The sequence below is a fragment of the Photorhabdus thracensis genome, assembly GCF_001010285.1.
GTDB lineage: Bacteria > Pseudomonadota > Gammaproteobacteria > Enterobacterales > Enterobacteriaceae > Photorhabdus > Photorhabdus temperata.
Genome location: NZ_CP011104.1, coordinates 2,591,583 through 2,649,253 on the forward strand (window position 1 = coordinate 2,591,583; position 57,671 = coordinate 2,649,253).

Genomic DNA, 57,671 nt, shown 5'->3' on the forward strand with positions numbered 1-57,671 from the left:
GTCTACTTTATCCATCCCGGTGGCAAACCAACTGATGCTCAGTGACGGTGCGGCCTGTTCCGGTGCGGTGCCGTGAGAAAACGTCGTGATATCTGTTTGTCTGACACAACCAAACCCTCTGAACTCCCGCTCTTTACCATCCCAGACGCCGTGGCTGTAGCTGACTTCACTGGTGAGTCGGTTACCGCTGATTTCATCCTGAATTTCGGTATGCCATAGCAGATGCATTGGAAATGGTAGGTAACAAGCCGGTGATTTGCCCGCTTTCGTGAGCTGTAACTTCTCATCCAGCCAGAATTGGGCAGAACTGCGGTAATGCAGGGTATGATGTGCGCCCCGGTTATTGTTCATCACATTTAACAACCAGGGTTTGGTCAGTGACAGGTCACAACGCCAGTGATGCGGTGCCATATGAGGCACGGTCAAAATCAGGCTGGCTACTCCCAGCCCTTGAATATCAGCAACCTGCAGCTGACAGGTGTTATCGAACTGTACCCCTTCAGGCAAAGCTAATGTTAGTGGGGCATCAAACTGATTACCGCTTTGGTTGAGATAAAGCAGCAGGGAATGGGATTGAGCATAGATAAGGTCGGTGGTGCCGGAGCCATCAATATCGGCCAGAAACAACTGTTCAGGATTAAAGCTGCTTTCGGGCTGGCTGAATCCTGGCAGGGTCAGTGGCTGGCCGAAACGGCCATGTCCCAGATTGGGCCAGCAGGTGACGCTGTTAGCACGGATTTCCACCAGATGTTGCTGGCCGGAACCGAGCATGTCACTAAAGGCTACCAGTTTACGGGCGTCGGTTCCGGTAACCGGCAGGGTGATACCTGCGGATTGGGGGACATCCTGACCTTTGCGCCAGCCATCCCGTTGGTTTGCATACAGACGTACACTTTTCGGCCCGATTAACACCAAATCGGATAAGCCTGCCCCGACAAGGTCGGCGAACTGGGCGCTTGGATGGAAATATTCCACCGGCAAGGCATTGATTGGCGTAAAGTGTGTCCATTTACCGTCGGGTTGCTGGCTGTGGTATCCCCGGACACCGGAAGCGGTGACCACCCAATCCAGTTGGCCATCCCCGTTGATGTCTATCAATGAGGCATTCTCCTGCAAATTGGGCAGGGTGGGCAACGGTGCTATTTTGCTGTAGGCCACGGCATTGCTGTCTTTGCCTTCTTGACGTTGCGGGGCTTTATACCACCAGGCGCCACGTTCCTGATATAACATGCCCGGCAACCCTTCTCCCCGCAGGTCAACCAGTTGATAATGTTGCTGGGGATTAAAGTTATCCAACGCATCGAACCGCTGCCATGCAGGGATTTTTTCATGGTCGAATCGTTGCCAGGCTAACTCCAGAGGGGGCAGGGTGATAGGGCTGCCGTCGGGTTCGTGACTTAATTGACGGGCGGCAGTCAATATGGTGATGCCGGCATTTTTGTCATAGTCCAGTATCAGGCGCCCGACCAATTCCGGTGTGTTATTGGCGCCAACGTCTCCGGCCAGCAACGCGGTGCGGTGAAACATCAGCACTTGCTGACACAGGCGGCGGGTACGCACTTCAAAACCGTATTCATAACGGGAGAAAGTGTCCGGGCGTACAGACCATTGTGCTGTACCCGTATCCCATGTTGGTACGGTATACAGTGAGGTATCTCGTTCACCGTGGTCAAAGACCAGATGAAATAACCACTCTTCTGGGGCTGGTGGTGTGTTATCCAATATAAACAGGTTGGTTTGCGGTTTGATATTCCCGTAATTTACCTGCACCAGATAGTGTTGTGCCGTGGTATTCGGGTGACGTGTTTTTTCGTTATTGTCGCAATTAGCTTCATCTTCGGCCCGGTACTGGTAGCTGACATGCTCACCGGTCGGCGTCACTGTTTCTTCCAATAACCACTGGGCGATTTGCTGGTCATTTTGCGGATTAGCCAGGCAAGCCTGTGCTGTTTTTCCCAGAATGTGTAATTGTCCATCCGGCGACGATATCAGCCAGAATGCGCGTCCTTCCTGACCAGAGGCCGGTTGCCAGTATTCGATTTTACTAAAATCCTGTATCTGACGGGGCTGATAGCGGGTCACGGTATAGGAAACCGGCAGGGTAATGCCTTGCAGCGCCTTAACGTCCTGTCGAATATCGGGTTGTCCCTGATCATTCAGGGCGATGTTCATCACCTCGCCGCCTGGGGATAAAAATGTGTCGTTATTATCGTACTGTGGAATGCCGTGTTGAGTACGTCGGCTAATGGTCGTAACGCTGCATTGCCAGCCGATACCGAAAGGCCCGTTACCTGCACTGCTGCTATACGTCAGCGATAACCCAGGAGCAGTACCCCGTCCGGCAGAGAGAGGTAACGGCAGGGAGAGCGTTGCCATTCCATCAGGACCGGCGGCGTTAAGTGCTTCTCCCATACCACTGATAGCGCCGCCGCCTTTGGGGAGTGACAGCGTTGTAACCGATACTTCTGATGAATCCTGCATAAAATACTCCTTATGACAGGCCTCTTACAGGGACCTGTGATAGAACAAAGAAAAGAAATTTACGCGTCTCTAATGATGTAACTCAGATGCACAATGATGTCACTCAAGTTGGCAACTAGATCATGTTGCGCTCCTTCCTTACCGGCATGGAAATATTAAGCGCCAGCGTGCCGGTTGTCGTTGAAGTCGGTAACAAACCGGCCATTGTCATTCATACCGTGTGACAATTCATAAATATTCCTTTTTGTTTTTACTTATTTATTGCTAATTCATTTAATGTGGTACATGGATGAGTAAACTGATCAGCAAGAGAAAACTTATCCAGTATGCTTATGGCAAAAGGCGTTATAAAAATTGATTTATGATAATGGACTAATCCATGATTTATCTTAGGTATTAGACTTGATTCACTGTTTGGTAAGTGTTTCTAATTGATATAGGGATGACTTTATAGTGTGGGAGCTTATTATGTTAAGCTCATTTTTTATTAATCCAGGAATAAAAAATTCATTCAATGATGGCAGTGGAGGAACCACGTAACGGTTTGAGGCTGAAAATAATCAGGCTTGCATTTATCGGGGCGTTTTTGATCTTCTGTCAGCCAATTTATTGATAATTTTTAAACAATTCGTGAATGAATACCCTCTCTGTCTATTTGCTGGCTAAAACGTACAAAAGCCGGTTTTATTCGCTTTTGCCAGCTTCATTTGAGTTATAACGATGCTTGTTGTTACCGCATCTTGCGCCACAATGGCATGATATTGGTTAATACATCAGGGGGAGGGCAAGGATCATTCACCTTTGTCATTTTCCACAAACCGGTATGGCTTTTACGGGCAGCATTATTGGACATAAATACTTGATATAACGAACCTGTGTCTCCGGCATGATTATGGGTATCAAGAAAACCTTTGTTTCCCCATCGATTATAGAGAGAGAGGTTATCGCCTTCTCTGATGTTTCCATTTGGCAGCGTAGTTTCACAATAAATAACCCATTCCAAGGTTGCTCTTTTACGGATATCTGAGGTGTAGACTTGGTGTACCTCCGTTGATTGCTCATATTGATCCACCACATTATAGTACCGTAAGTAACCGCCATCACAGTAATACAGGTTGTGAAGTAAGATAATATCATTATTCATTATCTCACTACCGGCAGGTTTTTCTGTTGCTGACTCAATTCTCCATGCTCCACCATAAATAGCTAAAGATGCATCTACTGTTACAACGGCATATTTGGTACCGGGTTTATTACCGTTGCCAAATACACTGAGATATCCACCGCTCCAGTTCTTATAGCTGTTTAATATTGTCACGGTATCTCCATATTTAAGTACATTCTCCATCGTTTCCTCGGCAAGTATGTTATTTTTTTCTGAAAAATTGATACCCCCCTGAAATTATTTTCCATTGGATAATGCTATTTCTTGCGTATATTCCTGGTGTCATTTCAGGATTTGGTTATCGTAACAAGCGGGTTATCTCACCTTTGCTGTGATCCCTTGTGGGCCTGAAATAGGGTCGAATTCCTGCATCACTGAATATTCATAGCAATGGGAGATAGAGAAAGAAAAGATAAAAAAGTTAATTTTTATCAAATAAGGGGCTATTTGGTGGGTTGCAGGTTATTTTCCGGTTATTACGTTACCTAAAAGTTGAAATATTATTTTTTCTGTTTATCACAGTGCACTATAGCCGTAAAGGAAGTCTCTTTTTGCTGATATATCTATCGTGGAGCACAACAAAAAGCGACATAATGCCGCTTCAATTGATGGATAAATTTCATCTCTACTGGCATTGCTGGATTTGCCAGGACGATATATTTTTATTTTTGGTGATTCACGCCTGCGGCCAGATCAACACCACTACGCTGTCGTTATATTTATTAGCGGTACCATTTTCAGCACCGATAATGGTTGTTCCTGGTTTTGCGTCAAGGGGATTATTGGCATAACGCAACTTGCATGGTTTGCCATCTCCTGCAATTTCGATGCAGACTTTGCCTGTGCCTGACGAGTAAGTCTTAAAGCCCAATACGCTATTTACGCCTTTACCGGTTAATGTATCTGCCAACTGGCCGTCAATATACACTTTTATCGTTTGCTGATGGATATCGGTATTAACGTAAGCAGACAGGCCAAACTTTATATTGTGAGGTAACTGGATGCAGTGTTTACCGGTGTTGTTGGTGCCGCATATTCCGCCACAGTTTCCACTGCTGTTACTGCCTAATAGATCGGTATCAACCGATACCGCAGCTTGAATTTTGTTGAAAGTCACTCCGAGCCAATAAGTTTGAATGGCGGTAGGTCCACCATCAATAGCATTCGATTGCGTGTTATATCGGATGTAAGAATTACCTTTGAAAAGATAAATTATAGAGCCGGCAATATTCTTCCATAAAATAACCGCATCCAGATTTTCACTGAATTCTGAGTATTTCCCTGTTGTTCCCCATCGATCTGAGATGGTTTTCTTATTGGTTGTATGTGAACTCACTGTATAATCGATGCAATCTTTGCCTTTAAAAAAACAAACGGTATTTGTTGACAATTCTGTGGCAGCATCTATGCCATTTTCAAATCCAGTGCCTTTCAATCCAGGCCATCCATCCACAATGGGTTTTGGTCCATCGATTATCTGCGCTTTTGCAATGTCGAATTTAAGATATTGCGATCCTTTGAAGAAATATAATGAGCCATTTAAGTTAATCACATCGTCAATATCTTTTTGGAACTCGATGGGCAGGTTGGGCCAGTCATTACTGATAGGCTGAGGAGTATCTCCTTTGTTTATTTGAGGATCATCATAATATTTAATGTTTTCTGTATTAAGAAAGAAGTAGGTATTGGTATTCATTAGTGTGTATCCTTAATAATAGTTGAGTTAAACATTATTTTGGTGATTTGTTAACTTTTCTGCTTTCAGATATAACAGTGATACATTTTTGTCTTATGATAATGGCCAATTCAACACTACCACATTATCGTCATAATTGTTATTGGTTCCATTGCTGGCACCGATAATGGTGTTTCCCGGTTTTTCGTCGAGTGGGTTATAGGCATAACGGAGTTTGCATGGTTTGCCATCTCGATGCAGATTTTTCCTGTACCGGATGTTCCGCTACAGCTTCACCTTTGGAAACCTATCGGAAGATTAGCCTAATCGTTATTTATAGGTCGGGGATAGTCAGTGTCTGCCTCATATGACTTTTCATTATGTTTAATATTTTCTGCATTAGGGAAAAGGTAACACAATAGATCAACAAAAAAGCGGCATAATACCGCTTTAATTTATTGATGACTTTTATCGTTGCCAATAATGACATTAATTAAAAAATCTTTAATTCACAACAACGGCCAGTTCAATACCACTATACTGTCATTATAGTTATTTTTGTTGTCATTTTCGGCGCCGATGATAACGGATCCAGGCTTTCCATCAAGGGTATTATCGAAATAACGGAGTTTGCATGGTTTGCTATCCCCGACAATTTCGATACAGACTTTACCTGTACCTGATGTATAGGTTTTAACGCCAATGACATTATCTGTTCCTCTTCCGGTCAATGTATCTATCAGAAGGTTGTCAATATACACTTTTATAGTTTGCTGATGAGTGCTTGTATTGGCATAGGCTGTCAGGCCAAATCTGATGCTGTGAGGTAATTCAAAACAGTGTTTACCTGTGTCATTGGTACCACATACTCCACAATTTCCACTATTATTGTCCCGCTTGCTGCCTAACAAATCTGCGTCAACTGATACTGCGGCTTGGATTTTGTTGAAGGTTACTCCAGGCCAACCAGATTGGATGGGTGTAGGTCCAATATCAATGGCACCTTTTTTCGTATTATATCGGATGTAATTATTGTTTTTGAAAAAATAAATAATAAAGCCGGCAATATTTCTCCATAAAATAATGGAATCCAGATTATTACTGTATCCTGCATATTTTCCAGTTGTTTTCCATCCGGCTGATATAGTATTTATATTAATCGTGTGTGAACTGATGGTATATCTGAGATAATGGCTTCCTTTAAAAAAATAAACAATATCTTGTTTTGTATCCACCCATTCTGTGGCTGCATCTATCCCATTTTCAAACTCGGTTCCTTTTAATCCAGGCCATCCGTCTACAATGGGTTTTGGTCCTTCACTCACCTGAGCTTTCGCTATATCGAATTTAAGATATCGTGAACCTTTAAAAAAATACAAATAACCGTTTAAATTAATTACATCGTCAATATGCCTTTGAAACTCGTCAGGAAGGTTGGGCCAATCTTTACTGATAGGCTGTGGAGTGGTTCCTTTGTTTATTTGTGGATCATCATAATATTTAATATTTTCTGCGTTGAGAAAGAGGTAGGTATTTGTATTCATATATTATATGTCCTTTGAGATAATTAGATTTTAAAGTATTATTCAAATCTGCTGTTTTTTATTTCACCATGTTTGTTATATATCTGGTGTTACAGGATGATTTGCGTTTCTGATATTAATTCTATTGATGGGCTATAGGCAACATTATATATTGGTAAGTTATTGATTGATTTGGTTTGGTTGGTTTTTTGCGAAAACATAAATATATTCTAAGTGACGTGGTTTATATTTATTGAATAAGTCTTGAAATACTATTCTATATTTTTATTGGCGTTTCATTAGGTGTTTTTTATTTTTGAGATGATGTTGATATACATATTAATGATGTTCGCGATACAACAAAAAAGCGGCATAATACCGCTTTAATTTATTGATAGAATTTATCGTTGCCAATAATAACATTAATTAAAAAATCTTTAATTCACAACAACGGCCAGTGTAATATCACTATGCTATCATTGTAGTTATTATTAGTACTATTTTCAGCACCAATAATGACTGCTCCTGGTTTTCCTTCAAGTGTGTTATAGGAATAACGGAGTTTGCATGGTTTGCCATTTCCTTCAATTTCAATACAGATTTTGCCTGTACCTGATGTATAGGATTTGGTGGTCGTTTCTTTGCCGGTTAATGTATCTATCAGAAGGCCATCAATATACACTTTTACAGTTTGCTGATAAGTGCTCGTATTATCGTAAGCTGTCAAGCCAAACCGGATACTCTGAGGTAACTGGAAGCAGTATTTACCGGTGTCATTGGTACCGCATTCTCCGCCACAATTGGAGGGTTTGTTAGGAGCACAAGGATCATTAACCTTTTCCATTTTCCACAGGCCTGTGTAGGGCAAACGTGGCGTCGATCCGGAAGTAAACACCTGATATTTCGAATTCGCGAAAGTGGCATGGTTACATGTATTAAGAAAACCTTTTTTATCATATCGATTAAAAAGAGCGAAAATACCTTCTTCTGTAATTCTTCCATCTTGAGAAACGTTTTGCTGATTAATCAACCATAACATTGTTGTTTTGGCGTGGAGATTAATATCTGATGTATTAACTTTATAAATTTCTGTCGGTGCTTCACTACCTGCTTCGCTATAGCATGTTAAGTAGCCACCGTCACATTGATAAAGGTTGTGAGGTAAGATAGTGTCATTGTTTATTATCTCACTGCCGATCGGTTTTCCTGTGCCTGACTCTATTCGCCATATTCCTCCTCCTAGATTAGAATAAGAGGGAGTTACTGTGACCACGTTATGCTTGGCGCCGGGTCGAGTATCATTATGATATACACTGAGATATCCCCCATCCCAGTTTTGATAGTTATTCAATATTTTTACTGTATCGCCATATCTAATTACATTATCCATTGTTTCTCCTGGAGTTTTGTTATTTTTTTAACCGTTGATATGTTTTTATAGAGGCCTGACCTTTAAGTCTCTTCAGGCATTAGGTATCAGTGCAGGCAGCATGTCCCATTTTTGGTGGTCCTCGCAAGAAATGACAATAGCGATTAATGCCCGCCGATTGAGTATCAACATTTATGACGGGCAGAGAAAGGCAGAGCATTTGTCACTTGTGTCTAACAATGAGCCGACCGTTAAAATTGTCGTTGCTTGATTATTCTGTTTTGTAATCTTCTGCTTCATTACAGAAGCTTGTCACGTTAAGGGCTCACTGTGATGATGCGCTTTTTTTTTAATCTGTGCGTGAGGTAAATTGCTCATTATATAGATGAAATTTACGTCAACTGGAATTGGAATTTATAATGTCAAAGTTAATTGAAGGTAATCAGATAGTTATTATTGCGATGGTCGTTGCATTAGTTCAGTTTATTAATGCGCTGGAGTACATGATGGTGACTCCGCTTTTTGTGTATATGTGCGATGATTTTCACATGCCTGTGACTATGGCGGGAGTGATTGCTGGTACTTATGTTCTTGCCTCAGTCTTTTCTGGTCTGGCATCCTTTTTCTTTCTCGATCGCTTTAATAAAAGAAAGGTTCTCATTGTAAACACCTTACTTCTCGGTTTGATTACTTTCCTGACAATTTTTTCCACCGAGCCATACCAACTTATTCTGCTGCGTATGATTGCCGGTCTGTTTGGTGGCGTTACATTGGGGGTTGGGATTGGGATCCTACTGAATAATTCCCCGGAAAATATGCGGGGAAGGGTACTGGGGATTGCGTTTTCGTCTTTTTCATTCGTAAGCATTTTAGGTATGCCGCTGTGTTTATATCTGGCGACGAGTTTTACTTGGAAAATTCCTTTTTTATTGATCGTTATTTTATGCATCGTCAGTTTGCCTCTGATCCTTTGCTTTATTCCAGGAACAGAGAAGGTAAAAAATAGCCAGAATAAAATTGTGCTGACCAAAAAAATAGCATTGGCCGGGTTAGCAAGCGGTGTCAGTAACTTTAGTCCCTTCATGCTGATTCCGATACTTGTTCCGCTATTAACCGATGTGTTTTATGTTCCGGAAGATAGGGTTTCACTGGTATTTTTTATTGGTGGCCTGGCTTCTTGGTTGGGGACTTATTTAACTGGAAAGCTTTGTGATAAATATCCTCCGCAGAAAATTACCATTGCGGCGGCGGCTTTATTTATTGTTAATATTCTTCTGGGATTAATGGGGAAAATGAATGGATATGTATTCTTTGCCCTTTTTATGTTTGCGACTTATGTGCAGGTTATGGCGGCCAACGTACTGGCTTCTTATGCTTCGACGCCTGAGAATCGTGCGGGTTTTGGTGCCCTTCAAATGGCTTTATCCAATCTGGGTGCCGGTGTCGTGTTTTTCTTCTCTTCCATTTTTTTAAGTGGTAAAGCGATTACGGTTGAAAGCGTACAGCCTATTTTCATATTGTCTATGGTTAGCGCTCTAATATTACCGATATATGTAAGAAAATTAGCTCAAGTGTTGAAAAGAGATGCTAAGAGTTTAATGAATAATTCTTACAGTAACAGTTAAAGGAAAACAACGATAGATATGTGATCTAGCCTTAATGGTAAAATAGCAGTTTTGAGCTATATTTAAGTTTAAGGCTAATCATTGATATAAGATCATTGGCGTGATTAATAAAAATGGAATGTTGTTGAAAGTATAATGTCACTGGAGGGAATTATTATTATAGAATAATTTTGGCCAATGCTGGGTGAGAGTGTGCGAAAGGATAAAGTTATTAGAAATCCTATCATGATTATTATTGAACTTATTAATTAACATAGGTGAATAAAATGGAAGAGAAATTAATTGACACTAAGAATAAACCAGCTGTTAATATTATCGCGGGAGTGACAAATATTAAATCCATTTATAATAAAACGCCTTGCATATTTGTAATTGAGCATGGATATATTGCTAGAAAGAATTTTACTGTGGATAAGATGTCTGAGTGGCACGGTGATTTATGGGCTCCCTGGATAGGTGATAAGTATGAACCCAATAAGGCAATTCATATCTATATTGGAAGAGAATGTAAATCTGAAATTGATATTTGGATATTTCAGGATTATTGGAATCCACCGAATGAAAATGCTGTTAAGTATTCTCTAAATAGAGCATTCAATTATGATGATGCATTAGAGATCCCTGGCAATAATAGGGGTGGAGGCAATAAGATACTGACTTTAGAACTTAATGATAATAATATTGACCTGAGAATGATATAGCATTGCATTATAAGATATTAAATATATCGGATAAAGTGTTGTATCCATATACATTCATTGGAACGGAAATATCTCTCCGCGTAGAAATTATTTCACTGTCTTAAATAACCTATTTTTTTCCAGGATTAAACGTAGAGCGATTGGATAGAACAAACCTGCGATATATCGCTGGTTTGTTCTATCGTAAAGGAGGAGGGTGCAACGCGGTCGATCGTTACCAATACAACCATTGTGGGGCGTGCTGCCAACCGCAGGGTTGAAACCAGTCTGGTACCGAGCGCAGTCGCCTGCCAGCGATTGCAAAAGGTTCCAGGTTCTTCATCAACATCGCCGGTGCAGGCGACATTACACAATCAAAACAGGAGTAAATTTATGGCGATCCCCGCTTATTTGTGGTTGAAGGATGACGGCGGTACAGACATTAAAGGCTCTGTGGATGTTCAGAACCGTGAAGGCAGCATCGAAATCGTCGCGCTGGAACATGCTCTGCATATCCCGACTGATAACAATACTGGCGAACTGACCGGTACCCGCGTGCACTCCCTGCTAGTGTTCACTAAAGAAGCTAATTCTTCAAGCCCTTATTTGTATAAAATTGTCACTTTTGATCGAATTTTGAACCGTTTCGACATCAAATAGCACAAAACGGATGATGCTGAAAATCATGGATTAGTCATACCGGGCTTGGTTATAGTGCTTATTATCTTAACCTTTGGTTTTTCCGGAGTAAAAATGAAATTACCTCTTATTTTGTCTGTTTTGTTGATTTTTGGCGGATGTAATATCTCCGTTTGTGCAGAGGAATACTTAAATGCAGGATTTAAGCGGTTTGCCGTTCTTGATCCAGTGAACCATCATCCGATGGAGGTTAGTTACTTTTATCCCAGTTCAACACAAGGAAAAGGAATAAGCTCTGTTGGACCTGTCGATATTTTAGCAATTAGCTCGGCTAAAATTATGTCAGGCCGATACCCTCTTGTTGTTATTTCCCATGGTAATTTAGGAAGTTTGTGGGGACATCATGATCTTGCCAGTTATCTCGCTAAAAGAGGCTACATTGTTGTGACTCTTACACACCCGGGAGATAATTATAAAGATGCATCCGGCATTGGGGCCACCAGTACCATTTATGGTCGTCCTCTACAAGTCTCTGCGGCCATCACAGCCGCTTTAACAGAGCCGTTCTTAGCACCCTATATAAACAGTAACCAAATTGGTTTTATTGGATTCTCGGCAGGTGGGGGAACGGGGCTGTTTCTTGCAGGCGCACGAGCGGACTTTCAACGCCTTGAGGAATATTGCTCGTCTAGATTGGAGGACGATGTTTGCGAAAGTGAAGGAAAGATCAGAAATGATCGTCCTGATATTTTGCCTCAGTCTGATCCCCGAATCAGTGCATTTGTTTTGATGGCACCATTAAGTGTCTTTTTTTCGACTGAATCAGTAAAAAATATCCATGTTCCAATTTTTCTTTATGCTGGAGAGAAAGATCATCAGCTTGATAATGAATATAATTCAATCGCGCTTACCCGCGATCTGCCATTATCACCTGAATTTAGAATGATTCTTGGGGCAGGTCATTTTGTCTTTCTTGCGCCATGTTCTATTAATCGGACCAAAAGTGCGCCAAAATTGTGCCAGGATCCACCAGGTATTGATCGGCACGCTATTCACCAAATAATTAATGCTGATATTGCTAAATTTTTAGATGTACAGTTAAAGGGGCTGTAGTGTTCATCTCTTATTGTGAATAATTTTCTTATATTAAATTTGATATGGTTTTGCTTATTCAGCTTTGGTACTGATTAAGGTGGATATTATGGAAAATGAAGGCGTGGTTATTGCTTCTATAAACCGAATAATAGAAATTTCATAGATTAAGAAACTGAGTATTTGCTATCAAAATAAAAGCTGAAATATTTTGATGGGGGATCTTGTCAGGTTAATGACTTTCATAAAAATCCCGCTGAAAAAACAGTGGGGTTTTCTATGCCTGCTGACTTGTAACAAATGTTGACTAAATATAGCCTTTTGACTATATTTTATGTAGTCAGAAGGCTATATCTTTACAGAGGCACTATGCGTACATATACACCATCATATAAACCGGTAAGCGATCAACTTTGGCGCATTGTTGGTTTTAATGCGAGCAGTGGGCCGAATCTTGTCGCTCAACTCAGAAAAGGGTTGCCAACGTCTGTTATTGATGAAATTCATGTATGGTCTGGTTTTAAGAAATCTGACATCCTCAAGATGGCGGGAATTAGTACCAGAAATGTGTCTCGCCGAAAATCTGGGCCACAGACACTATCCCCAGATCAAAGCGAACGCATTGCACGCTTGGTTCGTGTGACTGATGCCGCAGTTGCCTTGTTTGAGGGTGATAAAGATAAAGCAGTTAATTGGATGAGTAAGCCTGTCCGAGGTCTCGGCGGTGAAACACCAGAAAGTATAATTGATTCTGAAAGCGGTGCATTGGAAGTGTTGGATCTTATTGGCCGACTGGAGCATGGCGTTTTCTCATGATTGCGTATCGGATTATTAAGAAGAAATATAAGGCTTCAGCTTGGACAGGCTACGGGGCTCAGATGCACGGAGGCCGTTGGAATCCAAAGGGATGCCCTATGTTATATCTTGCTACATCTATTTCTCTCGCCATGTTGGAAACGCTTGTACATTTTGAAAATGGTGCTTTACTCGAAGAGTACCTTCTCCTAAGCATTGAGATTGATGATGAAGAAATAATCATCTTGGATAGGGAATATTTGCCATCAAATTGGAACGAGAGAGTTATACCTGATGATACTCGGGCGTTGGGGAATAATTGGCTGAATTCCTGTGATTCTATAGGTCTTATTGTGCCTTCTGTTGTCGTTCCGCAAGAGAATAACCTACTTGTTAATCCGCAGCATCCTGGTTTTCGACCTTTCTTAAATAGTGTGATTATCACTGACCATTTATTTGATCCTCGATTAGATAACATGTCTAAGTAGCTCCTCCCCTATATTTTCTTATTTTTTATAACCAATATTGCTATGCCGGATATTGGTTTGTATCGCCTGTTTTTTAGATTAAATGGTTATATTTCTATACATATAAGTATTAATCAATAGTGAAGCATAACTATAACAGGCTATTTGGTTAAAAAAATATGATGGGTTTATATAATTACATGATGGAATATGATGATATTATAAGTTGTTGTAAATATAACGTTAATATATTATTGATATGAATCAGAAATTGTGAATGTTTTTTGTTAATGCTGACAGAAGTTGTCACTGAATTGTGAATAATACTTATGAAGGGTAACCGTAGTTTTTTGTAAATAAAAATAATATAAATAACGATAGGAATAATTTAGATGAAATATGCCTTTATTACCGGTGCAACAGGAGATATTGGTTTCGCAATTACAGAAAAACTATCTGAGGATGGTTTTGAGCCAATATTATTATCACGCACTCCTGAGCGTCTCGATAATGCAATTAGTAAGCTACGTAATAAATATGGTAATCAATTTGCAAAAAAAATAGTTTGTGATGTTTCTGATCATGAAGATGTCAGCAAAGCTTTTGATCAACTTGATCTTGAAAATAATAAGTTATCCGTACTGGTGAATTGTGCAGGTATTTCCGGTGGTGGAATTACTGCTGACATAAGTCCTCAAACTTGGCAAAATATAATAAACGTTAATTTAAATGGCACTTACTTTGTCATACATGAAGTTCTGACAAGAAAACTAATTCTATCTGGTGGAAGAATTATCAATATTGCGTCAACCGGAGGCAAGCAAGGTGTTATTTATGGCACGCCATATTCCGCCTCTAAACATGGTGTTGTCGGTCTCACCAAATCCTTGGGGCTTGAATTAGCGCGTAATGGTTCAGGCGTCACCGTGAATGCAGTTTGCCCTGGGTTTGTTGAAAGTGACATGGCCGTGCGTGTCAGAGAACATTACGCTAAGATTTGGGGTACTGATAAAGAAGAAACGAAAAGAAGAGTAGAAGAACGTGTTCCTATCGGAAGATATGTTGAACCTAATGAAGTGGCTGAAATGGTTTCTTATCTCGCATCTCCGCTCGCTGGGGCTGTAACCGCTCAGGCGCTTAATGTGTGTGGTGGATTAGGTAATTACTGATCATGGGAAATATTTCTTTATCATCTGATTTTTTTGATCTTTGGATTATAAAAATCGATGATATTGATTTAGTGTCTATTGAACAGTTAGTTTATGGTTCTGATATTACTCGCCATAATCAGATCTGTTTAGCGGATAGAAGAAAAAAGTTTATATTTAGAAGGGTTGCATTGCGTTATGTTTTAAATCAATATCTATCGGATTATGAAATAATAACGAATGATAACGGAAAGCCTTATATATCTACGGGGAAAGACTTCAAATACTATTTTTCACTGAGTGCCTCAGGCAATTATTGTGCCATTGGCCTTAGTTCAAGAGAGATGGGTGTTGATATTGAAGTCACTCCTTCTAAGATAAAAATCTTAGAAATTATTGAGTATTTTATTAAGGATGAAAAACTGGAGTATATGAAAGGTATCCTGTTAAAACAACCATTAGGTGTCAGCTCGGGATTTAAGAATTATTATTGTTTAATATCATTATATTATTGGGTTAGACTTGAGGCATATATTAAATTATTTGCTTCGACTTTGCATGAAGAGTTATTGGTTAATAACGCTGCTTCTGTGAAAAATATGAAAGATTTGGAGGAAAGTACATTGCTAATTCATAATCAGGAATTTGTTTGTGCTTTGTCTCAAAAGAAGATAATTTCCACTCCGAATATTAAGAGAAGAAACTACTCCGAAATTATAAGGAACAAAGATGAATAATATTATTGATTTAAGTGTTCCTATAGATAGTGATTTTTGGGAGCCTGAAAAAGTCACGAGGGAAATAGTCGATCATAAAGAAGGTGCCAATAAATTAGGTGAGAGTTATTTGTATTTCCATACCAGTTCATGGTGGAAAAGAGTCTTTATAAAACTCTTCAAACGCAAAAAGTGGATAATTGATCATAATGATTTCCCTGATGGTATGGGATTATCACTGATGCATTATCGACTGACAACTCATACCGGAACGCATATTGATGCACCTTATCACTATGGGTGGCATAAAGGGCAAGAGCAGCCGGCAACAATTACCGATATTCCTTTGGATTGGTTTTATAGTCATGGTGTATTACTTGATTTTAGCCAAAATGATCAATTAATTGATAAACAGGCGGTAGAAAACAAGTTAAAGGAAATCAATTATAAAATAAAAGCAAATGATATTGTTCTTATAAGTACTGGTGCTGATAAATTAGTAGGCTCAAAATCCTATTTTACTCACTATAGAGCGATTGAAAGCAGCGCTGTTCAATGGTTAGTAGAGCAAGGTGTAAAGATTATTGGAACAGACGCCTTCAGTTTTGATCGGCCGTTTATAGAGATGATTAACGATTATAAAAAGACAGGGAACAAAGCTTACTTATGGCCTTCTCATTTTATCGGACGGGATCGTCCTTATTTGCAAATAGAACGACTTTGTAATTTAAACAGTATTCCTAAACCTTATGGATTTAAGGTGTGTTGTTTTCCAATAAAATTAGAGAAAGCGGATGCTTCATGGAGTCGGGTTGTTGCAATATTTGATAAGGATATATAACTGACTGCATTGTGAATATAAAAGAAGTTTCAATGGTTAATGTTATATAAGGCAGAGAGAGATAGATTATCTTTGCTGTGTTTTATTATGAGCAGTTATATCAGCTCTATTGTAATAAATTTGTCATCTCCTTTCTGGATGATTTTTAAGAGTAAATTGAGCGATTAAGAAAAAGGCTGAATTATTATCTATAAAGATCGAATGGAGTTAACTTAATTTGGTTTAATCTGGAATATTCATGTCATTCCTGCATGTTTGGCACATGATAAGTCAGTGAGAGACGCAAATTGATATTTAAAGGGAGTTATGGTTGGGCTTGGTGCTCATTCTCAAGAGTTTTGGTTAGGAGATAAAGATCAAATATATATATGACAAATATTAATTTAAAAATAATTAAAGTAGTTTGAGATAACTACTTTCAGATAGGGATTTTCTTAAATGAAAATGGGTAAATTTTATGTGAATAAAACTTACCTGACAATAAATCTGTATTCTATTTCTATCGAGATAACTATTGTGATAATAAATAACAGAAATGAATCTCAAACACAGAAAGTGGTGGTGACAGGGTTAGGTGTTATTTCACCAACAGGTATTGGCATTAATGAATTTTGGGACAATATTCATAATGGGAAATCAGGGGTCAGTGAATATAAATGGGGAAGAAAAAAATTCGGATTCAAAAGCGGAGCTATAGGAAAAGTTGGCGATATTGATATCAATAACAAAGAATATGTTTTGCAAAATGAGCATAAATATCTGCGGTTTGCTTTGGATGCCTCCGAGATGGCAATGCAAGATGCAAATTTAACGCCTTCAGAAATTGACGGTAAACGCTTTGGTGTTGCAATTGCAACAGCTATTGCCGATGCTGCTGGAATGGAAGAGTGTTTGCTCAGAATTACCCATGGAGGTAAAGAAGAGATCAGCCCTGATTTAATTCAACCAGAGGATTACGATAGCTTTGATTTCAGTTCTGCGGCAACCTCTGTAGCGAAAAAGTATGGTGCGTCCATGTCGGTGAGTAATATATCAACGGGATGTGCGGCAGGACTTGATGCTTTAGGTATTGCTCTTGAACATATTCGTTATGGAAGAGCCGATGTCATGCTGGCTGGCGCAAGTGAAGCTCCGCTTTGTCCGCTGTCTATTGGCTCTTTTGAGGCTTTAGGGGCGTTGTCATCAAGAGAGCTGGAAAATCAGCAATCGGCAACCTGTCCTTTTTCTCTTGAACGTGATGGATTTGTTATTGCTGAAGGATGTGGAATATTAGTTTTAGAGTCTTATGAACATGCGAAGAAGCGTGGAGCACATATCTATGCTGAATTAGTAGGGTATGCATCAGTCAATAATGCTTATCATATGACGGATTTGCCCGCTGATGGATTGGCAATGGCACGATGCATTGATATGGCATTGAAAGATGCCAAGGTTGCCCCATCAGCTGTAAATTATATTAGTGCGCATGGAAGTTCTACGGCTCAAAATGATATTAATGAATCAAATGCAATTAAATTTATTTTGGGGGAAAAAGCATTTGATATTCCAATTAACTCATTAAAGTCAATGACAGGCCATGCTTTAGCTGCCGCTAATGCGATAGAATCTGTTGCATTATGCCTGGAAATAGAAAGGCAATATATTCACCCAACAATTAATTATCAAACCCCGGATCCTGATTGCGATTTAGATTATATTCCTAATCAAGGTTGCGTATATCCCATTGACACCGCGTTAAAATTGTCCAGTGGTTTTTCCGGTATTCACAGTGTTATTGTTATGAGGGCAGTTAACAATGCGTAGAAGAGTTGTTGTTACCGGTGTTGGCGCAATACATCCTGATGGCAAGGATGTGACATCCATCAAGTCAAATTTGATTCAGAAGCTCTTGGGCCAAAACTCGATAAATAATATGACCTCAAGCCCTGTAATAAGGACATTGAGTGATCCCGATGAAAAAAAATATATCAATAATCGCTTAAAGCGTAAAATTGATGACTTTTCTATTTATGGTATCGTCGCTGTTGAGATGGCATTAAAAGAGAGTAAATTAGATTTAGACAAGATTGATCCTAATCGCGTTGGGATATATGTTGGAAATTGCTTTGGTGGATGGAAACATATTGAAGACGAAGTGAAAGCGCTCCATATTGAAGGAATACAGGGAATGGGTCCTTATGTTGCTACGGCATGGTTCCCTGCTGCACTTCAGGGGCAGTTATCACTTCTTTATGGTTTTAGTGCACAATCTAAAACATTTTCTACATCGGATGTGGCAGGGATACAAGCAATAGGTTATGCGGCTGACGCTATTTCTAATGGTGTAGCGGAAGTTATGTTATGTGGTGCGTCAGAACATCTTTCGAGCCCATTAGTTAAAAATTTACTGGAGCAGAGATCAGCACAGAGAAATTCTGAAATATTTGGTGAAAAATTACCAGAAAATTTCTCGGAAGGTGCTGCATTTCTGGTTATAGAAGAAATGCAACATGCTTTAGAACGTGGCGCTTCGATATTGTGTGAATTAACCGGCTTTATTGATTATTTTTCACCTGATAAAAATACAAGAAATGACACCTTGGAATATATTGCTGAACTATTCAGCCATAATGAGAATTCTGCATTTATTATGGATGGAATATATGATGATGAAAAGGAAATAACGAGTAAAGTATTCTCAGATAAAAATATAAAAACATCTTTTGTAAATCTGAGGCCTTATTTAAATAATCAATTTTCGGTCAGTGGCGTGATTGATTCGGTCCTGGCTTCGTCATTCTTATCAGAAAATAATGGTGAACAGCAGTCTATTACAATAAATGAACTTTCAAATACTAATCAAATAGTTATTCAGCGTCTCAGTAACAAAGGTCATGTGTGCGCGTTGAGTTTTTCAGCTATTTAATCTCTAAAATATTTAAATGTGCGAGTGAAATATATGAATAACAATCCAGAAGTAAAAATAAAAACTATTTTATCATCTTTTGTTAATATTAATTTTGATGATTTCAATATGGATGCAGATCTTACCCAAGCTTATGATATGGATTCTACGGAATTAGCTGACTTAGCAAAAGAAATTGGGAAAGAATTTGGTATTTCTGTGACCAAAAGTCAATTCAGTAATTGGGAAACAGGAAGAGCTGTCCTTGATTTCGTCTCAGCAAATTTAAGTGATAAAAATTAATTTTTAATAAAAGGGAAGCAGAAATGAAGCTAATTTCTATGTTGTTACATTCAGAGCGTGATAATTTAAATAACGATTGTATTATCACTAAGGATTTTCATTATACAAGAAAAGAGATAATATTTTCTGTTTCCCATTTAATTGATGATTTAAGTAATAGAGGAATTCATAAAGATAATAAAATTATCGTTATATTTGAACATGATGAATTAGGCATTTTCTTCTTGGCTGCGGCCAGTGCTATGGGGTTGCATTTGTTAATGCCTTATAATTTATCATCAGCGACAATCGATGAATGGATCAATTTTACCAATGAAGTCCAATACGATTTTGTTGTTTATCTTAAAAAAGATAAATATTTTGTTGAAAAATTAAAAGAAAACGGCATCAATGTTATTGATGTTTCAGATCATGAGATCAGCGCTAATGATATAGAAGAAACCCCAGTTATTACCTACTCACCACAATCTATTGCTAATTTTATTGTACTTTTTACGAGTGGAAGTACTGGCAAACCGAAAGCAATTAGTATTTCAGAATCCTTAGTATGTCAACGAATTTGCACAGTAACAGAAAAATTAAAGTTTAGTCAGGATGCTAAAATATTTATGTCAGGTTTATTGAATAATACTACCGGCGTGATTTTCTCTTTCGGTGCATTATTACATCAGTCAATACTTTTTATACCAGAAGACAGGAATATAGAGGAATGGCCTGCTTATATTTCCGGTAATAAAATTACGCATATTATGTTACGCCCAGAGTCGATGAAATTATTTGTTAAATCGGCAGAAGAATATGATATTGATCTAACTTGTTTACACGTTGTTGCTTATGGGGCTGCGGCTATGCCGCCCAGTGTACTTGAGAAAGGTCGTAAATTAATAGGCTGTGAATGGATGCAGGGATACGGATTAAGTGAAACTTATGGTCCGTTCTGCTGGGTGGATGAGCAAGATCATCGTGATAAAAGATATCTCGACTCAGTTTATTGTGTTGGAAAGATTGATAATACATTGGAAGTTGCTATTAAACCCATTACCGGCTCATCTGATAATATTGGAGAAATTATACTAAGAGGTAACAGTATAATGGAAGGATATTATGATGTGATTTCTGGGAAAGTCACTCCCCCTGATGAATGGTTTGCTACCGGTGATCTGGGTTATATCGATGACGATGATTATTTAATTTTAAAGGGACGTAAGCAAAATACATTTATGAGTGCTAACGGACATAGGATTTACCCTGAAGAAGTTGAATCTATTTTATCAAGAATACCCAATGTGAATGTTGCTACTGTTGTTGGTTTTTCTTTCCATGAAAATGGTGTTGCTATTGACCAACCTGTTGCCTGTATGAGTGGCGATATATCGAAGAAATTATTACCTGAAATTGAAAATATTCTTTCATCATTTCTGAGTGCTAAATTAAGTCAGGAAAAATGGCCAGACTGGTTCTATGTTACTGGTGAGTCTTTTCCGAAAAGCCATAACGATAAGATACTAAAATCAGAGTTAATTAAATCAATCGATCCTAAAAAATTATTTAAATTGAGGAATAAATAATGAATTATTACGAATCACATTCAATCATTTGTAATACACAGGCAGAAAAGGTATATCAGGTTATTGTCAATTCTGAAAAGTGGTCAGAAATATTTGAGCCTTGTCAGGAAGTGAAGGCTATCTTTAGAGATAAAGACAGTGAAAAAATAGAAATTAAAGCATTAATTAACGGTATCATCATGCAGTGGGTATCAGAGCGTAAATTTCATGCAGAAACATTCAGTATAAAATCAAAACTGACCAAGCCAATGACATTAGTCAAAGAGATGGAAACGTCATGGCGGGTTATTAAGATCAATTCTCAACAATGTATGCTTGTGTTAGAGCATGATTATGATATTGAGGCAGAAATAACAGGATTAGTTGATGGTGTTGAAACAACGCAGCAGGCTCATGAATTTATTAGTAAAGGAATTGATCTTAACTCAGTTAAGGAGCTCAATAATATAAAGAATATTGTAGAAGTAAATGAAGGGCCGGAAAAAAAATTAAACGGAAATCTAACTCATTCAATAATATGTGAGGCACCGGCAAAGGATGTATATAATTTGGTTAAGGATGTCTCTTATTGGCCTGATATTTTCTCATTTTGTGAAGGTGCTGATGTATTAAATAGAATAGATGATTCAGAACTTGTTGAAATTAAAGCAAGACAAAATAATAAAACAGTAAGCTGGCAAACAAAACGATATTATTCTGATTCTATTTATAGAATTGATTATGTCCTGCTTAAACCTATGCCATTATTAAAGGCAATGAGTGGGAGATGGCAAGTTATTCCTATTAATGATCAACGTTGTCTTCTGACAGTACAGAGGAATTGGTCTTTATTAGACGATGTAAGCAGTATTATTGATGATGTTGATAATCATGATCAGGCTAATTTCTTTATTATCTCATTTATTAATGACAATACTCAAATGGAGATGGATAGTATAAAGAATAAGGTAGAAAGTAATAAAAAATCAGATTTATTAACTTTTACAACAGGATATTATATTCCTCATCAAATTGATGACGTTTACGATATCTTTTTAAATATCAATGATTGGAGTCAGATATTACCTCATTGTTATTCAGTGAAAATAATTCATAATGATGATAGACACCAAGAATCTAATATGGATGTGTCAACGCCAAACGGAAATGAAACTTTCCGTAGCATACGATTCTGTGATAGAGATAATTTATTAATTGAATATTTTCAACCAGAGCCTCCATTAGTATTAAAATCTCATAGCGGTTCATGGCGTATATTTAGCAGAGGAAGTGGTTCGTTCATTGTTTCTAATCATAGTGTTGAATTAGATCATCATTTATGTGCAATCAAGTTTGGTACAGAAGATAAATTAAGACAACAAGAAATAGTGAAGAATGCTATTTCAGAAAATAGTAAGAAAATGGTTTTTGCCTGCAAAGAGTGGTTAGATAATCGTATTTAGTAAATTAAAGGAAAATACAATGAATAATAAGAATAAACCAAATAGAATTTCGGCAGCACTTTTTTCTACTTGTGGTTATTTTATGCCAAGACTTTTTTTCTTAAATTCTCAATATGCACCTCAGGTTCATTGGGGAGATGTGGTTGAGGCATTGAGTCATTTTCAGGAGGAAAACTTAGATTTATCATCTGAAGAGTTCTGGCATGAGTGGATGATTAATTGGTCAAAAGTGGGTGATAATTATATCAGCATCGCTAATTCTGCCAAAAATGAAGTCAGTTATGTTCGTGCCCTGAAGAGTGCTGCTGCTTGTTATCATTGGGCTGAATTTATGTATTTCAGTGATAAAAGCAGAAAGATCCAGCTCAGAGAGTATATTCGTTCATGTTTTTTATCCGGTATAAAATATAGTGATTTGCTGGTTGAGCATCAGTATATTGTTGTTGATAAATTTCATATGCCGTTCTTCCTTATATTTCCTAAAAGATATAAAGAAGAAGAGAATAATCCTTTACCTTGTGTTATTTTATCCAATGGATTGGATTCAATGACTGAAATTGAAATATTATCTTTGGCGGAATTTTTCTTGGAAAAAGGTATAGCGGTAGCTATATTTGATGGGCCAGGGCAAGGAATAAACCTTGGAAAATCGCCATTGGCTATTGACATGGAATCATATATTATCTTTATACTTAAATTATTAGAAGATGATGCTAGAATTAATAGTAGCCTTCTCTGTTTCTTAGGAATTAGTTTTGGCGGTTATTTTGCTTTACGTCTTGCACAAAAAATTGGCGATAAATTTTGCTGTATCGTTAATTTATCTGGTGGACCTGAAATAGCCGATTTTGATAAATTACCCAGAAGGCTTAAAGCAGATTTTCAGTTTGCCTTTATGCAAGATAATCATATGCAGTCTCTTTTTGATGAAATAAAATTAGATGTATCTTTAACTTGTAAAACAAAGGTTTTTACTGTTCATGGCGCATTGGATGATATATTTTCAATTGATAAAATTAGAGAATTAGACCACTTATGGGGAGATGATCATAAATTATTATGTTATGAATCAGAAGCTCATGTTTGTTTAAATAAAATAAACGAGTATATGATACAAGTTTTAGATTGGGTTAACGAGCAATTCAGACTGAATGGCGCTAAGAAAAATTAATTTATTTTATACTTAGCACCTATTTTAGTTGGTGTAATTGTTTTGGATCGTTCTTATAAATGAATAGTGAACACGGACAGTGCGCAGGATCCGTATCGTACATATAATACGTGAGGATGACTTGTTTTCCTTGTCCTTCAGGCTGCTGCACTAAAGTGAGTTCAAAAGTTAGCGCTTTCACCTAAGCACTGTCTTGGTTTGCTGTTTATTATAAAGGACGGTGAATAAAATAGTGTATTTTATATAATATTATCCTTTAAAGTCAGGTATTTTATGCCAAAAGAAAATTTAAATAAACATTAATCATCTTATCTAAATAATGTTTATTTTTTCAATAGAAGTGAAGGTGAAACTTATTTTAGTTATGCTTTTTAGTTTCACTACTTCTTTACTGTAAGTCATAAAACAAAATCATCTTCATAAACATTACGAAGTGAAATTTCTGAATAATAAGTTCATGCTTCTTCTGCTTAAATATTGACTGGCACGTATGAAACTTGACTTTAATATTTAAGCTTTCTTATATCACCAATACATAGTAAGTTTACTTATTGAAGGTTAATTTTATTTTTTGTATTGATTGGAACTATATATATTTTAGATTTTTACTCTATGATTAAATGTTCGATAGTTGCCTTTACCATGCTTCAATGTAATGTATCGAGCATTTACTTTTTATATGGTAGAGTAATTATGAAAGACAAAAATATTATTTTCGTTAGCGCAGATAATTGAGATATATAATAAATATAAGATTTACAGTTGATGATTTTATAGTGAAGTTTCGATATTGTTCCATTAATCAATGAGTAAGAATAAATAGTTCCATTGGGTAGTAACTCAATATTGTTTATTTAATAAAGTTTTTCCTATTTGATTTTTTATTAAAATGAGGAGTGAGGAAATGTCAAGAACCGAAAGACTCATAGTGTTATTGCAATACTTAAGACAAAGAAGATATCCTGTCAGTGGTAAGTTACTGGCTGGCGATTTAAATGTAAGTTTGCGAACCCTTTATCGAGATATTGCTTTGCTAAATAGTCAGGGAGCAAATATAGAAGGTGAACCAGGTTTAGGTTATACATTAAGACCGGGTTTTATGTTGCCTCCTTTAATGTTTACAATGGATGAAATTGATGCTTTAGTTTTAGGTAACAAATGGGTTATTGAACAAAATGATGTTGTTTTGGCTAAATCTGCTCATAGTTTTATATCTAAGATCGCGGCAGTACTTCCCGAAGAACAGCGCGCTCAGCTATACTGTTCGCCAATGTTTGTAAAAACGGAAGGTTATAGTAAAGTTACTGATAATAATTCGATATTATCTGATATTAGGAAAGCGATATATCATAAAGAAAAGATAGTGATAACTTTCTTTGGTTTAAATAATGTACGTACAGTGAAAACTACTTGTCCATTGTCGATTTTTTTCAATAATGAATTCTTTTTAGTTTCTTGGTGTGAATTTAGTCATGAATTTATCAAGTTACAAGTAGAAAAAATAGAAAAATTAGAAGTGTTATCGGAAAAATATATACAAGATCGAATATTATTGCTAAAAAAATGGGGTGAGAAAGAAGGATTGTCTGAGAGTTATTTATCTTGATAAACGATTATTACTAAACAATTGATATGGATACTTATCTAATTTTAAGCCGATTCAATAAAAATCATGATTTTTATTGAATCGGCTTTACTTTATGGCTTAAGGCAGAGTTTAAAACTCGTATTCTTCACATAATTATAAATAATTCAATGGAGGAAAATCTACCATTTCCATGTGTCTGGGCTGGTTCCAGAAGGTAATACACCAATTCCATAATCGCTAATGACAACGGCAACATATATATCATTGTCATAACAATCTAATTGATATCTCCTTCCTTTTTCAGTCCATCGCCAATAATCAGTTTTCCCGCTTTCAGGATAGAATTCTTGAAGAAGTGAAGCGGTTGCTGGATATAATCCATTGATATTTAGAGCGCTCGTATTTGAAGAGTTACTCCAAAACACATCACCTGTTAAAATTTTATTGGTTATATTAACAACGAAAAAGTAATGGCTATTAACGCCAAGCATTTTACCTTTTTCTTTTTTCTCAATTTCTTTCATCTTAGGCTCCTGAACTAATGGATAAAGTTGCTGATAATCATATAGAGATAACCATAGGTTTTTTTTGGAATTTCTATTTTTGCTGCTATAAATTAAATAGCCATGACGATAATTACAGTAGAAATAGATACAGAGTAAATATATTTTTATACTTGGCGGATTCGACTAATAAGTGCAATTTTTTAGAAAGGCGGTCAGTTGCTATAGTAGGCATCTTTCCCGCCACAAGAGAATGCACTATGGCCTATACACAACTACCGAAACTGAAAGATACACGATTTCCAGTTTAAAAAAAGCTGGTTTTTCACCGTTTTTCATTGCTGATTCACTTAAGCTAAACCCATCGACCATCAACAGAGAATTGAAGAGAAATCAAAAAGTCCAGACATACTGCCCGAACAGGCTCATTTGAAGGTATTGGCTCGTCGTCATTTTGCTAAGCAAGCCGTAAAAATAACACCTGAAGTAAAAAAATGGATAAAACGGTTAATCAGACAATACTTTCCAAAGGGAACCGATTTTAATGAAGTCTCTGATCAGGAAATAAATTATGTAGGAAACCGATTAAATCATCGCCCGCGAAAAACACGGGGGGTAAAACACCGAATGAATTATTTAAGGGAATACGAACATGCTTACTTCCAGATTAACGATGTTGCACTTATTATGTGAATCTACCCTTCATTATTTTAACTTGGATATATTTTTCTTAAAGAATCTAATTGTCACAGCATCTTATCGGATGGAAAATTATATATCAGATATTTTTATAGTAGTGAAAAAATAGGAAATGTAAAGTATATCGTCATTGTGTTTTACCTGAATGCCATGGGAAATCGAGTCGGTGATCTTTGGGTAAGCTGACTGAAATTGCTGGTGAGAACCTGAAAAATACTATTTCTGATGAAAATTGGTTTGTAAAAGTCTGGATGGATGCAGTTTCATCTGCTGCTAACGAAACGTAACTGGATGTATTTCCGAATGAATGTATCTGGAGTATGACATCAATATTATCATCGGAGTTTTATCCGAATTAATCCTCATATGTTTTTCATCGTGAGTGCTGATTTTAATAAAAAGTGGTTGCAATATATAGTAATATTTACTACGGTAAATATTACTATATAAAACTTTGTTCGGCTTACGGAAATGAGAATTTTTGCCACAGATGATTTTTCGGTTTTCATGGAAGATAGTTTATTGACTAATAAGGATATTTGTCAATCTGCCAGAAATAATAGGAGGATTGGTAGACGCTAATCTTGGCGGTGATCTTTTTAAAAAAAGAATCGCTTTTGGGGAATAGGGAAAAGTGGTAGCACCCGTTTTGTTTTTGCGTTCAGGTATCATGATAAAATGATTTTTATCTTAAAAAAGATGTAGCAAAATCGGGTAAAGAAATTCCCGATAAGCTGTTGAAGATGTATAAGTTGCTAGCCAAAGACCTTCTTAATATCAGTGATAAAAATATTGAAGATATACCCTTCATCTTTCAAGTTGCTGCTTTGTTGGCTGCGTTCACTTACCCCAGTCACCAGGGCACGAGCATACTTTGACTGCTATTCATCCAAAGAAAACTCTTGCCCGATAATCATCGCACCAACCCGCTTTTTTAAGCTTGTTCCTTTGGCTCGGTGCCCCGCAATCGCATTGTTTGACCAGATTCAGGACGATACGACGGAATAAGGCCAGATTCTCAACTGCACCCTCCAGAACAATTCGTGAATCATCTTCTTTAAAGACCACATCAAGAATATAGTGCTGGGTATTTTCAATCCGCCAATGCTGGCGAATATAATATCCCAGTGATTTATGCTTGGGCGAAAGGGAACTCACATAATAAGACGTGTCCACCGTTCCTTTGCCATTTTGTGTCCGGTGACGTTCTACGGCGATAATGCTACGAATGGTCGGCCATTTCTCGATTAATTCTGCCGTAAATTGGGGCTTTAACTGAAACACATAACGCTCTTCACGCCGGCCATGGGCTTCTTGCTTAACTTCCGTGATAATTTTTTCTTTACCGGCATCAAACACCGCCTGAAATTGCGATTGGACGGCTTCCCACAGATGGGGTTGATTTTTTTTCACCTGAACCACGACATGGGCTTTCTTTTCGCTGATTTTTTCCAGCGTTTGGCGCTGACAATGCAAAGCATCCAGCGTGACGATGCTGCCTTTCAGGTCAAGGATATCCAACATCTGCCGCACGATACTGATTTCCCCGTTTTTCGTGGCAGTGGCTTTCTGGCTCAGGACTAATCCTTGTTCCGTATCATATGCCGTGACCAGTTGGACGGCGTTTTGCTTTTCATTACGGTAGGCGCGTCGCAGAACTTTTCCATCGAAGGCAATGACCGGTTTCCCTGCCTGTTCACGTTGTTCATTGATCCAGTTGAGCAAAGCCTCCAACAGCGAATCAAGTTCAATAGCGCGCACAATTCTGGCAACCGTGTGTCGGCATGGTATTCCACTGAGAAAGGGGCGATATTTTTTCAGCCACGTAATTTTGGCCCGACCATAAGTTTCAATATCTTGCCAACCTTCAGCGCCAGCGAGAATGGCGCTGATGACAAGAAAAATAACATCAATCAGCTCGTATTGACGATTGATGTCAGAACGAGTTTCTTTCACAACGGTTAAATGTTCAATCAGGGTCTGGTTCGGATTCATGGGCCAGTATTAAAAAGAAAAATAAGGAGAATGAGATCATATAATTACGGTTCATTCAAGGGGGGGGGGTAAAAAAGTATGCTCGCGCCCTGGGGTTGCTGTGACGCTGCAATCATTACATACCTTGATGACTTGATAAAAATCCTCTGACTTCCCGTCATAGAAATATTTTGAAATAAGCTGAAAAGTCCATTTTCCTTTATTAGATTTACGAACACAGTACAGCTTAGAGCGTAAACATACAGGGCAGCACCAATGATCGGGAGTTTTTCCCCAGCGCTCTTTATTTAAATTGATCAGGTGCTGAAGCTCTCCCGATGTCGGTTGGGTTGAAGAAAATGGTTATCTTTTCCGCCTCCATGAGTCCGCATCTCCTATAAATTTTTTTGATTTATAAAGTAAACTTTCAGGGTATCCAGGTTTGATTTTATCAAGTCCATAATAATTAATTCTGTACCTGGCGGTTCTTTCAGTCTGCTTTGCGGTTCTTTCCGAAGGTTGATACCAATGCCTGTTATTTGCCCCAATTTCTGCTATTTTTCTTACAAAAGAACATCGGAGATAAAATGTCTCCTTACACTCTTGCCAAAGTGCTATTGCCGCATTACCGTCAATTTCGTGATCACGATTGGGTAATGGCAAAATAAATCTTTTTATTTCAGATGGGGAAAAAGAAAACGCTTCTGGTGTTTTGGCTATTTTCTTTGCTCTTGCGTCTGCATAATTACAATCAGCACAAATGATAGTATTGTCGTAAGCAGAAAAAGCAAATGCCGTTCTTACAACAAAACGCTCAGCCAAGAAATCTGCAATGACGATATCGTTATTTTGTGAAATTCGGGTAAATTCATCTTTCACAAAATCGGTCATGTGATCATGATGCTCATGCAAGTGTCCAGTAAGATAACCATGTTTGTTTTTTCTTATTATCTCTCGCTTTGTTCTTTGGCAGCATGGGCATATCCAAGTAGTCGGAGTAAGAATCCACCAACGATTCAGATCCATGCCTTTCGCAGAAAATTTCTCGATCAACTTTGTATATGAAAAAGAATACTCGCTGTCCAATCCAGCCAGTTCGTTTTCGTTCAAATACTCAATAAGCTCATCTTCACTGTTAAACATTTCTTTTCTCATTTAACTTCAAATCTGTTTAAGAATATCCATTTCAGAACCACGTAAATCAAACTCGGCTTTTTTGTTTGGTTGAAAAGTGTAAGCAATTAATCCTGACACGACCGCCAACAAAAAGCCGGCCACCCACTGCGGTGTCTTGATGTTCTATCTGAGAGATATTTTTCAGTTGTTCCACAACCATTGCTATCAAAGAACACCTTCTTACTTAATATTAACCCACCAAAAATATAAAAGTCTTTATTTTCATATTATTACGAATATTTTTCACCAGAGTAATTTTTCCCGCGGCAAGTTCATCACTCCGCGCCTGTGAGATATATCACCTATCTCCATACACATGTCAGCTTCCCCATTTCAACCGTTTTTTAATCGGATGACGGATCCATCAAGTGTCAATTTGACCACGAACAGTTCCCTACAATCGTCGATAAACAGATGAAGTTTAAAACCATAAAACCAGCCTGTACTGCTTTTTCCTAGACGCGCTACGCCATCAAAGACCCGATTTTAGGGAATACGTATGTTATGGCATACCGCTATTTTGATTGAATCAATAAAAGCAATGCCCCGGTTTTGGCTTTACACAATAAGAAAAACGCACACAAGGGAATGAGTGCTTTTTTTCAACGTGAACATGTGAGCATTCGGGTATAGCTGACTAAGAGCCTATCCCAAAAGGAATTGTCATATTGTATAATATTCTAGAACGGATAATTTCTGAAGGTATAGAGAGTATGGCAAACAACAAATGGCGGCTCAGTGATGAACTTTGGGGAAAAATGGCGCCACTTATTCCCGAACATAAAACTCAGCATCCGCTGGGCACACATCGTAAACGTGTTGATAACCGCGCCACTATGGATGCCATCTTCTTTGTGCTCAGAACGGGCTGCCAATGGAACGCCCTGAATGCAACAGGAATATGCTCGTCAAGTTCGGCTCACCGTCGTTTTCAGGAATGGCGTGACGCCGGCGTTTTTGAACGCTTCTGGCAAAACGGTTTACTGGCCTGCAAGCATCTCGCGATCATCGACTGGTCGTGGTTATCACTGGATGGCTGCATGACCAAATCCCCTTTAGCGGGGACAAAAAAACAGGTCGTAACCCCACGGACCGGGGGAAACAAGGCGTAAAACGCAGTCTCATGACCGAGGCTAACGGGCTTCCTCTTTCACTCGTTGTTGCCGCGGCAAACACGCACGATATCAAATTGGTTGCAGATACGCTTGATGCACTTCAGACAGGCAAGCCGGGTAAAAAGGTCAGGCTGTGTCTGGATAAGGGATATGATGCTAAATGGCTGAAAGACTATCTACGAAGTCGGCATTACGAGCCGCATATTCAGTCTCGCAAGGAGGAATCAGATGCCTGCCAAAATACGGACTTTAAAGCTCAAAGATGGGTTATCGAGAGGACGCATAGCTGGATGAATCGCTTTCGTCGGATACTGATCCGATGGGAAAAGAAGGTCGAAAACTATGAAGCTATGTTACATTTTGCGTGCGGGATTATAGTTTGGAACAAAACCCTATTGGGATAGGCTCTTATCGCCTGTTATTGGAACTGACAACCCAGACAGGCTAAAAATAGCCCGTAATATCAGGGCAACGGCCCTTGATAAGTTATACGCTATGGCGTGCAAGGTAAATTCCACTCTGACTGCCGATAAACCTCTGCGCCGAAAACGCTCCAGTCCCTGGATACCCCGTAAGGCAGAAAATACCGGTTCTACCATGACTTTTCGTTGACTCAATATCCGCTTTGACTCCGGTTTGGTCATACGTGAACGCAGTTTATCCCGCGCTTCATCTTCCCGGTAACGTTTAATTTTTCTGCCCTTTTTCGCCTGCGTACAACCGGATTGACTGTGATGTAATACGGATGAAGCTCCCCCTTCAAAAAACGAGCCCGTCAGCGTGGATTGATGTTGATAGATGAAACGTCCAAGGCTGGCGTGCTCAGGTGTCATGCCATGACTGACAAAGAGACATCCCAAATCCAGACGTGCCAGCCGTTCAAGTCCTCTGAGAGAACGGCTCCCTTTCATGAGCCCATCAAGCAGAATGCCCATCATGGAACGTGGGGAATACGGTGCTCTACCGGATGAGGCGTAATCGCGTTCGAAAGGGGCCCAATCCTGCTCATCAAGGATATCGGAGACAATAAATGCAGTGCGTTCCCCCACTGGCTTCAAATAGTCATGGAGGAAAAGAGTTCCCTTCAGTACAGTGAGGTGCTGAGCGGTGACAAACTGACGCCCGGTATGAACGGAAGGTGTCAGTTGCCGTAGGAATTTAGTCATATAAGGTCTCGTTTGGAATATTAACCCAGAGCTTAACTGATATTAGCTGATAAGGGTTAACTTTTGCGACACCCTCGCACTGGACGAGGGTTTACAGCGGTTTTTGCTAAATTTCTTTCATATACATTCGTGACAAACACAAAAACAGCTCTATAATCGAGCTGTTTCTGCATGCTATTTTTAATAGCCACTTGCCATCCAGCAGCATTAACGCTACCTGCATGCTCAAGCTATCAATCCCAATTTTCTTGAATGTTTAAGTAATTCAGTCACCTTATGAACTTTAAGTTTTCGCATCATATTAAGTCGGTGAGTTTCTACTGTTTTAACACTAATACTGAGTATCTCAGCAATATGACGATTACCATTGCCTTCACTGATTAGCTGTAATATTTGACGCTCGCGCCGGGTAAGTAATGTGCTGTCATCATTTATTCCTTCCCCCAATAAGTGGATTGCTTCCTGATTCAAATGAGGATCAACGTAACTCTTTTTGGCAGCAACGCTGGTAATCGCAGCAAGTAATATCTGCTGCGAACTGGTTTTCAAAACATAGGCTAATGCCCCCGCACGCAGTACACGGCTGGCAGTCAGCTCATCGTCATGGGCCGTCAGGGCAAGTACGCGTAAATCCGGCCACCGTTGGCAAAGTTGTGGAATAATATCTAATCCATTCAGCCCTGGAAGGCCAAGATCAAGAATAACTATATCTGGCGCCAGATCCCGACAGGCAGCATAAACAGATAGCCCATCATCAACCTGCGCAACAACCTGATAACGCGGATATGCAGCAAGAAGGTTCTTTATTCCATCTATGATCAGCTCATGATCATCCACCAGCAAAACTTTATAGCAAATCATATTAGGACCTCGCGGAAAAAGGTGCATTCTGCTCGTGTTCCTCAGCAGAGCACAGTGTTGCGTTAATCAATTTGCGTAGTTTCATCAGCTCATTTTTTTGCGGCAGTGAACCGTTATGTACTTGGTTTTCCATTTCAACAATCATACATAACAACGAATTAAGCCCCGCCTGCCCACTCACTCCCTTCATGGAATGTAAGAGCCGTTCTAATACCTCCTGTTGAGTAATATGTTGTTCAGCTTCGTCGATTAAAGTGAATAATTCCCTGCGGACTTTTTCCTGCATACGCAGCACATTCATAGACAATAACGGCTTATCCGTTTCCTGTTGCACTGTCAGGTGAATATCACGCCGCAACTGATATTCAGCAGTCATCTCCAGTATCTGAGCCAATTGTTTAATGGTGACCGGTTTGGATATGTAATCATTCATCCCAGCCTGAACAGCGCGCTCTTTTTCTTCAGCAACTGTATTTGCCGTCAGCGCCACAATCATGCAATCTGAATCCTGATTGTCAGGATCAATACGCCAAAGCCGGGTAGTTTCCAAACCATCGCATTGTCCCGGCATCAATATATCCATCAGCACCAGATCAAAACGGTAACGCTGCCCCAATAATAGTGCTTCTGCACCATCCTGGGCGTGCTGCACTTCTTGTCCTAACCGGGTCAGCATCATGCCAATAATATCCCGATTAGTCACCGCATCATCAACCAGTAATACCCGCATACGCCAAGGCTGTAACGGTACATTATCCTGAACCGGTGGCGGAGTACCGGACAACTGACGCTCTGCAATATCTCGCAGGCGACCGGGCAAAAACAGTAAATCATTGGCCGACAGCTCACCAGCGTGCTTTTCTGGTAAACAGGTGAGACCCCATTCGATTAGTTGATGATGTAAAACAAGCGGCGCGTCTATCTCTCCCTGCAACAACTCCGGCTCAGTAAAATCCATCAGCGGCAGTTGAAATACCACGCTGGTGCCTAAACCAAAGGCGCTGTTAAATTCCAGATTGCCTCCCATCATTCTGGCCAGCGTAGCCGCAATAGCCAGCCCAAGCCCTGTTCCTTGAGCATGTTCTTGCACCTGATAAAAGGGATTAAATACCAATGCGATATTTTCTCGCGCTACACCACACCCGCTGTCAGTAACATTAAAAATCAACGTGTTATCTGAACGGGTAACAGTCAAACAAATGCCACCATCATCGGTAAATTTGCAGGCATTTCCCAATAGATTCACCAGAATCTGCCTGACACGGCTTGCATCAAGCACTAATACCTGTGGAACATCAGCAGCGACAAAGGTTTCTAACATCAACTTTTTATTGTGCGCCATTCCCTGTATCGTCGCCATTGACTGATCCAACAAGGGTAGCAACTGACTGGTGGCGTACTGTAATTCAACCTGCCCCGCTTCAATGCGCGAAAAATCAAGTAATTTATTGATAATAAACAATAAAGATAACGTACACTGATGTGCTGTCTCTGCAAGTTGCAACTGTTCATTGCTCATCTCGCTGGTTTTCAGCAATTCCAATGCACCGAGCGTCCCACTAAGCGGTGTTCTTAATTCATGGCTGATCGTCGTCAAATGGCTACTTTTACGTTTATTAGCTAACTCTGCCTGTTGTTTTGCTTCCGTTAATGCCTTGGTACGTTCTGCTACCTTGTTTTCCAGTGTGGAATATTGCTGATTCAGGGTATCAAGTAACGCATTGTAAGCCCTAGCTATTTGACCCAGTTCATCACGCCGACTCTCCGGTAAACGAACATCCAACGCATGTGGCCCTGTCTTATCGATAATATCCACAAACTGCCATAACGGTTTAGCCAGATAATGGTGCAACATCCAGAATATAGTCAGCGTTATCATTAATAAAATAACCAGCGCAAAGGGAAGCTGAATAATCGCTTGATCGATGACTTCCTCAAATACACTTTTAGTAGGATACAGCACCAATTGCTGCCAGCCAGGACCTCTAAGCTGGATACGTAATACCTGATAACCGGGAATGTATTGCCAGCCATCATGCAACTTGACATCTTTCAACAATGCTAAAATATGGTGTTCTGTATCCTGCGGTAATTTCCCTTTGAAAAACGGCAATAATTGCTGATTACTGTCCAGCCAGAGATCGATGTCATAATTAGTTACCGCTTGTCCATATGACAATAGATCATTGAACTTAATAGCATATCCGGTCAGCCGGCCTATTTTATCGCTCGCAGCAACAGAGATACTCCACCCACTACCGGGAATATGCTCAGGCTGTCCCCAATAAATATTATCGTGGTTGGGGATCATGGGGAAATTCGCCAACTCAAGACATCGTTTGATAAAATAGTCATCTGAGATTTTTTCCGGGGGATAAATAGATATTCCCTGAGATCGCTTAAAAATAAAGCTGTCCAGATAATAAGCTTGTCCGGCAGCGCCATATGCCTGAATAAACCAGTTATCCTGGCTTATTTCGTGATCGGGCTGGCAGATATTGCCATTAATAGGAAGATATTTGCTATCAGTATTCGGCGAAATATTTTTATCATTTTCATACTTTTCATAATAAGCATCATAGCGCCTCGCCAGTTCCTGCGCGTCTTTCTCTGCGCCCTCAAAGCGATGATTACTTAAATCTGCCCGTAAAGTCGCAAGATGTGATAACTCATCCATCACATGTTGGTGTGCATATTTGAAAGAAAAAAATGCCGTCGCTACGACAGAAATCAGCCATATAAGAAACAGCGTCAGTGATAGAAATATAGTGAGTTTTATCACTAATGATGAGCGTGTTCTCATTTTATAATCTCCTTATTATTCAGAGATATTTTCTTGTAAAAAACCCAAATGACTCCGCGCCTATCACGTTAATTAACAGCAGGTTTAGAACCTGTCTCATTGGGCTATATTTTTTCCAGCACTCTATAATTTAAGAAAAACACACCAAAAGATAATAAATGCTTTACGGCAGATAACAATCAGATAAAATTTATCAAAATCTCATCATCAAATTGTGACTAAAATCAATTTTACGCCTCTTTAACATCAACAGAACCCAAACGAAAATCAATATTTGCCCGCGAAACGTTTTGCTCATCACTGGCAGCTTATTATCCAAAGACAGAGGTTTCCTTTCCTATAAACAAGATCTACAGGAAAGGATTATCACTTTTTATTCAGGATGGGGCAAACCGCCTGGCAGGAGTTGCTATGAAAGTCATTTGTTATTCATTCCATTCAGCATCATCACGAGGAGGAAAAATATCAGGATCGGGATCAGGATCTGGTTCAATAGCATCCCTTCTTGCATCAATTTTCCTACGGAGCTCTTCCATCAAGTCTCCTCCCCTTTGAGGCCTTTCTACTCTTTCCTCTGGCGATCGTCGTTCTATCCGTAATGGCGGTACTGCCCCCCCATTCGGCAGCGGCGGCGGCAATGGCGGCGGCGGTGGAGGGCCTACTGGTTGACGCTGTTCACGTTCCAATCGCTCCCGTTCCAACCGTTCCTGCTCTAACTGCTCTTGTTCCAATCGCTCTCGTTCCAGCCGTTCCTGCTCCAACTGCTCTTGTTCCAAGCGCTCTCGTTCCAGCCGTTCCTGCTCCAACTGCTCTTGTTCCAATCGCTCTTGTTCCAGCCGTTCCTGCTCCAACTGCCCCTGCTCCAATCGCTCCCGTTCCAGCCTCTCCAACTCCAGCTGCTCTTGTTCCAATCGCTCCCGTTCCAGCCTCTCCTGCTCCAACTGCCCCTGTTCCAATCGCTCCCGTTCCAACCTCTCCTGCTCCAACTGCCCCTGTTCCAATCGCTCCCGTTCCAGCCTCTCCTGCTCCAACTGCCCCTGTTCCAATTCCGGTTGTTCTTCCCTTTCCTCCAATAAAGGCGGCTCTTCATCACCTTCGCCGGTTCTCAGAACTAATTCAAATTCATCATCTTCTGCCGGATCTATTACAGGCGCAGACAACACAACCGGCTCATTAATCAATATGACCATCTCACTACTATTTGATACATTTCCCTGTTCATCATACGCCATAGCTGAAATAGTAAGATGGTTACTTTGCTGGTTGTTATAACGGGGAAAATGTACTGCGTAACTATTATCCGATAATGGGACTATCCGACCGCCCCGTGCGCGTAATATGCTGTCATCCCATTGGATATATTTTAGACGGTATTTTCCGTTGAAAGAGAAATTAATCAGTTTCCTCTCACCACCAAACCCACTAAGTATTGTTGGTAAATTCAGGCTCAGTTGCGATCTTTCCCGATGCTTCAACACAATGTTGTTGTTACGTTCAACCAGACGATGACGATTGTCAGCTAAAGTGCGTCTTACCGGTGCCGTCGTCGGATCAATCTGTTGGGATAAAGGCACCCCAAGCTGATAATTGAAGGATAAGCCAACCTTTGTGTCATCCTTGCCACTATGGCTAAAAGTTCTATCAACACCTAATGAAATCAATGGAATAGGCGTATAATCCAACCCCACTGTCAGTACTCGCGGATCCTTATCACGATTCTGGTGATTAAACAACGCAACATCATCACCGAAATATTGCTCAAATTTCAGTTTACCACTCAGTTGCGGGTAAGCAGGAAGCCAGCCCTGAGCACGGATATCATAGCCATTCGCCACACGTTCAGCATAACCATTCAGTGCAGAAGATGCGTGCCAATCCGTCAGGCCAAAATAACCGTTAGCAGCCAAATGCAGGTAATCACGCCAATATTCCAAGCCGATCCCCAGCCGCTGATGAGCATTGCCGGAGATCTGAGCATCGTAAAACGTGTTGTAACCTATAGCCCAGTCTCCTTGAAAATGACGTTGACCAATCCCCAAGTTAACTATACTACGCCCATCAAAGCGACGAGCGCCTGCCTGACCAAACAGGATGCGCTCATCTCCATCATATAATGGATAAAAAAGATCGATTGAACCACGGGTCAATTCACCATCAGATAAAGGTAAATTAGCACGCACTTCCCCGGTGGAATCCTTTTCTGTACCCAGTTTAGGAATATCGCCTCCCAGTTTTACATTTTCATCAGCCTGAGGCTGTAGCCACCTTTTTTTCCGTTTATGTTCGCTGCCAATGGTATTAAGATTCTCTTCTTGAGTTTCATTTACCACGAGTTCTTTTTTCTTATTGGGTTTATAGCAACTTGCCAATAGCAATGCTACGCTGATGGCAGATACATACCCTATTTTTTTATTCATGAGCGCTTTTATTTAAATATCATTATATTAGAAATAGATCCAGGCACTGCCATGCCACTAAACAGAGAAAGACAATGCCATTCCATCCACATATTAATTACCAATTTTATCTCCTACGACTGCTGAAATTCTTCCGAAATACAAATTTAATTAAAATCAGACAAAACCCTTATTTTTAGAATAAACAAGGCAACAGCATTAATATTCACACATCCGCAATCATTTTCTAAGTAAAATAAGGTCAACACCTTATTGGTTATATTTCTTCCTTTGCTAATCTATTTGACAGAAATAGCAACACGTTAATTAGGTAGGTGATGATATGTTTGCAAACTGTCAACTTTTTGGTATGGATCTGGCATTTCCAGATGTCTGTATGACACCTTTACCTATCCCAGTACCCGTACCCTATCCCAATATGACTCTGGGTCTGATGGCAACGCCTCATACTTATAAAGTGCTGTTTATGGGAATGCCAGCACATAATATGGCAACAGTGACTAACTCAAGCTTCGGCGATAACCTTGGCGTTAATCTCGGTATTGTTTCCGGTACCGTAATGGGGCCTTCACGCCATTTAATCGGCTCATTTACCACTTTAATTAAAGGATTTCCTGCAACACGCGTCACCAGCCTGAGTTTGCAAAACAGCACCAACATGATCGGTATGCGTTTAATTCCCAGCCAGCTTAAGGTACTCCTGCTGGGCCTGTGATGGAGGACTTTCTATGTTGTTTTTTCCTCACGACAAAAATCACTATTTTTCCTCTTTTATTCTGTTGAGCATACTTCTGACTGTGAGTTGTTCTGCAAATAAAGTGGAAAAAAATATTCCTTACACCATTAAATTTCAGGCTCAAGGGGATATTAACAATAGCGCTCCTTTAAAATTAAATATATTGCTATTAAACGATCCGGATAAATTTAATCAGGCAGACGCCTTGGCTTTACAAAAAACGCCTAATTCAGCGCTGGACAATACTGTACTTTATCAAAAATCAATCTTCTTACTACCAATAAAAGGAAAAAATGATATCAGTATTACGGTTAATGCTCCGTCAGCAGAAAAATATATTGCCATTTGGGCAGAATACCAAAATATTACCGATAAACAGTGGCGGTTCGTTATTCCTTTATCATCGTTTCCAACCGTATCTTATTTATCGGCTTTAAATCCTTTTTCATCCTCTGAGCCTTATCAGTTGATTACCGTTACTTCGCACGGATTACAGATGGCATCTGAATCCGCTAAATGAATCACACGTGCTCAGGAGACTACCCATGAAAAATACACACAAAGTTCTCTGGATGGAAGGCATGTTTTTACGACCCCACCATTTTCAGCAAGCAGATGAATATGTGGATGCACGCCTGCGTCAATGGGGAGCCCTGCAACGAGCCTACAATTGGGGATTTTCATCATTAAAACTCGATGAGAGTCAACTTGCTTTGGGAAAAATCTCACTGCTGGCCGCCAGTGGTATTATGCCTGACGGCACGGCTTTTGAATTCACTGAAATTGGCGAGGCGCCACCTGCGTTAACTATCGGCACTTCACTGCGTTCGCAGATTATCACTCTGGCTATACCGGCATATCTGGCCGGGCGCGAATCAGTCAGTTTCGATGATGCGCCAGACTCTCTGGCACGTTATCAGGCATTTGAAAAAGAGGTTAGCGACGTTAACTCTTTGGCCCTTGACAGTACCACCCTGCATTGCGGCAGATTACGCCTGCGTCTGCTACCAGAAAATGAACTCAACGGCGAATGGGTTGCTATGGGAGTAGTGCGGATTTTAGAAAAAAATCAGGATGGCGCCGTCATGCTGGATACCGGATATATTCCGCCGTTACTTAACTGTTGGGCAAACCCGTTATTACAAAGCATAACTCATGATCTTTACGGCCTGTTACTGCAACGTAGCCAACAACTCAGCCGTCATCTGCAATGTAACGGCGCCAATACCTGTGATTTGTTACGGCTGGCGCTATTAAACCGTTTCAGTGCTCAACTTCAACACATCATACATCTACCTCAACAGGCACCGGAAACGCTTTTTCTCATCTGGATCGGCTACGCACTGGAAATGAGCGCCTTTCAAGCACCCTATACACTGGAAGGAGAGTTACCCCGCTACAATCATCTGGATATTGGCGGTTGTTTCACCCGCCTCTGTATTTTACTGCAACGCAGCTTGTCCATTGTGTTGGAAGAGCATGTTATATCACTGCCCCTGACCAAACGTCTGCCGGGATTAAGCGTAGCACCATTGCCGGAACAAATGAGCCTGAATGATTACCACTTTATTCTGGTTGTGAAGTCAGAGATGGTGCATGACACTTTTATAGCTCACTTTCCGGCCCAAATTAAAATCGCGTCAGCCGACTGCATACGCGATCTGGTGCGTTTGCAGTTGCCGGGTATCGCTTTACGCCACTTGGTACAAATCCCCAGACAACTTCCCTATCAGAATGGGTACTGCTACTTCAAATTGGAATTCGACGATAAAACTGAACAGTCGCTGGAAAAATCCGGGGTATTTGCTTTTTACGTCGCTGGTGAATTTCCTGGTCTGAAAATGGCATTTTGGGCACTCAAACGCCTGCCTGATGATGAGGATATCAGTCTATGAATCGTGACTATCGTAATGCTTTAGTGCAGGTGGCTTATCCTCTGTTAAACGCCATGCCACATATTCGTCATACAGCCAAACCGGAAGACTCTGGTCAGTTACGTCAACAATTGATCGGAGAAATATATCGCTTTGAGAAACAGTGCCAACAAGCGGGATTCAGTTATGAAACTGTCCTCGGCGCCCGTTATTGTCTGTGTACTTCTCTGGACGAAGCGGTCGCATTGACTTCCTGGGGAGACAATAGCATATGGTCAGGTAATGGCCTGCTGATTACATTCCACAAAGAGAGCAGCGGCGGCGAAAAATTTTTCAAGTTACTGGATATGTTGTTGCAACAACCCAGTAAACATATCGATCTGCTCGAACTGTTCTATTTCTGTCTGCTTCTGGGATTTGGTGGACGCTACCGCCTGATTGACAACGGTCTCGCTCAACTGGAAACCCTGATCCAACGTCTGGCAATACGCCTGCGTCAGGTAAGAGGAGAGTATCCTGCTGCATTGAGCACGCTTCCTCCTCCCGCAATCAATACTCATCAACCATCACGGCTATCCCGTTTTCTGGTGTTTTTCACGCTATCTGGCACATTGATGACCGGTCTGCTCTACATCGGCCTGAACACCCGGCTTAATCAGCAGACAGAACCGGTGTTGACATCCATATACGATTTGCCATTGCCAGAGGCCACCATACTGGCTGAACGCTTTTCTGTTGCGCATTTACGGCAAGTGCTGCAACCCGCGATAGAACAGCAAGACATCACCATCAGCCAAAACGCGGATCATGTCAGTGTTACCCTACAGAGCGGTAGCTTGTTTGCTTCTGCATCAGCTACACTGAATCCGCGTTATCAGGCACCTCTCCAAGATCTTGCCAAACAACTGAACCTGACTACCGGGAAGATCATCGTACGCGGGCACAGTGACAACTTGCCGATTCATACACATGCCTACTCCTCCAACTATGCCTTGTCACTGGCACGAGCAGAAACCGTAGCACAACCGCTACGAGCCGGCTTACTCCAACCACAACGGCTACAGGTTGAAAGTGCCGGCGCAGAAGCCCCTTTAGTCCCCAACACCAACGCCAAAAATCGAGCCTTGAATCGTCGTATTGAAATTATGTTCAACACCGCGCCAGATAATTCAGATCAGTAGGCAGGAGAGAAAGAAAATGTTGAAAGCATTTATCGCCATCATCACCAGTCGCCTGTTTTGGGGGGCACTCATTGTTGCCGCATTGTGTCTGCTTATCTGGATCATGGGACCATTTATCGCCATCGGCGATCTGCATCCACTGATGACAGAAACACAGCGCCAAATCGCCATCACCACGCTAATTTCGCTGTGGTTGTTACTACGGCTGTTACCTTTTCTGTATCAGGCTTGGGTAAATGGTCGTTTACGCCGCCGCTTACACCATGTCAGCAATGTCGTCACACCAACAACCCGTAGTGCCGCTCAGTCCCTCACAGACAGCTTTAAACAGGCAGCATCCTTGATTAAACACGGACTGCGTCTGAATGGTGAACGGCTAACCACACATCTGGGCAAACTCTATCTCTATCATCTGCCTTGGTATCTGGTTCTGGGTACCCAAGGATGCGGCAAAGACAAAGCCTTGCTGAACTCAGGATTAGATTTCTACCACACAACCTACCCTAGTCAGTTTGCTTTTCCTGAAACCAGTGCCGAATCACACTGCTCATGGTATTTCACTTTTCAGAGCGTCATCCTTAGCCCCGCCGGAGAATACCTTAAAGAAGGTAATCCGCTGTGGCAGATTTTATTGAAACTGTTAAAACGTTATCGTCCACGCCAGCCAATCAACGCCGTTATTCTGGCAATCAGTGTGCAGGATCTACTGCAACAGGATAATGACGCACAATACCATCAGGCTTTACTGCTGCGTAAGCGACTGATGGACCTGCGTTTGCAACTGAAAATTGACTTTCCCATCTACGTGATGATCACCAAAACCGATCTCCTGCCAGGATTTAGCAGCTATTTCAGCCATTTTTACGGCGAAGAACTGGATCAGGTCTGGGGCTTTACCTTCCCCTGGCAACAGGAGCTGCATTCCCATACTGATTTACAACAGATGCTGGATGAGCAGTACAACCACCTGCAACAGCGTCTGGATGCCGCACTGGCGGAGACTTTATTCACTCAGCAAGATATCATTCAGCGAGAACAAAGCTTCGCCTTCCCGCAGGCATTTGCAACCCTGCGTCCGGTGCTGATGCGCTATTTGAGTATTATTTTCTCCACCTCGGGCTTTGATCGGCCGTGGTTACCACACGGCCTCTATTTCACCAGCGCCAATCAAAAACAGGGGGAATCATGGCACAACAACGGCGTTATACAGAATAATCTGTTTGACTACAGTTATGCGCTCTCTTCTGTAAGCAACAGCGATAGCAAAGTAACCAGCCGCACTGCCCGCAGTTACTTCCTGAGAGAGTTATTTCAAAAAATCATTTTAGCTGAAAGCGGGCTGGCCGGTATCAACCGCATATATGCATTACGCCAACGCTTTGCCCTGTTGATAGGATGTAGTTTATTACTCTCTTTAATGGCCGTGATCTGCATACTGTTACTGACCAGTTATCACAATAATAACGACTATCTGGCACAAATTACGACCCGGCTCCCAGTGCTGGAACGGCAGGGACAGGCACTGAACCAACCATCAACCCGTGATCTACCCCACTTGATCCAATATTTGACACAACTACAGTCACTCACCACAAATCACCAAATTGATTCGGGTAGCCCCTCACTGGTTTATGGTATGGGGCTGTATCGAGGTCCTCAACTGAGCAGCACAAGCTATCCGGTTTATCAGCATGCGTTAAAGAATTTATTACTGCCGCTGGTGACACAGCAAGTCGAGAGTATTTTGCGCCAGCAAACCGATGGCGATAGCAACGAATCAACCTACGAGGCGCTGAAAGCCTACCAGATGCTATTTCAGCCACAACATTACGACGGCAAATTCCTTACTGCCTGGCTGATGCTGGACCTATCTCATATCCCCGGTGGTGAAAAGTTAGATGAGACACAGCGCAAAGCACTCCAGGGACATCTTTATCAATTACTGAATCAGAAGCAGCCTGTCGGGTCTCAGCACAAAGATCAACAACTGATACAGGAGGCGATAAAAAATATCATGCGCTCCACATTTTCCCAGAGGGTTTATACCAGCATCAAAAAAAGACTGATCAATAACGGACGTTTTAAATCCGTCAATCTGATTGATTTGGCCGGTTCTCAGGCTGAGTTGGTGCTAAAACGAAAAAGTGCCCTGCCGGATACCGCAGCAATCCCCGGCTTCTTTACACCAGACGGATACTGGCACGGCCTGATTGCACAACTAGATGATACGGTAAAAGCACTGCATGACACTGATCGCTGGGTCCTCAATATTCCGTCACAGGTACAGGAAAAACCGGATGCGACTTACCAGGTGCGCCAGTTTTATATAAGTGATTTTATGTTGGAATGGGATACATTTCTCAATGATATCGCCCTAATTCCAGCCAATAGTCTGAACCAGCGTATCAATAATGTCCGTATTCTCTCCGGTGTCCATTCCCCTTTGCGCAATCTGCTGATCAATACCAGCCACGTTGTCGCACTCTCTCCACCGGAAGATAACGGCAAACTCGCACAACTGGGCCAGCAATTGAATGATGAAGCAACCCGTAAACTGCAAAACCTGTTTCCGGCTGTCAGCCCTCCCCCTGCACTGCCTTCACCAGAACAGATTGTCAGAAACCACTACCGCGACCTGCTTGATCTGGCTCGTCCACAGGGCGATCATAGCGATACTATTGCCTTTGACGATCTATTCAAAAAACTGGGTGATCTGTATCGCTACCTCACCGCTTTACAGGAAAATGGCGAAAGCACCGCCTCCTCCTCCGACACCATACTGACACAGTTACAGGCTGACGCCGGTCGCCTGCCGGTGCCGTTCCGCAGCATGATCATGGATATGACGCAGGGTGCAAAAGGCGATACACAACAACAGGCTGTTTCACGCATACACCAACTCGCCGGAGCACAACTCAGTGACTTCTGCCGTGAAGCAATTGCCGGACGTTATCCACTGTCCCACTACAGCAAACGTGATATTGCACCTGATGATATGGCGCATATGTTTGCGCCGAATCAAGGGTTGATGGATCGCTTTTTTAATCAATATCTGGCGGATAAAGTCAACACTCAGGGTGATGAATGGCGCTTTTTCCCCTGGGCACTGGGCAGCACCAAACAGGAAGATCAATCACTGCTGAAAACATTCCGGCAGGCGCAATTTATCCGTGATGCATTTTTTAGTACTGCCTCTTCACAGCCCTCATTCTCGCTTACCTTGCAACCGCTGCAAATGGATAACGATATTCTTACCCTGTCGTTAACGCTTAACGATCAGCGTGTCAGCTACAGCCACGGTCCCCTGACACCCTGGTACTTCACCTGGCCCGGCAGTAACAACACTGGTACAGCCAAACTCACGATGCTGCTGGCGAATGGCAAAACCAAATCACTGGAAGCCTCGGGCCCCTGGGCATTAAACAGGCTAATTGACGCCGGAAAGTGGGTTCGGGAAGACAGCATGCATTACCGGATCACCTTCAATCTGGCAGGGCATCAAGCCACATTGACACTCACCCCCGACAGCATACACAACCCGTTTGTCATACCGGAATTTACCTGTATCAAACCATAAGGAGAACCTTAATGGATATCGCATCTTTACTTCACCCGGTCAGCCAGGAACATCCCAGTGGCGAAGACCTGGAATACAGTGCTGAATTCATCCACCTGATTCAACTCGCTCAAGAAAAAGCTGAACAGCAATTCGGCGACTTTATCTTTCCAACACAGGAACCTGACTGGTGCCAGATAGAAAAAAGCGCCTTGGCTTTGCTGGCTCGCAGCAAAGATCTGCACATTATCATCCTGCTAATGCAAGCCTGGTGCCACCAATATGGTCTGAGAGGATATGCCCAGGGTCTGATGTTATTGGAACAAACAATCGCACATTATTGGGAAACCTTGTGGCCTGCCGCAGAACTAGATGGTGAGCCAGACCCACTGATGCGTATCAATGCATTACAGGGGCTAAGTGATGGTTTCGCATTGGCTAAACAGGTACGTCTTTGCGAATTTGCCCGCCTAAACGGCATCACTCTTACGGTGGCGGATGTGATGAAATGTCTGGATGGTAGTAATGGGGAGGAGAACCCATTTCCCGGAAGGATCGAGCTTCTGATCGCTGAATTACGGCAAAGTGAAGCCCCCGTCATAAAACTGATCCCACAAATAGCCAATACCCTTCAATGCCTGTTTAACACACTACGCGGTCATCTCGGCGATAGCGGGCTACCAGATATGCGCCGTCAGATGGTGACACTTCATCATCTGACACAACTTCTCTCCCCTGAATCCAATGCGATTGAAGCTATAGCAGATTCTGAATATCCCTTGCCAGATAATGCGCATCCACAAAAGGTATCCAATGGCTGGCAGACATCCGGCATCCAGAATCGTGAACAGGCTCAACAAGCACTGGAAGCCGTGCGACAGTACTTTCTATTACATGAATCCAGTCATCCGGCACCACTGATGATCGAGCGGATACAACCCCTGATCAGTCAGGATTTTATGAGCATTATGCGCAACCTTGCGCCAGAGGCCATCGATCAACTTGAACATTTTTTTGGCCGAAAAAATCACACATAACGAAGGTGGAGAACACCACAGAATGAAGGTAATACACCAGAAAAACGGTTGTTATTCCGTCAATTACCCATAACCACTGATTTTGCCGATGGAGAATACTATGTCAGGATCAAACAGCGGGCAAAAATTCATCGCCCGTAACCGTGCTCCACGAGTACAAATTGAATACGATGTCGAACTATACGGTGACGAACGTAAAGTTCAACTGCCTTTCGTCATGGGGGTTATGTCGGATTTAGCCGGAAAATCTGCCGATCAACTTCCTCCGCTCAGTCAGCGAAAATTCCTCGACATTGATGTTGATAATTTCGATGACCGCATGAAATCACTGCACCCAAACGTCGCCTTTCCGGTGGACAACACCCTGAGCGGTGAAGGCAAGATCCAGGTTGCCCTCACGTTCAACACGATGGATGATTTTCTGCCAGATGCGATAGCACGTCAGGTAGAACCCCTTCATCAACTCCTGGAAGCACGTACTCAACTCGCCAACCTGTTGTCCTATATGGATGGTAAAAGCGGGGCCGAAGAGCTGATCGCCTCTATCCTGCAAAATCCTGAATTGCTGAAATCGCTCAGTACCGCACCACTGAATGATGCGGAATCCCCCGTTCCAATCGCAGAACAAGATCAAGGAGGCGCTAATGAGCCAATCTGAAATCCATGCTGCCAGTGAAACTCAAACTCAGGCTACCGGCTACAATCAAGGTGAACTCAGTGCTCTGCTCAGGAAAGAGTTTCGCCCTAAAACAGATCAGGCACGTCTCGCCGTGGAAAACGCGGTGAAAACCTTGGCACATCAGGCTTTGGAAAACAGCCTGACCTTATCGAGCGACACTTTCAGCACCATTCAGGCGCTGATTGCCGCCATTGACAACAAACTCTCTCAGCAGATCAATGAAATTCTCCATCATCCTGATTTTCAAGCGCTGGAGGGCGCATGGCGTGGTCTGCTCTATCTGGTGAGCAATACCGAAACCAGCGAAATGCTGAAAATACGGATTATGAGCGTTGAAAAGAAAGAATTGGGACGCACACTGAAACGCTATAAAGGAACCGCTTGGGATCAGAGCCCGATTTTCAAGCGGATTTATGAAGAAGAGTATGGTCAATTCGGTGGAGAGCCGCTCGGATGTCTGGTGGGTGATTACTATTTCGACCACAATCCGCAAGATATCGAAATGTTGGGAGAAATGGCCCGTATCGCCGCCGCCGCCCACTGCCCTTTTATCAGTAGCGCCTCGCCTGGAGTTATGCAGATGGAAACCTGGCAGGAATTGGCAAATCCGCGCGATCTGAGCAAAATCTTTCTTAATACCGAATACGCCTCCTGGCGTAGCCTGCGTGAATCAGAAGATGCCCGTTACATTGGTTTGGTTATGCCGCGTTTTTTGGCTCGCTTACCTTACGGTATCAGCACTAATCCGGTTGAAGGATTCGATTTTGAAGAAAAAACCGCAGGAGCCACGCACAGTAATTATGTGTGGAGCAACGCAGCCTATGCGATGGCGGTGAATATTAACCGTTCTTTTAAAGAATATGGTTGGTGCGCCTCCATCCGCGGCGTCGAATCAGGCGGAGCGGTAGATAAACTGATATGTCACACCTTCCCGACCGATGATGGCGGTTTAGATATCAAATGTCCGACAGAGATTGCCATCAGTGACCGCCGTGAAGCAGAATTAGCAAAAAACGGCTTTATCCCGTTGGTTTACCGCAAAAATTCTGATTTTGCCGCGTTTATTGGCGCTCAATCACTGCAAAAACCGGCGGAATATATGGATGCTGATGCCACGGCAAACGCTAATCTGGCGGCTCGCTTACCTTATCTGTTTGCCTGCTGCCGATTTGCGCATTATCTGAAATGTATCGTGCGTGACAAAGTGGGTTCATTCCAGAGCCGCGATGATATTGAACGCTGGCTGAATAAATGGATCATCAACTATGTTGATGGCGATCCCGCCAACTCCTCACAACAGACCAAAGCGCGCAAACCGCTGGCAGCTGCCGAAGTACAAGTCAACGAACAGGAAGATAATCCCGGCTACTATCAGGCCAAATTTTTCCTGCGTCCCCATTATCAACTGGAGGGATTGACGGTTTCCCTGCGGTTGGTATCAAAACTGCCCTCCTTAAAACAGAGTGGTGGTTAATTCTGCAAATCACTGAATAAATAAGGAATACGATTATGAACAACAGCATCTATTTGGATATCAAAGATATCTCTGGTGAATGTAAAGATAGCAATCACCCCAACGGCATTGATGTGCATACCTTTGAATGGAAACTGTCACAGCCGGTAGAAACCGGTAGCGGCGGCGGCGGCGGAAGTGGACGCGCTAAAGTTCATTCTCTGGTGGTCTATGCCCGTATGGATAAGGCAATGCCAACGTTAATGCAGAAATTAGCGCAGGGGGCGCATCTTCCTGAAGTGAAATTAACCATGCGCAAAGCCGGAGGCGAGCAACAAGAGTTCACTACCATTACGTTGGGCAGTGCATTACTTGACAACATCGAACTGGTTGACTTTAACCGCGATATTCCGCACCTGACAGAAGGTTCGGCTGCCATTATGCCCGGCACTATCGGTGTGAAATACAGCTTCTCACCGAATATTGCCAAAGTCGTTTATAAAGAACAGGATAATGAAGGAAAAAGTGGCGCTGAGGTGGAATTTAATTGGGATACACAAAAGAACATCAGTAAATAATAAAACACTCACTGACAACTAAGTCAGTAAAAAAATAACCTCTCGCCCGGAATACGATATGTTCGTGTCCGTTAGGATACTGCATACTTTTTTGTGGCGGAAGGTTAAGTGATTACTCAAGATAATAAGCGACGTTGTTATGAAAATAACCTTTGTTAATATTCCATCAGATAAGGGGATAGAAAATAGTCGTCATATTTTCTATCCTCCGGGTGGAACTATCGGTACCAGCGAAAATAATCATTTGGTGTTGCCAGATCCGAACGGTTGTATTTCGGCATTACAAGCCAGTGTACATATTTCTACCCAAGGTGCCTGCACTATTACTAATATTGGAACTGCTTTCATGATGATTAACAATATTCCATTAGCGCGTGGAGAAACCACATCTCTGCAAGAAAATAATGAACTCCAGATTGGCGACTACCATCTGACCGTGAATGAAATAGAGACAACAAAAGATCATTTTGCCGAACAGGAAACGACAACCAATTTTTCCGGGGCGCTATGGGACGAATTAAATGAAACAGTGCCCACAGAAAAAAATTCAGAGGCGCGCAATCAACTTTCTCCGGCAGATTTTATATTGCCGGAACAAGGGACAGAACCCCCACTATCCCTTGATCAGCTCACTACACGCTCCATCGATCCAATACAACTTTTTACGGCCCAACATCATAGTGCCGGCAGTCATCCCCTGTTTCAACAACCCCCTCGCCTTTCTGTCACACCGCTACAGTTATGGGAAGAGCAAGTAAAACAACTTGATCCGTTATGTTTATTCCGGAAAAATCCGCCAACAGCGACAGCCAACGACATGACTGTACCACAGACATATCAAATACCGGACGGGCATGAGCAGGCAATGAAAGAAGCACTTTTTTATTGTCTTAACGCCATCATTAATCGCTTTAACCCATCCTATGACGAAAACAGTGTTCCTGCGGCATATTTCTGGCACATGAATGGCGCGCAACACCGTAAAGCAAAGTTATGGGATAACTTTACTGACCGCTATCAGCAAACCGCCGAAGAGATACGTCAACAATCGCCAACGTTATTCAACGCTTTTTTCCTTAGCGTTTACCAACAGAAACTGAATACTGCTTTCGACAGCAGCGATGATTAATAAAACGGGCGATAATTTTGTTCTATTAATGATGCCACTATCATCAGTCAGCCTCCGAGAAACATCGTCCTTGAGGCATTAGGTATCTACACAATAGAGATACGGCCAGACTCACAGGTGTTTCGGAAAGAACAGTGATCTGAGTAGTAAAGAATGCGAAGCAAAGCACGGAGATCGGTGAAAAGTGGCAAAAGGGTTGAAAATATAAGCTATGAATTATATTATATAACATAAGCTATAACTTTAACGGTCATCTCACCTTGTGCCAGGGTGTCATCGTCCACGGTTTCCCCTTGGTTCCTCAGCCCGTCCACGATGTTGCTGATCCTAGAAGTGTTCCAATAAATGCTCCCGCTGGTCAATATCTTAAAAATACTATTATAGTTCCTAATAATATTTTCTACTGCTGTATTAATTCTGGTCTTTTGGTTTTTACCTTTCCAGATTGGCTCATGATGAAAAACTCTATTTCTAACATTAAGAAAACCTTTTAACTCATTCTTTATAGCAGCTAATCTCAGGTAGATTCACATATTATTATATATTTTCCTTCTTCAAAATACTCTCTGCTCGAATCTGAGATTTTTTTCTGTTAATTTTTTCATTTATCCTTTTAATTACTGATGGAAATTCATTTTTCATGAACATATCGGGCAAACAAAAATCATTATAATTTTCTAATAATACGTTATAAAGCTCATCTAACACCTTGTCTAGCCTAATATTATATTCAACCTAAATAAGATTCCAAAATAGCGCTACATCTTATACTACTCATAATTCTATATATAACAATGGGTTGAAGAAGGCCATGTGTAGCAAAATTATGAAATGTTATTTAGAATCGTTTATAATGTGTATTCTCTACAATTTCTAAGAATTTAGAGAAATATTTCTTCGCTTCTCTAAAATCACATTTATCAAATTTCTCATATAAGAAAATCAATACAGGAACGCAAAGCATATTTATTCTCTCAACCTCTTGCATTACATCCATTTTCACCTTTGAATATATATTAAAAAATCTGGATTTCATACAAGCTATTGGATTAAGTATTCGAACATTATAATGAGGCGTATATTTCATACCTATTATAGGAATATAAAATATTTCAGTATTTAAAGCTAACTTATTTGTTTGAAAGTCATTAAGTTCAAAACCGGCAGGCCAATCGATAATATCAACAACATTTGGCATTTCAATGTGTTTTTCATTATAAATCTGCTTATTCACAAATAATCTATTTTTATATTCTTTTATCTTCCCTGTATCTTTATCTTTAAGTGCAAATATAGCTATTGATGGCGGTGGATTATTTTCATTATGTTGAATAGAAACATTTAGAGCTTTAGCTATAGCCTCTATATCTATTTTACGTGCAGAAAAATCCACATCATTTGAGGTTACGTATTCACTTAGGGGTTTGGCACTATAGTTATTATAATACCATGTAACCCAATAATGTACCGCTTGCCCACCAATCGTTATGACTGGCGCAGTAAAATTATCTGCATGTTCCATTAATTCTCGGTTAAGCAAGTACAACTGATCAAGAGGCTCTATATGAGACATAAATAAACTCACCTTAAAATTAAGATGGTTCATCTTGTCTTAAATTGAAATATTAAGCAAAACCAAATTGCTTTTTCATCTTGGTTGAGTGTTGTAACTGACCAAAATCAGATTTAGGTATGAATTGCACCGATTCACGTTCACCGGATTCAATCTGACGCAGGTAGTCACCGTAAATTTTATGTTGAACTTGCTTAATGTCACGTGCTGATTGAGATTTCATACAACACCACCTAAAAATGGAAAATGATTACTTAATTGCTCCCCCCACTCAGTCACAAGTGACTCTAGTGGGGGCTTCTTATGGCCCCTATTAGCAACCGCTAATAGCTTTCGTTGCAATACCTGCGCTGACAGATGTTACTGCAAGGGAACTCTTTACATAACCGCTATGCCCTAGCGTATCAGCTAATACAAAATCAGTGTATTCCTAATAAAATCACATTATCACGGTGTCTACAAGCCAAAATGACAGATCACTGACAGCCCTTTGGGCTGTTTCAGATTATTGACAAAGTGCTGGTTTTTTATCCGGCATTTTGTTTTAATTAAGTTCCGTTCACTCAACGGAGCTTGCCGCCATGTTAAGAACACCCCCTCTCCAGACTTTCCCGCCAGAAACGCTCTCGCTTGACGAGCTGGTGCCTAAAAATCATTTGGTCCGTCAAGTCGATGCCGCCATTGATTTCGAATTTATCCGCGAATTAGTCGCCCCGTTGTATTGCCACAATAATGGCCGTCCTGCTATCGACCCGGTCATGCTGATTAAAATGATGTTACTCGGCTACTTGTTTGGCGTCCCCAGTGAACGCCGTCTGGTTCAGGAAATTCAGGTTAATGTGGCTTACCGCTGGTTTCTGCGCCTCGGACTGACAGAGAAGGTCCCTGATGCCTCAACCCTGAGTCAGAACCGCCGCCGCCGTTTCAATCATACCGCGGTCTTCCAGCAGATTTTTGACCACATTGTTGAACAGGCGATGGCCAAAGGATTCGTGGGTGGACGCGTACTCTATACCGACAGCACCCACCTGAAAGCCAGTGCCAATCCGCATAAATCGGAGAATGTCATGCGGTCGGTTCCCCCCGGCGCCTATGTTGACGCACTGGATAAAGCCGTCACTCAAGACCGGGCGGCAGCTGGAAAAAAAGCCTGAAGCCAGCCCTAAAGGAACGGCAGAGAAAGACGAAGGTCAGTACCGTCGATCCGGAAAGCGGGTTTATGCACCGGACCAACAAACCCAGAGGGTTCTTTTACCTTGACCACCGTACCGTGGATGGGCAAGTCGGTATTATCACCGATACCTACGCCACACCGGGTAATGTCCACGACAGCCAGCCTTTTATCAAGCGTTTGACGCGTCAGTTAGAGCGTTTTGCCCTCAACCCCCTCGCGGTTGGGTTGGATGCGGGCTATTTTACGGCCCCGGTTTGTTACTTAACGGAACAGTTAGGTGTCATGCCGATAATCGGTTACCGCCGTCCGAATAAGGGGTCGAACGTCTTCCAGAAAAAACATTTTACCTATGACAAGCAGGAGGACTGCTATGTGTGCCCTCAGGGCGAAAAGTTGATTTATAAAACAACCAGCCGAGAGGGATACCGGCATTATCAGGCCGCGGCGAATATCTGCCAGTATTGCCCGAAACGCGCGTCCTGTACGCAGGCCAAAGGGGGCAAAAAGATAACCCGTCATGTCTGGGAGGACAGTAAAGAGCAGGCCAGGGAAAACCGGCTAACGGAGTGGGGTAAAAAAACCTACAAGCGGCGAAAGGAGACGATAGAGCGTAGTTTTGCAGATGCGAAGCAACATCACGGGCACCGCTATGCCCGTTTCCGTGGGTTGCAAAAAGTGCAAATACAGTGTCTTTTGGCAGCCACAGCCCAAAATATCAAGAAGATAGCCTTGCTGGTCGCAATGCTTTGTTGTTTTTATCTCTGGAGAGCGAGCATTTCATTGCAGGAGAAGCGAAAATAACGCCTTGTCGGGCGATTAAATTGGCTTAATGAGGAAAATGGATGGCATTATGATTCACAATGAAAGGAACAAATCCCGTTATTTTCAACGAGGTTTGTCAGCGGTCTGATATTGGCTCACAGAAAGGTGAGCCAATATTTATCGCGAATTAACTGCCTGCATTATTTCGCATCAATATTGAGAAAACGATGAATCGCTCTTAAAACGGCATTGGGTTTTTCTGCGTGAACCCAGTGACCGCAATCGGCGACAACCCAGGCTTTAGCTTGTGGAAATTGTCTGGCGATATCATCCCGGTACTCTTCCTGAATATAAGAAGAAAGACCGCCGCGAATAAACAGCGCGGGATGAGGCCATGCAGGTATTTCCTGCCAGCCGATAATCTTTTCATATTGATTGATTAATACCGGCAAATTGAATTTCCATTCTCCCTGACGGAATGATTTCAATAAAAACTGAATAACACCCTCTTCCTGAATATCTTCCCGCATAATTTCGGTGGCTTCCTGACGGGTATTAACGCCGGCTTTCGTCACTTTATTCAATGCGGTAAAAATCTGGTCATGACGGCGAACCTGATAGGCGATTGGCGCTATATCAATAAGAACCATTTTTTCTATCCGTTCTGGCGCCAAGGCGGTCATTGTCATTGCGATCTTGCCGCCCATTGAATGACCAATAATAATGGCGGACTGAATTTGCAGATGATCCAGCAGAGAAATAACATCCTGTGCCATATCGTGGTAATCCATGTTATCTGCCCGTGGAGATAAACCATGATTACGTACATCAACCTGAATAACGGGATAATATTGCTGTAAATCACGAGCCAGGACGCCAAGATTATTCAGATCGCCAAATAACCCGTGGATCAATACAACAGGGGTGGAAGAGACAGGATTTTCCGGTGTCTGTATATGATGATTTAACTGGCTGTTTAATTTCATGATGGGAATAGTTTTCCTTCGGATATTGGGATCATGCCGTGCATGTTATGGGATATTGTTGTTCAAATTGTAACAAAGCAACCAAGCTATGCAATTATAGTTAATAATTTCTTGTAATTGAATTGTTCTTAAAATGTTCAGCGCGTCAAAAACTTGTTAATTTTCATGCTAATACTTAATCGCTTAAAAAACAAAAACGCTTCAAATTACTGATATTTTTAAATAGCAGGTTTTAAATAACTTGTGAGATAATTATCGGTTCAGCCATCTTAATGTGGTTGTTTATTATGTGTTTATGTGATCTATATCTTAAAAAATTGTGTGTTAACTTTAAATTTTTGTGAAAAAATAATGAAAATTTACTTTATGTTTTATGTAAATAAAAGATACAGGGTAAATTCAACAACAATCACACCGTTCTAAGAAGAATAAATAGAATCTGATTTTATACTATGAATTAGGGAATAAGAAGTGAAAAGAAATTTACTAAAAAGTCTTTATTTTCAAGTTTTGCTTGCAATAACTATCGGCATATTGCTGGGGCATTTCTACCCTGAACTGGGCGCGGAAATGAAGCCATTGGGTGATGGATTTGTAAAATTAATCAAGATGGTTATTGCGCCAGTTATTTTCTGTACGGTTGTGACCGGTATCGCCGGTATGGAAAGTATGAAAGCTGTGGGTAAAACAGGCGCTATTGCTCTGGTCTATTTTGAAATAGTCAGCACAATTGCTTTAATTATTGGGTTAATCGTTGTCAATGTTGTCCAGCCTGGTGCAGGGATGAATATTGATCCCGCTACGTTAGATGTTAAAGCTGTCTCTATATATGCGGAGAAAGCGGCTGAACAGGGCATAATCGCATTTTTACTTGACGTTATTCCGGGCAGTGTCATCGGAGCATTCGCCAGTGGTAATATTTTGCAAGTTTTATTATTTGCGGTGTTATTTGGCTTTGCGCTTCATCATTTAGGAGAAAAAGGGAAGCCAATCTTTAATATTATTGATGGTTTCTCTCAAGTGATTTTCGGTATTATCAATATGATAATGCGATTAGCACCTTTGGGGGCTTTTGGTGCAATGGCCTTTACCATCGGCAAATATGGTATTGGTTCATTAATACAATTAGGGCAGTTAATAGTTTGCTTCTATATCACTTGTATTCTTTTTGTCATATTTGTTTTAGGGACAATAGCGAAAGTGACCGGATTTAGTATATTCCGGTTTATCAATTATATTAAAGAAGAATTATTAATCGTATTGGGAACATCATCTTCTGAATCTGCATTACCGCGTATGTTAGATAAAATGGAGAAGGTGGGATGTCAGAAATCAGTTGTTGGTTTGGTGATACCTACCGGATATTCATTTAATCTGGATGGTACTTCTATTTACCTGACAATGGCGGCGGTATTTATTGCGCAGGCAACCAATACACATATGGATATTGTGCATCAAATAACGCTACTAGTGGTGTTGCTTTTATCTTCTAAAGGGGCTGCTGGCGTAACTGGTAGCGGATTTATTGTATTAGCGGCAACAATTTCTGCTGTTGGGCATTTACCACTGGCGGGTCTGGCGTTAATTCTGGGAATAGATCGTTTCATGTCAGAAGCAAGAGCGTTAACCAACCTGATTGGCAATGGGGTTGCAACAATTGTAGTCGCAAAACGTTGTCGTCAGCTTGATGAAGCTAAATTAAATCAAGTGTTAAATGCTAAATAAGCGAATCTTTAGATTTATGCCTGTTTGATGATCACTCAATAAAATAATTCCGGCCATTGGGCCGGAATCTTTACACCGAGTCAAAATAGTCAAAAACAAATTTATTTCTCCTACTTTGCAAGACACTTAATCTGTTCTATTCTTTTTTTATATATTAATCAAAATTAAATTATAGGTTCTTGTTAAAGCAGGAGGAGAAACAATGTCACTTGGTGATGAGATTGTCACCCGAATTACCCGGGTCGGTGCGCAGCACACTGTACTCGTTTCTCCTCCACAAAGCGTTCCCGGACCAGCGGCTGCTCGCGTGGGCGACCCGATTAAACATGCCAGTTTCCTCGGTGCGCTGGCTGGGGCTATTCCGGTGTCCTGATAAGTGCTGCGGTATTTGCCGTGGCGGCTGCCGTAGTCGTGGGTACCGGCGGATTAGCCACTGTTGCAGTGATTGCACTGGGCACTGCCGGTACTCTGGCCCTGGGGAAGGTTATCAGTGCCGCCAGTTCGGCCGTCACGAACATGGTGGACAGCATCGGCCCGCCCAGTGGGGCGCTGGCGACCGGTTCCCCGAATGTGTTTATTGAAGGCAAACCGGCGGCCCGGGCCATAGTCGATACTGTCGCTTGCAATAAACACCCGGCACCGCCGCTGATTGCTCAGGGCAGTGAAACGGTATTTATCAATGACTCCCCAGCGGCTCGGGTTGATGACAAACTGGCCTGTGGCGCGACCATCAAAGCCGGGGCTAAAACCGTATTTATCGGCTCTGGTCGGGGCACCTACTTAGAAGTTGCCGAAGAGATCTCCGCCTGGGAACGGGCAATACTGATAGCTGTTGAGTTTCTGGTACCGCCATCTCGGGGCTCCATCAAGGGTATCGGTAAACTGTTTACCAAAGCTGGTCAGGGCGTGCTGAAAGGTGTCGTGGCCGGGGCTAAACATGCCTGGAAAATCATATCGGGCGGAACCTTTTCCTGCGCTAAGAAAGTTTTTAAAGAAACCCAGGGTGTGAAACGTTATTGGGAAAGCGCCAAGGCGCACCGCTGGCGTTTTGGCGCGCACAGCAAAACCCTGCCTGCCGGTCCCAAACGCAGTCAGTTTGAGGAAGATGCCGATACCGATATCGCGGTGCTGGAAACCCAGCTCTCACGCCTGCATATCAAGGAAGACGCGCCCGCGTCTCATCCTAAACGTCAGCCTTAACAGAGCAAGTTACCTATGTTAAAGGAATAAAAAAGAACTCTGATTTATTTATCAAAATGTTAGATGAACTGAATCATCAATATCCCCATGCGGAAACCCTCACATTAATCTTAGATAACTCCGGTATACATAAAAGTCAGAA

At 41.3% G+C, this 57,671-nt stretch carries 43 protein-coding genes and 7 pseudogenes (2 of these 50 cut by a window edge); 33 read left to right on the top strand and 17 right to left on the bottom strand.

Going from position 1 to position 57,671, the window contains the following annotated elements; all coding sequences use genetic code 11:
* The 6 genes from VY86_RS11180 to VY86_RS24105 form a co-directional block, all read right to left on the bottom strand.
* Nucleotides 1-2,481 carry the 5' portion of a SpvB/TcaC N-terminal domain-containing protein gene (locus VY86_RS11180; RefSeq protein WP_046975000.1) on the bottom strand. It extends 1,983 nt beyond the left edge of the window, so the window shows 2,481 of its 4,464 coding nt (coding positions 1-2,481); it begins with the start codon at nucleotides 2,479-2,481; its stop codon lies beyond the left edge, outside the window.
* A gap of 730 nt (nucleotides 2,482-3,211) precedes the next feature.
* Nucleotides 3,212-3,799, bottom strand: coding sequence for a hypothetical protein (locus VY86_RS11185; RefSeq protein ID WP_228939863.1), 588 nt, complete (start codon nucleotides 3,797-3,799; stop codon nucleotides 3,212-3,214).
* Between the two features lie 523 nt (nucleotides 3,800-4,322).
* Entirely contained in the window at nucleotides 4,323-5,342 is a 1,020-nt protein-coding gene (locus VY86_RS11190; protein WP_046975002.1) for a fucose-binding lectin II, read from the bottom strand.
* A 93-nt stretch (nucleotides 5,343-5,435) separates the two neighbouring features.
* Nucleotides 5,436-5,600, bottom strand: coding sequence for a fucose-binding lectin II (locus VY86_RS23350; protein WP_082111309.1), 165 nt, complete (start codon nucleotides 5,598-5,600; stop codon nucleotides 5,436-5,438).
* A gap of 230 nt (nucleotides 5,601-5,830) precedes the next feature.
* Nucleotides 5,831-6,865 carry a fucose-binding lectin II gene (locus tag VY86_RS11195; RefSeq protein WP_046975003.1) on the bottom strand — a complete coding sequence of 345 codons (1,035 nt, stop codon included), beginning with the start codon at nucleotides 6,863-6,865 and terminating at the stop codon, nucleotides 5,831-5,833.
* 421 nt (nucleotides 6,866-7,286) lie between these two features.
* Nucleotides 7,287-8,234, bottom strand: coding sequence for a fucose-binding lectin II (locus tag VY86_RS24105; protein WP_046975004.1), 948 nt, complete (start codon nucleotides 8,232-8,234; stop codon nucleotides 7,287-7,289).
* A gap of 398 nt (nucleotides 8,235-8,632) precedes the next feature.
* On the opposite strand from VY86_RS24105, the gene VY86_RS11205 reads away from it, so the two are divergent.
* From VY86_RS11205 to VY86_RS11280, 16 genes and pseudogenes are all read left to right on the top strand, one after another.
* Nucleotides 8,633-9,838 carry an MFS transporter gene (locus VY86_RS11205; protein WP_046975005.1) on the top strand — a complete coding sequence of 402 codons (1,206 nt, stop codon included), beginning with the start codon at nucleotides 8,633-8,635 and terminating at the stop codon, nucleotides 9,836-9,838.
* Between the two features lie 266 nt (nucleotides 9,839-10,104).
* On the top strand, nucleotides 10,105-10,539 hold the full coding sequence (locus tag VY86_RS11210; RefSeq protein WP_046975006.1) for a hypothetical protein: 435 nt from the start codon (nucleotides 10,105-10,107) through the stop codon (nucleotides 10,537-10,539).
* A 372-nt stretch (nucleotides 10,540-10,911) separates the two neighbouring features.
* A pseudogene (tssD, locus tag VY86_RS11215) lies at nucleotides 10,912-11,175 on the top strand (type VI secretion system tube protein TssD); the annotation flags it as partial.
* Nucleotides 11,176-11,271: 96 nt separating this feature from the next.
* Nucleotides 11,272-12,270: an alpha/beta hydrolase family protein gene (locus VY86_RS11220; RefSeq protein WP_046975007.1), complete on the top strand. Its 999-nt coding sequence runs from the start codon at nucleotides 11,272-11,274 to the stop codon at nucleotides 12,268-12,270.
* A 348-nt stretch (nucleotides 12,271-12,618) separates the two neighbouring features.
* Nucleotides 12,619-13,065: an Xre family toxin-antitoxin system antitoxin gene (gene parS / locus VY86_RS11225; protein ID WP_046975008.1), complete on the top strand. Its 447-nt coding sequence runs from the start codon at nucleotides 12,619-12,621 to the stop codon at nucleotides 13,063-13,065.
* Nucleotides 13,062-13,532 carry an RES family NAD+ phosphorylase gene (locus tag VY86_RS11230; protein WP_046975009.1) on the top strand — a complete coding sequence of 157 codons (471 nt, stop codon included), beginning with the start codon at nucleotides 13,062-13,064 and terminating at the stop codon, nucleotides 13,530-13,532. The genes parS and VY86_RS11230 overlap by 4 nt, the downstream gene beginning before the upstream one ends.
* 371 nt (nucleotides 13,533-13,903) lie before the next feature.
* Entirely contained in the window at nucleotides 13,904-14,680 is a 777-nt protein-coding gene (locus tag VY86_RS11235) for an SDR family NAD(P)-dependent oxidoreductase (RefSeq protein ID WP_046975010.1), read from the top strand.
* 2 nt (nucleotides 14,681-14,682) lie between these two features.
* Nucleotides 14,683-15,396, top strand: coding sequence for a 4'-phosphopantetheinyl transferase family protein (locus VY86_RS11240; protein ID WP_046975011.1), 714 nt, complete (start codon nucleotides 14,683-14,685; stop codon nucleotides 15,394-15,396).
* Nucleotides 15,389-16,216: a cyclase family protein gene (locus tag VY86_RS11245; protein ID WP_046975012.1), complete on the top strand. Its 828-nt coding sequence runs from the start codon at nucleotides 15,389-15,391 to the stop codon at nucleotides 16,214-16,216. The genes VY86_RS11240 and VY86_RS11245 overlap by 8 nt, the downstream gene beginning before the upstream one ends.
* A gap of 438 nt (nucleotides 16,217-16,654) precedes the next feature.
* The gene (locus VY86_RS11250; RefSeq protein WP_052760818.1) at nucleotides 16,655-18,019 is read left to right on the top strand and encodes a beta-ketoacyl-[acyl-carrier-protein] synthase family protein; all 1,365 of its coding nucleotides are present in this window, start codon (nucleotides 16,655-16,657) and stop codon (nucleotides 18,017-18,019) included.
* Nucleotides 18,012-19,121 carry a beta-ketoacyl synthase N-terminal-like domain-containing protein gene (locus VY86_RS11255; RefSeq protein ID WP_046975013.1) on the top strand — a complete coding sequence of 370 codons (1,110 nt, stop codon included), beginning with the start codon at nucleotides 18,012-18,014 and terminating at the stop codon, nucleotides 19,119-19,121. The genes VY86_RS11250 and VY86_RS11255 overlap by 8 nt, the downstream gene beginning before the upstream one ends.
* Nucleotides 19,122-19,154: 33 nt before the next feature.
* On the top strand, nucleotides 19,155-19,403 hold the full coding sequence (locus tag VY86_RS11260) for an acyl carrier protein (protein ID WP_046975014.1): 249 nt from the start codon (nucleotides 19,155-19,157) through the stop codon (nucleotides 19,401-19,403).
* 23 nt (nucleotides 19,404-19,426) lie between these two features.
* On the top strand, nucleotides 19,427-20,971 hold the full coding sequence (locus VY86_RS11265) for a class I adenylate-forming enzyme family protein (protein ID WP_046975015.1): 1,545 nt from the start codon (nucleotides 19,427-19,429) through the stop codon (nucleotides 20,969-20,971).
* Nucleotides 20,971-22,413, top strand: a complete 1,443-nt coding sequence (locus VY86_RS22555) for an SRPBCC family protein (protein ID WP_052760819.1) — start codon at nucleotides 20,971-20,973, stop codon at nucleotides 22,411-22,413. Before VY86_RS11265 ends, VY86_RS22555 begins: the two co-directional genes overlap by 1 nt.
* 19 nt (nucleotides 22,414-22,432) lie before the next feature.
* A complete protein-coding gene (locus tag VY86_RS11275; RefSeq protein WP_046975016.1) occupies nucleotides 22,433-23,584 on the top strand; it encodes an alpha/beta hydrolase family protein in 1,152 nt (383 codons plus the stop codon).
* A gap of 904 nt (nucleotides 23,585-24,488) precedes the next feature.
* Nucleotides 24,489-25,190 carry a helix-turn-helix transcriptional regulator gene (locus VY86_RS11280; protein ID WP_046975017.1) on the top strand — a complete coding sequence of 234 codons (702 nt, stop codon included), beginning with the start codon at nucleotides 24,489-24,491 and terminating at the stop codon, nucleotides 25,188-25,190.
* Nucleotides 25,191-25,351: 161 nt separating this feature from the next.
* Here VY86_RS11280 and VY86_RS11285 read toward each other — a convergent pair whose 3' ends face one another.
* The gene (locus tag VY86_RS11285) at nucleotides 25,352-25,696 is read right to left on the bottom strand and encodes a hypothetical protein (protein ID WP_046975018.1); all 345 of its coding nucleotides are present in this window, start codon (nucleotides 25,694-25,696) and stop codon (nucleotides 25,352-25,354) included.
* 239 nt (nucleotides 25,697-25,935) lie between these two features.
* Here VY86_RS11285 and VY86_RS26510 point away from each other — a divergent pair.
* A pseudogene (locus VY86_RS26510) lies at nucleotides 25,936-26,346 on the top strand (helix-turn-helix domain-containing protein).
* Between the two features lie 913 nt (nucleotides 26,347-27,259).
* Here the strand turns inward: VY86_RS26510 and VY86_RS11290 are convergent.
* From VY86_RS11290 to VY86_RS26515, 3 genes and pseudogenes are all read right to left on the bottom strand, one after another.
* Nucleotides 27,260-28,369, bottom strand: a complete 1,110-nt coding sequence (locus VY86_RS11290; protein WP_046973751.1) for an ISAs1 family transposase — start codon at nucleotides 28,367-28,369, stop codon at nucleotides 27,260-27,262.
* A gap of 342 nt (nucleotides 28,370-28,711) precedes the next feature.
* Entirely contained in the window at nucleotides 28,712-29,491 is a 780-nt protein-coding gene (locus VY86_RS11295; protein ID WP_052760820.1) for a hypothetical protein, read from the bottom strand.
* An 18-nt stretch (nucleotides 29,492-29,509) separates the two neighbouring features.
* Nucleotides 29,510-30,126 (bottom strand): annotated as a pseudogene (locus tag VY86_RS26515) (IS982 family transposase); the annotation flags it as partial.
* Between the two features lie 156 nt (nucleotides 30,127-30,282).
* Here VY86_RS26515 and VY86_RS24120 point away from each other — a divergent pair.
* Nucleotides 30,283-31,043: pseudogene (locus tag VY86_RS24120) on the top strand (IS5 family transposase).
* On the opposite strand, the gene VY86_RS23375 reads toward VY86_RS24120, so the two are convergent.
* The 4 genes from VY86_RS23375 to VY86_RS26195 all read right to left on the bottom strand — a co-directional run bounded on the left by VY86_RS23375 (nucleotide 31,032) and on the right by VY86_RS26195 (nucleotide 37,886).
* Nucleotides 31,032-31,805, bottom strand: coding sequence for a transposase (locus VY86_RS23375; RefSeq protein ID WP_071881015.1), 774 nt, complete (start codon nucleotides 31,803-31,805; stop codon nucleotides 31,032-31,034). The pseudogene VY86_RS24120 and the gene VY86_RS23375 sit on opposite strands and share 12 nt — an antisense overlap.
* A gap of 225 nt (nucleotides 31,806-32,030) precedes the next feature.
* The gene (locus VY86_RS11315) at nucleotides 32,031-32,666 is read right to left on the bottom strand and encodes a two component system response regulator (RefSeq protein WP_046975021.1); all 636 of its coding nucleotides are present in this window, start codon (nucleotides 32,664-32,666) and stop codon (nucleotides 32,031-32,033) included.
* A gap of 1 nt (nucleotide 32,667) precedes the next feature.
* On the bottom strand, nucleotides 32,668-35,469 hold the full coding sequence (locus VY86_RS11320; protein ID WP_046975022.1) for a two component system sensor kinase: 2,802 nt from the start codon (nucleotides 35,467-35,469) through the stop codon (nucleotides 32,668-32,670).
* Nucleotides 35,470-35,894: 425 nt separating this feature from the next.
* Nucleotides 35,895-37,886 carry an inverse autotransporter beta domain-containing protein gene (locus tag VY86_RS26195; RefSeq protein WP_052760821.1) on the bottom strand — a complete coding sequence of 664 codons (1,992 nt, stop codon included), beginning with the start codon at nucleotides 37,884-37,886 and terminating at the stop codon, nucleotides 35,895-35,897.
* A gap of 322 nt (nucleotides 37,887-38,208) precedes the next feature.
* Between VY86_RS26195 and VY86_RS11330 the strand changes: the two genes are divergently transcribed.
* The 10 genes from VY86_RS11330 (at nucleotide 38,209) to VY86_RS11375 (ending at nucleotide 50,109) form a co-directional block, all read left to right on the top strand.
* A complete protein-coding gene (locus VY86_RS11330; protein ID WP_036844572.1) occupies nucleotides 38,209-38,601 on the top strand; it encodes a DUF4150 domain-containing protein in 393 nt (130 codons plus the stop codon).
* Between the two features lie 13 nt (nucleotides 38,602-38,614).
* Nucleotides 38,615-39,142, top strand: coding sequence for a type VI secretion system lipoprotein TssJ (tssJ, locus tag VY86_RS11335; protein WP_046975023.1), 528 nt, complete (start codon nucleotides 38,615-38,617; stop codon nucleotides 39,140-39,142).
* A 25-nt stretch (nucleotides 39,143-39,167) separates the two neighbouring features.
* Nucleotides 39,168-40,517 (top strand): type VI secretion system baseplate subunit TssK, encoded by a 1,350-nt coding sequence (tssK, locus tag VY86_RS11340; RefSeq protein ID WP_046975024.1) that lies wholly within the window; start codon nucleotides 39,168-39,170, stop codon nucleotides 40,515-40,517.
* Nucleotides 40,514-41,677, top strand: a complete 1,164-nt coding sequence (gene icmH / locus VY86_RS11345; RefSeq protein WP_046975025.1) for a type IVB secretion system protein IcmH/DotU — start codon at nucleotides 40,514-40,516, stop codon at nucleotides 41,675-41,677. The genes tssK and icmH overlap by 4 nt, the downstream gene beginning before the upstream one ends.
* A 16-nt stretch (nucleotides 41,678-41,693) precedes the next feature.
* Complete coding sequence (gene tssM, locus VY86_RS11350; RefSeq protein ID WP_046975026.1) at nucleotides 41,694-45,254, top strand: type VI secretion system membrane subunit TssM; 3,561 nt, start codon at nucleotides 41,694-41,696, stop codon at nucleotides 45,252-45,254.
* An 11-nt stretch (nucleotides 45,255-45,265) separates the two neighbouring features.
* The gene (gene tssA, locus VY86_RS11355) at nucleotides 45,266-46,270 is read left to right on the top strand and encodes a type VI secretion system protein TssA (protein ID WP_046975027.1); all 1,005 of its coding nucleotides are present in this window, start codon (nucleotides 45,266-45,268) and stop codon (nucleotides 46,268-46,270) included.
* A gap of 100 nt (nucleotides 46,271-46,370) precedes the next feature.
* Nucleotides 46,371-46,928, top strand: coding sequence for a type VI secretion system contractile sheath small subunit (tssB, locus tag VY86_RS11360; protein WP_046975028.1), 558 nt, complete (start codon nucleotides 46,371-46,373; stop codon nucleotides 46,926-46,928).
* The gene (gene tssC / locus VY86_RS11365; RefSeq protein WP_046975029.1) at nucleotides 46,915-48,423 is read left to right on the top strand and encodes a type VI secretion system contractile sheath large subunit; all 1,509 of its coding nucleotides are present in this window, start codon (nucleotides 46,915-46,917) and stop codon (nucleotides 48,421-48,423) included. Before tssB ends, tssC begins: the two co-directional genes overlap by 14 nt.
* A 35-nt stretch (nucleotides 48,424-48,458) precedes the next feature.
* Nucleotides 48,459-48,980: an Hcp family type VI secretion system effector gene (locus VY86_RS11370; RefSeq protein WP_046975030.1), complete on the top strand. Its 522-nt coding sequence runs from the start codon at nucleotides 48,459-48,461 to the stop codon at nucleotides 48,978-48,980.
* Between the two features lie 139 nt (nucleotides 48,981-49,119).
* A complete protein-coding gene (locus VY86_RS11375) occupies nucleotides 49,120-50,109 on the top strand; it encodes a type VI secretion system-associated FHA domain protein (RefSeq protein ID WP_046975031.1) in 990 nt (329 codons plus the stop codon).
* An 838-nt stretch (nucleotides 50,110-50,947) separates the two neighbouring features.
* Here the strand turns inward: VY86_RS11375 and VY86_RS11380 are convergent.
* Nucleotides 50,948-51,682, bottom strand: coding sequence for a hypothetical protein (locus VY86_RS11380; RefSeq protein ID WP_052760822.1), 735 nt, complete (start codon nucleotides 51,680-51,682; stop codon nucleotides 50,948-50,950).
* Nucleotides 51,683-51,734: 52 nt separating this feature from the next.
* Nucleotides 51,735-51,905, bottom strand: coding sequence for a hypothetical protein (locus tag VY86_RS24725; protein WP_158019945.1), 171 nt, complete (start codon nucleotides 51,903-51,905; stop codon nucleotides 51,735-51,737).
* Between the two features lie 358 nt (nucleotides 51,906-52,263).
* Here VY86_RS24725 and VY86_RS11385 point away from each other — a divergent pair.
* Nucleotides 52,264-53,657 (top strand): IS1182 family transposase gene (locus VY86_RS11385; protein ID WP_158019895.1). Its coding sequence is split into 2 segments (ribosomal slippage): nucleotides 52,264-52,831 and nucleotides 52,831-53,657, totalling 1,395 coding nucleotides; the frame shifts between segments, so codons are not numbered across the junction.
* A gap of 161 nt (nucleotides 53,658-53,818) precedes the next feature.
* Here the strand turns inward: VY86_RS11385 and ybfF are convergent.
* Nucleotides 53,819-54,604 carry an esterase gene (gene ybfF / locus VY86_RS11390; protein WP_046975032.1) on the bottom strand — a complete coding sequence of 262 codons (786 nt, stop codon included), beginning with the start codon at nucleotides 54,602-54,604 and terminating at the stop codon, nucleotides 53,819-53,821.
* A gap of 471 nt (nucleotides 54,605-55,075) precedes the next feature.
* Between ybfF and VY86_RS11395 the strand changes: the two genes are divergently transcribed.
* The 4 genes and pseudogenes from VY86_RS11395 to VY86_RS22565 all read left to right on the top strand — a co-directional run.
* Nucleotides 55,076-56,329, top strand: coding sequence for a dicarboxylate/amino acid:cation symporter (locus VY86_RS11395; protein WP_021325086.1), 1,254 nt, complete (start codon nucleotides 55,076-55,078; stop codon nucleotides 56,327-56,329).
* Between the two features lie 516 nt (nucleotides 56,330-56,845).
* Nucleotides 56,846-57,001: pseudogene (locus VY86_RS25855) on the top strand (PAAR domain-containing protein); the annotation flags it as partial.
* 354 nt (nucleotides 57,002-57,355) lie between these two features.
* Nucleotides 57,356-57,526: pseudogene (locus VY86_RS25860) on the top strand (IS66-like element ISPlu20 family transposase); the annotation flags it as partial.
* Nucleotides 57,520-57,671: pseudogene (locus VY86_RS22565) on the top strand (IS630 family transposase) (its annotated part continues 174 nt past the right edge of the window); the annotation flags it as partial. The pseudogenes VY86_RS25860 and VY86_RS22565, both read left to right, overlap by 7 nt.

What these genes read in the sequence shown, in the direction of transcription:
- VY86_RS11260 (WP_046975014.1), top strand. Translation starts at nt 19,155, where the DNA reads ATGAATAACAATCCAGAAGTAAAAATAAAAACTATTTTATCATCTTTT.
- ybfF (WP_046975032.1), bottom strand. Translation starts at nt 54,604, where the DNA reads ATGAAATTAAACAGCCAGTTAAATCATCATATACAGACACCGGAAAAT.
- tssB (WP_046975028.1), top strand. Translation starts at nt 46,371, where the DNA reads ATGTCAGGATCAAACAGCGGGCAAAAATTCATCGCCCGTAACCGTGCT.
- tssM (WP_046975026.1), top strand. Translation starts at nt 41,694, where the DNA reads ATGTTGAAAGCATTTATCGCCATCATCACCAGTCGCCTGTTTTGGGGG.
- VY86_RS11245 (WP_046975012.1), top strand. Translation starts at nt 15,389, where the DNA reads ATGAATAATATTATTGATTTAAGTGTTCCTATAGATAGTGATTTTTGG.
- VY86_RS11230 (WP_046975009.1), top strand. Translation starts at nt 13,062, where the DNA reads ATGATTGCGTATCGGATTATTAAGAAGAAATATAAGGCTTCAGCTTGG.
- VY86_RS11315 (WP_046975021.1), bottom strand. Translation starts at nt 32,666, where the DNA reads ATGATTTGCTATAAAGTTTTGCTGGTGGATGATCATGAGCTGATCATA.
- VY86_RS11235 (WP_046975010.1), top strand. Translation starts at nt 13,904, where the DNA reads ATGAAATATGCCTTTATTACCGGTGCAACAGGAGATATTGGTTTCGCA.
- VY86_RS11190 (WP_046975002.1), bottom strand. Translation starts at nt 5,342, where the DNA reads ATGAATACCAATACCTACTTCTTTCTTAATACAGAAAACATTAAATAT.
- VY86_RS23375 (WP_071881015.1), bottom strand. Translation starts at nt 31,805, where the DNA reads ATGACTAAATTCCTACGGCAACTGACACCTTCCGTTCATACCGGGCGT.
- parS (WP_046975008.1), top strand. Translation starts at nt 12,619, where the DNA reads ATGCGTACATATACACCATCATATAAACCGGTAAGCGATCAACTTTGG.
- VY86_RS11240 (WP_046975011.1), top strand. Translation starts at nt 14,683, where the DNA reads ATGGGAAATATTTCTTTATCATCTGATTTTTTTGATCTTTGGATTATA.
- VY86_RS22555 (WP_052760819.1), top strand. Translation starts at nt 20,971, where the DNA reads ATGAATTATTACGAATCACATTCAATCATTTGTAATACACAGGCAGAA.
- VY86_RS11205 (WP_046975005.1), top strand. Translation starts at nt 8,633, where the DNA reads ATGTCAAAGTTAATTGAAGGTAATCAGATAGTTATTATTGCGATGGTC.
- VY86_RS11250 (WP_052760818.1), top strand. Translation starts at nt 16,655, where the DNA reads ATGAAAATGGGTAAATTTTATGTGAATAAAACTTACCTGACAATAAAT.
- VY86_RS11280 (WP_046975017.1), top strand. Translation starts at nt 24,489, where the DNA reads ATGTCAAGAACCGAAAGACTCATAGTGTTATTGCAATACTTAAGACAA.
- VY86_RS11195 (WP_046975003.1), bottom strand. Translation starts at nt 6,865, where the DNA reads ATGAATACAAATACCTACCTCTTTCTCAACGCAGAAAATATTAAATAT.
- VY86_RS11320 (WP_046975022.1), bottom strand. Translation starts at nt 35,469, where the DNA reads ATGAGAACACGCTCATCATTAGTGATAAAACTCACTATATTTCTATCA.
- tssJ (WP_046975023.1), top strand. Translation starts at nt 38,615, where the DNA reads ATGTTGTTTTTTCCTCACGACAAAAATCACTATTTTTCCTCTTTTATT.
- VY86_RS11275 (WP_046975016.1), top strand. Translation starts at nt 22,433, where the DNA reads ATGAATAATAAGAATAAACCAAATAGAATTTCGGCAGCACTTTTTTCT.
- VY86_RS11285 (WP_046975018.1), bottom strand. Translation starts at nt 25,696, where the DNA reads ATGAAAGAAATTGAGAAAAAAGAAAAAGGTAAAATGCTTGGCGTTAAT.
- VY86_RS11375 (WP_046975031.1), top strand. Translation starts at nt 49,120, where the DNA reads ATGAAAATAACCTTTGTTAATATTCCATCAGATAAGGGGATAGAAAAT.
- VY86_RS11255 (WP_046975013.1), top strand. Translation starts at nt 18,012, where the DNA reads ATGCGTAGAAGAGTTGTTGTTACCGGTGTTGGCGCAATACATCCTGAT.
- VY86_RS11210 (WP_046975006.1), top strand. Translation starts at nt 10,105, where the DNA reads ATGGAAGAGAAATTAATTGACACTAAGAATAAACCAGCTGTTAATATT.
- VY86_RS11290 (WP_046973751.1), bottom strand. Translation starts at nt 28,369, where the DNA reads ATGAATCCGAACCAGACCCTGATTGAACATTTAACCGTTGTGAAAGAA.
- VY86_RS26195 (WP_052760821.1), bottom strand. Translation starts at nt 37,886, where the DNA reads ATGAATAAAAAAATAGGGTATGTATCTGCCATCAGCGTAGCATTGCTA.
- VY86_RS11380 (WP_052760822.1), bottom strand. Translation starts at nt 51,682, where the DNA reads ATGTCTCATATAGAGCCTCTTGATCAGTTGTACTTGCTTAACCGAGAA.
- icmH (WP_046975025.1), top strand. Translation starts at nt 40,514, where the DNA reads ATGAATCGTGACTATCGTAATGCTTTAGTGCAGGTGGCTTATCCTCTG.
- VY86_RS11370 (WP_046975030.1), top strand. Translation starts at nt 48,459, where the DNA reads ATGAACAACAGCATCTATTTGGATATCAAAGATATCTCTGGTGAATGT.
- VY86_RS11330 (WP_036844572.1), top strand. Translation starts at nt 38,209, where the DNA reads ATGTTTGCAAACTGTCAACTTTTTGGTATGGATCTGGCATTTCCAGAT.
- tssC (WP_046975029.1), top strand. Translation starts at nt 46,915, where the DNA reads ATGAGCCAATCTGAAATCCATGCTGCCAGTGAAACTCAAACTCAGGCT.
- tssK (WP_046975024.1), top strand. Translation starts at nt 39,168, where the DNA reads ATGAAAAATACACACAAAGTTCTCTGGATGGAAGGCATGTTTTTACGA.
- VY86_RS11295 (WP_052760820.1), bottom strand. Translation starts at nt 29,491, where the DNA reads ATGTTTAACAGTGAAGATGAGCTTATTGAGTATTTGAACGAAAACGAA.
- VY86_RS24105 (WP_046975004.1), bottom strand. Translation starts at nt 8,234, where the DNA reads ATGGATAATGTAATTAGATATGGCGATACAGTAAAAATATTGAATAAC.
- VY86_RS11220 (WP_046975007.1), top strand. Translation starts at nt 11,272, where the DNA reads ATGAAATTACCTCTTATTTTGTCTGTTTTGTTGATTTTTGGCGGATGT.
- VY86_RS11265 (WP_046975015.1), top strand. Translation starts at nt 19,427, where the DNA reads ATGAAGCTAATTTCTATGTTGTTACATTCAGAGCGTGATAATTTAAAT.
- VY86_RS24725 (WP_158019945.1), bottom strand. Translation starts at nt 51,905, where the DNA reads ATGAAATCTCAATCAGCACGTGACATTAAGCAAGTTCAACATAAAATT.
- tssA (WP_046975027.1), top strand. Translation starts at nt 45,266, where the DNA reads ATGGATATCGCATCTTTACTTCACCCGGTCAGCCAGGAACATCCCAGT.